The sequence below is a fragment of the Paenibacillus antibioticophila genome (genome assembly GCF_000455265.1).
GTDB lineage: Bacteria > Bacillota > Bacilli > Paenibacillales > Paenibacillaceae > Fontibacillus > Fontibacillus antibioticophila.
Map to the genome: position 1 here is coordinate 1,156,477 of NZ_HG005139.1, position 52,248 is coordinate 1,208,724.

Annotated in this window: 45 protein-coding genes and 3 pseudogenes; 34 read left to right on the forward strand and 14 right to left on the reverse strand. The window is 45.7% G+C overall.

Features of this window, described 5'->3' with window-relative positions; genetic code table 11:
* The 9 genes and pseudogenes from TX85_RS05065 to TX85_RS27290 form a co-directional block, all read left to right on the forward strand.
* Nucleotides 1-1,602, forward strand: a 1,602-nt coding sequence (locus TX85_RS05065) for a protein kinase domain-containing protein (RefSeq protein WP_044479815.1), incomplete at its 5' end; no start/stop codon positions are given.
* Nucleotides 1,603-2,643: 1,041 nt separating this feature from the next.
* Nucleotides 2,644-4,413: a P-loop NTPase fold protein gene (locus TX85_RS05070; RefSeq protein WP_044478020.1), complete on the forward strand. Its 1,770-nt coding sequence runs from the start codon at nucleotides 2,644-2,646 to the stop codon at nucleotides 4,411-4,413.
* Complete coding sequence (locus TX85_RS05075) at nucleotides 4,413-5,654, forward strand: hypothetical protein (RefSeq protein WP_044478021.1); 1,242 nt, start codon at nucleotides 4,413-4,415, stop codon at nucleotides 5,652-5,654. The genes TX85_RS05070 and TX85_RS05075 overlap by 1 nt, the downstream gene beginning before the upstream one ends.
* A 296-nt stretch (nucleotides 5,655-5,950) precedes the next feature.
* Nucleotides 5,951-6,102 (forward strand): annotated as a pseudogene (locus tag TX85_RS28050) (DUF255 domain-containing protein); the annotation flags it as partial.
* Between the two features lie 87 nt (nucleotides 6,103-6,189).
* A complete protein-coding gene (locus tag TX85_RS05080; protein WP_044478022.1) occupies nucleotides 6,190-6,975 on the forward strand; it encodes a hypothetical protein in 786 nt (261 codons plus the stop codon).
* A gap of 580 nt (nucleotides 6,976-7,555) precedes the next feature.
* The gene (locus tag TX85_RS05090) at nucleotides 7,556-8,008 is read left to right on the forward strand and encodes an OsmC family protein (protein WP_044479816.1); all 453 of its coding nucleotides are present in this window, start codon (nucleotides 7,556-7,558) and stop codon (nucleotides 8,006-8,008) included.
* A gap of 222 nt (nucleotides 8,009-8,230) precedes the next feature.
* Nucleotides 8,231-8,734 (forward strand): RNA polymerase sigma factor, encoded by a 504-nt coding sequence (locus tag TX85_RS05095; protein WP_044478025.1) that lies wholly within the window; start codon nucleotides 8,231-8,233, stop codon nucleotides 8,732-8,734.
* On the forward strand, nucleotides 8,727-9,755 hold the full coding sequence (locus TX85_RS05100) for a hypothetical protein (RefSeq protein WP_044478026.1): 1,029 nt from the start codon (nucleotides 8,727-8,729) through the stop codon (nucleotides 9,753-9,755). The genes TX85_RS05095 and TX85_RS05100 overlap by 8 nt, the downstream gene beginning before the upstream one ends.
* Before the next feature lie 149 nt (nucleotides 9,756-9,904).
* A pseudogene (locus tag TX85_RS27290) lies at nucleotides 9,905-10,169 on the forward strand (alpha/beta fold hydrolase); the annotation flags it as partial.
* Here the strand turns inward: TX85_RS27290 and TX85_RS28145 are convergent.
* The 4 genes and pseudogenes from TX85_RS28145 to TX85_RS05125 form a co-directional block, all read right to left on the reverse strand.
* A pseudogene (locus TX85_RS28145) lies at nucleotides 10,168-10,908 on the reverse strand (IS5/IS1182 family transposase); the annotation flags it as partial. The pseudogenes TX85_RS27290 and TX85_RS28145 overlap by 2 nt on opposite strands.
* A gap of 205 nt (nucleotides 10,909-11,113) precedes the next feature.
* Nucleotides 11,114-11,824, reverse strand: a complete 711-nt coding sequence (locus TX85_RS05115) for a hypothetical protein (RefSeq protein WP_044478029.1) — start codon at nucleotides 11,822-11,824, stop codon at nucleotides 11,114-11,116.
* Nucleotides 11,825-12,063: 239 nt separating this feature from the next.
* Nucleotides 12,064-12,279, reverse strand: coding sequence for a hypothetical protein (locus TX85_RS05120; protein WP_044478030.1), 216 nt, complete (start codon nucleotides 12,277-12,279; stop codon nucleotides 12,064-12,066).
* Nucleotides 12,280-12,298: 19 nt separating this feature from the next.
* The gene (locus TX85_RS05125; protein WP_081671643.1) at nucleotides 12,299-13,429 is read right to left on the reverse strand and encodes a glycoside hydrolase family 88/105 protein; all 1,131 of its coding nucleotides are present in this window, start codon (nucleotides 13,427-13,429) and stop codon (nucleotides 12,299-12,301) included.
* A 147-nt stretch (nucleotides 13,430-13,576) separates the two neighbouring features.
* Between TX85_RS05125 and TX85_RS05130 the strand changes: the two genes are divergently transcribed.
* A complete protein-coding gene (locus tag TX85_RS05130; RefSeq protein WP_316244871.1) occupies nucleotides 13,577-14,419 on the forward strand; it encodes an AraC family transcriptional regulator in 843 nt (280 codons plus the stop codon).
* On the opposite strand, the gene TX85_RS05135 is transcribed toward TX85_RS05130, so the two are convergent.
* Nucleotides 14,401-15,273 carry an AraC family transcriptional regulator gene (locus TX85_RS05135; RefSeq protein WP_044478031.1) on the reverse strand — a complete coding sequence of 291 codons (873 nt, stop codon included), beginning with the start codon at nucleotides 15,271-15,273 and terminating at the stop codon, nucleotides 14,401-14,403. The genes TX85_RS05130 and TX85_RS05135 overlap by 19 nt on opposite strands.
* Nucleotides 15,274-15,421: 148 nt before the next feature.
* Here TX85_RS05135 and TX85_RS05140 point away from each other — a divergent pair, with 148 nt between their 5' ends.
* From TX85_RS05140 to rhaM, 7 genes are all read left to right on the forward strand, one after another.
* Entirely contained in the window at nucleotides 15,422-16,708 is a 1,287-nt protein-coding gene (locus TX85_RS05140; RefSeq protein WP_044478032.1) for a Gfo/Idh/MocA family protein, read from the forward strand.
* Nucleotides 16,709-16,900: 192 nt separating this feature from the next.
* Entirely contained in the window at nucleotides 16,901-19,171 is a 2,271-nt protein-coding gene (locus TX85_RS05145; protein WP_044478033.1) for an AraC family transcriptional regulator, read from the forward strand.
* A gap of 504 nt (nucleotides 19,172-19,675) precedes the next feature.
* Nucleotides 19,676-20,581, forward strand: a complete 906-nt coding sequence (locus tag TX85_RS05150; RefSeq protein WP_233500613.1) for an ABC transporter permease — start codon at nucleotides 19,676-19,678, stop codon at nucleotides 20,579-20,581.
* 254 nt (nucleotides 20,582-20,835) lie between these two features.
* A complete protein-coding gene (locus tag TX85_RS05155) occupies nucleotides 20,836-21,735 on the forward strand; it encodes a carbohydrate ABC transporter permease (protein ID WP_044478034.1) in 900 nt (299 codons plus the stop codon).
* 36 nt (nucleotides 21,736-21,771) lie between these two features.
* The gene (locus TX85_RS05160; protein WP_044478035.1) at nucleotides 21,772-23,424 is read left to right on the forward strand and encodes a type 2 periplasmic-binding domain-containing protein; all 1,653 of its coding nucleotides are present in this window, start codon (nucleotides 21,772-21,774) and stop codon (nucleotides 23,422-23,424) included.
* Nucleotides 23,425-23,442: 18 nt separating this feature from the next.
* Nucleotides 23,443-24,468, forward strand: a complete 1,026-nt coding sequence (locus tag TX85_RS05165) for a glycoside hydrolase family 88/105 protein (RefSeq protein WP_044478036.1) — start codon at nucleotides 23,443-23,445, stop codon at nucleotides 24,466-24,468.
* A 369-nt stretch (nucleotides 24,469-24,837) separates the two neighbouring features.
* Nucleotides 24,838-25,167 carry an L-rhamnose mutarotase gene (gene rhaM, locus TX85_RS05170; protein ID WP_044478037.1) on the forward strand — a complete coding sequence of 110 codons (330 nt, stop codon included), beginning with the start codon at nucleotides 24,838-24,840 and terminating at the stop codon, nucleotides 25,165-25,167.
* 313 nt (nucleotides 25,168-25,480) lie between these two features.
* Here the strand turns inward: rhaM and TX85_RS05175 are convergent, their stop codons facing one another.
* Together TX85_RS05175 and TX85_RS05180 are read right to left on the reverse strand one after the other, a co-directional pair.
* The gene (locus TX85_RS05175; protein WP_233500614.1) at nucleotides 25,481-26,377 is read right to left on the reverse strand and encodes a spermidine synthase family protein; all 897 of its coding nucleotides are present in this window, start codon (nucleotides 26,375-26,377) and stop codon (nucleotides 25,481-25,483) included.
* A 146-nt stretch (nucleotides 26,378-26,523) separates the two neighbouring features.
* A complete protein-coding gene (locus tag TX85_RS05180; RefSeq protein ID WP_044478039.1) occupies nucleotides 26,524-27,597 on the reverse strand; it encodes a YhgE/Pip domain-containing protein in 1,074 nt (357 codons plus the stop codon).
* Between the two features lie 358 nt (nucleotides 27,598-27,955).
* Here TX85_RS05180 and TX85_RS26700 point away from each other — a divergent pair, with 358 nt between their 5' ends.
* Nucleotides 27,956-28,216 (forward strand): helix-turn-helix domain-containing protein, encoded by a 261-nt coding sequence (locus TX85_RS26700; RefSeq protein WP_233500615.1) that lies wholly within the window; start codon nucleotides 27,956-27,958, stop codon nucleotides 28,214-28,216.
* Nucleotides 28,217-28,227: 11 nt separating this feature from the next.
* Here the strand turns inward: TX85_RS26700 and TX85_RS05190 are convergent, their stop codons facing one another.
* Genes TX85_RS05190 through TX85_RS05205 form a run of 4 tightly spaced genes read right to left on the reverse strand, consistent with a single transcriptional unit; the run spans nucleotide 28,228 to nucleotide 32,483 of the window.
* Entirely contained in the window at nucleotides 28,228-29,277 is a 1,050-nt protein-coding gene (locus tag TX85_RS05190) for a Gfo/Idh/MocA family protein (RefSeq protein WP_044478041.1), read from the reverse strand.
* A 16-nt stretch (nucleotides 29,278-29,293) separates the two neighbouring features.
* Nucleotides 29,294-30,409 (reverse strand): Gfo/Idh/MocA family protein, encoded by a 1,116-nt coding sequence (locus TX85_RS05195; RefSeq protein ID WP_044478042.1) that lies wholly within the window; start codon nucleotides 30,407-30,409, stop codon nucleotides 29,294-29,296.
* Nucleotides 30,410-30,424: 15 nt separating this feature from the next.
* Nucleotides 30,425-31,273, reverse strand: a complete 849-nt coding sequence (locus TX85_RS05200) for a sugar phosphate isomerase/epimerase family protein (protein ID WP_044478043.1) — start codon at nucleotides 31,271-31,273, stop codon at nucleotides 30,425-30,427.
* 46 nt (nucleotides 31,274-31,319) lie between these two features.
* A complete protein-coding gene (locus TX85_RS05205) occupies nucleotides 31,320-32,483 on the reverse strand; it encodes a Gfo/Idh/MocA family protein (RefSeq protein WP_044478044.1) in 1,164 nt (387 codons plus the stop codon).
* A gap of 185 nt (nucleotides 32,484-32,668) precedes the next feature.
* Here TX85_RS05205 and TX85_RS05210 point away from each other — a divergent pair, with 185 nt between their 5' ends.
* Nucleotides 32,669-33,499, forward strand: a complete 831-nt coding sequence (locus TX85_RS05210) for an AraC family transcriptional regulator (RefSeq protein ID WP_316244872.1) — start codon at nucleotides 32,669-32,671, stop codon at nucleotides 33,497-33,499.
* Nucleotides 33,500-33,528: 29 nt separating this feature from the next.
* On the opposite strand, the gene TX85_RS05215 is transcribed toward TX85_RS05210, so the two are convergent.
* Nucleotides 33,529-35,823, reverse strand: coding sequence for a helix-turn-helix domain-containing protein (locus TX85_RS05215; RefSeq protein WP_044478045.1), 2,295 nt, complete (start codon nucleotides 35,821-35,823; stop codon nucleotides 33,529-33,531).
* 333 nt (nucleotides 35,824-36,156) lie between these two features.
* On the opposite strand from TX85_RS05215, the gene TX85_RS05220 reads away from it, so the two are divergent.
* From TX85_RS05220 to TX85_RS05230, 3 genes are all read left to right on the forward strand, one after another.
* Nucleotides 36,157-37,869 (forward strand): type 2 periplasmic-binding domain-containing protein, encoded by a 1,713-nt coding sequence (locus TX85_RS05220; RefSeq protein WP_044478046.1) that lies wholly within the window; start codon nucleotides 36,157-36,159, stop codon nucleotides 37,867-37,869.
* A gap of 72 nt (nucleotides 37,870-37,941) precedes the next feature.
* Nucleotides 37,942-38,883 (forward strand): ABC transporter permease, encoded by a 942-nt coding sequence (locus TX85_RS05225; RefSeq protein ID WP_044479821.1) that lies wholly within the window; start codon nucleotides 37,942-37,944, stop codon nucleotides 38,881-38,883.
* Nucleotides 38,884-38,895: 12 nt separating this feature from the next.
* Complete coding sequence (locus TX85_RS05230) at nucleotides 38,896-39,777, forward strand: carbohydrate ABC transporter permease (RefSeq protein WP_044478047.1); 882 nt, start codon at nucleotides 38,896-38,898, stop codon at nucleotides 39,775-39,777.
* A gap of 82 nt (nucleotides 39,778-39,859) precedes the next feature.
* On the opposite strand, the gene TX85_RS05235 is transcribed toward TX85_RS05230, so the two are convergent.
* Together TX85_RS05235 and TX85_RS05240 are read right to left on the reverse strand one after the other, a co-directional pair.
* Entirely contained in the window at nucleotides 39,860-40,762 is a 903-nt protein-coding gene (locus TX85_RS05235) for a TIGR03943 family putative permease subunit (protein ID WP_044478048.1), read from the reverse strand.
* Between the two features lie 18 nt (nucleotides 40,763-40,780).
* Nucleotides 40,781-41,776, reverse strand: a complete 996-nt coding sequence (locus tag TX85_RS05240) for a permease (protein ID WP_044478049.1) — start codon at nucleotides 41,774-41,776, stop codon at nucleotides 40,781-40,783.
* A 334-nt stretch (nucleotides 41,777-42,110) separates the two neighbouring features.
* Between TX85_RS05240 and TX85_RS05245 the strand changes: the two genes are divergently transcribed.
* The 12 genes from TX85_RS05245 to rpsN all read left to right on the forward strand — a co-directional run bounded on the left by TX85_RS05245 (nucleotide 42,111) and on the right by rpsN (nucleotide 51,818).
* The gene (locus TX85_RS05245; protein WP_233500728.1) at nucleotides 42,111-43,595 is read left to right on the forward strand and encodes an ABC transporter substrate-binding protein; all 1,485 of its coding nucleotides are present in this window, start codon (nucleotides 42,111-42,113) and stop codon (nucleotides 43,593-43,595) included.
* A 2-nt stretch (nucleotides 43,596-43,597) separates the two neighbouring features.
* Complete coding sequence (locus tag TX85_RS05250; RefSeq protein ID WP_044478051.1) at nucleotides 43,598-44,566, forward strand: ABC transporter permease; 969 nt, start codon at nucleotides 43,598-43,600, stop codon at nucleotides 44,564-44,566.
* Nucleotides 44,567-45,403, forward strand: a complete 837-nt coding sequence (locus tag TX85_RS05255) for an ABC transporter permease (RefSeq protein ID WP_044478053.1) — start codon at nucleotides 44,567-44,569, stop codon at nucleotides 45,401-45,403. It abuts the gene before it with no gap.
* A 12-nt stretch (nucleotides 45,404-45,415) separates the two neighbouring features.
* Complete coding sequence (locus TX85_RS05260; protein ID WP_044478054.1) at nucleotides 45,416-46,246, forward strand: ATP-binding cassette domain-containing protein; 831 nt, start codon at nucleotides 45,416-45,418, stop codon at nucleotides 46,244-46,246.
* Nucleotides 46,237-46,872 (forward strand): ABC transporter ATP-binding protein, encoded by a 636-nt coding sequence (locus TX85_RS05265; RefSeq protein ID WP_044478056.1) that lies wholly within the window; start codon nucleotides 46,237-46,239, stop codon nucleotides 46,870-46,872. The genes TX85_RS05260 and TX85_RS05265 overlap by 10 nt, the downstream gene beginning before the upstream one ends.
* A 45-nt stretch (nucleotides 46,873-46,917) precedes the next feature.
* On the forward strand, nucleotides 46,918-47,067 hold the full coding sequence (rpmG, locus tag TX85_RS05270) for a 50S ribosomal protein L33 (RefSeq protein ID WP_044478057.1): 150 nt from the start codon (nucleotides 46,918-46,920) through the stop codon (nucleotides 47,065-47,067).
* A gap of 13 nt (nucleotides 47,068-47,080) precedes the next feature.
* Nucleotides 47,081-48,286: a GTP-binding protein gene (locus tag TX85_RS05275; protein WP_392391810.1), complete on the forward strand. Its 1,206-nt coding sequence runs from the start codon at nucleotides 47,081-47,083 to the stop codon at nucleotides 48,284-48,286.
* 78 nt (nucleotides 48,287-48,364) lie between these two features.
* Nucleotides 48,365-49,069 (forward strand): metal ABC transporter ATP-binding protein, encoded by a 705-nt coding sequence (locus tag TX85_RS05280; protein WP_044478058.1) that lies wholly within the window; start codon nucleotides 48,365-48,367, stop codon nucleotides 49,067-49,069.
* The gene (locus TX85_RS05285; protein WP_044478059.1) at nucleotides 49,015-49,887 is read left to right on the forward strand and encodes a metal ABC transporter permease; all 873 of its coding nucleotides are present in this window, start codon (nucleotides 49,015-49,017) and stop codon (nucleotides 49,885-49,887) included. The genes TX85_RS05280 and TX85_RS05285 overlap by 55 nt, the downstream gene beginning before the upstream one ends.
* Nucleotides 49,868-51,067, forward strand: a complete 1,200-nt coding sequence (locus TX85_RS05290) for a metal ABC transporter substrate-binding protein (protein WP_044478060.1) — start codon at nucleotides 49,868-49,870, stop codon at nucleotides 51,065-51,067. The genes TX85_RS05285 and TX85_RS05290 overlap by 20 nt, the downstream gene beginning before the upstream one ends.
* A gap of 14 nt (nucleotides 51,068-51,081) precedes the next feature.
* A complete protein-coding gene (locus TX85_RS05295; RefSeq protein ID WP_044478061.1) occupies nucleotides 51,082-51,546 on the forward strand; it encodes a Fur family transcriptional regulator in 465 nt (154 codons plus the stop codon).
* Nucleotides 51,547-51,548: 2 nt separating this feature from the next.
* A complete protein-coding gene (rpsN, locus tag TX85_RS05300) occupies nucleotides 51,549-51,818 on the forward strand; it encodes a 30S ribosomal protein S14 (protein ID WP_044478063.1) in 270 nt (89 codons plus the stop codon).
* Nucleotides 51,819-52,248: the final 430 nt, after the last annotated feature.

Genomic DNA, 52,248 nt, shown 5'->3' on the forward strand with positions numbered 1-52,248 from the left:
AATTCAGTACTTTTAGAAGCTGCCGAGCGATTGAAAATAGGTTTGCTTGCAAAAGCTACAAATGGAGAATATCCTGATGCAGACTTTAGAGAAGACTTAAAAGTTTTATCATCCGATAATCGACTCAATATGATGTTACCATCATATATTCGTTTGAGCCGTTCTAGCTCAGATTTTAGAAGAGCTATGCAAGCTAAATTTGAGGGCTATGCAGAACGCAGGAACTTTATTGATCAAGAATTAGAACCGATCTTTCAATATTTAGAAATTAAATCCAGTGACATAGACAAATTTGAATTGAATATTGATGCATATGAATTAGGCGAACAGCTTGGTAATGGAGGATTCGGAGTAGTATATAAATACCATCACAAATTGTTGGGCATCGATTTTGCAATCAAAATTTTTGAGCCTGTATTTGTTTCTAACGATGAAAATATAGAAGGAGAAAAACGGTTTTTTAGAGAAGCAAAGATGTTGTTTCAATTAAATAGTGATTATATTGTCCGAGTATATGATATAGGCCGCATAGATGGAAAACCATTTATTCGAATGGAACTTGTGGAAGGTTATACATTACAAGATTTCATATCACAAAATGGTACAGTTTCTTTTACACGATCTATAAAACCTATTACTGCATTACTAAACGGCTTAAATTATGCTCACAAAATGGGTGTTATCCATCGGGATTTAAAGCCTAGTAATGTTATGGTCACAAAGGATGGAAAGTTTAAAATTATAGATTTTGGTATCAGTGCCTTCCTAGAAAATGAAAATCATACAAAACTAACAAAAACAGGAGAAAATGTAGCCGGTGGGCAGTATACCGACCCTGTACTTATGATCAATCCTAAATTACGTGATATGCGAAGCGATCTGTATTCTGTCGGTGCAATTTGGTATTATCTCTTGATGGGACGATCTCCTGCAGGGGGCGATGCTCGAAGGATTTTATTAACATCTGGAAATGCCACAGAACTTCAAAGTGAAATAATCTTTAAGTGTTTGACTAGTGATCCTAGTGATCGTTATCAATCTTGTGAGGAGATATTAGCCATTCTGCATCCACCAGAAAGGATAAACAATTCACAAATTACTGTTATGACGCCTAACAGAATTACCGAAATAACAAGAGAAGCAATTTTTGATTACTTATCAGAACGTTATTATGATGAATGTAATGCATATATTTTTTCACAGTCAGGTGGATTTAAAGAACCTGAACGTGTTTTTTATTATTATGGTAGAAGAAATTGTGTTACATTTCTCAATCGATTGTATGACTTAAAGAGTATGCCAACTGGAGATTCTCGTTTAAAAACATTTGAAGAAGAAATTTTACGTCATACTGTGGTAAATGAGGACTATGAGTATAATTGGGTTTTTCACGATGAAAGATTCGGATTAGAAGCCGGTAACGATGAGGTGTTGCTTAAGTTTCTATGTGAAATGTTTCATCCATTAGTGCGCTCAGAGAAAAGTGATTGGCAAAGTGTTAAAGAGAGCGTCAATGAGCTATTAAAAATGGATGGATACGAGATATATGAAATCGAAAAAATATCTGGTCGTTCTGTTTATTCTTATCGATATTGCGTTTAAAGAGGTATCTACGAAAATCATTTAAATCAAGCTTTATGAGCCTGTAGTGTAGAAATTCACTATAGGCTTTGTTTTGCCTTTTACAATGAAGTTAAATAGCAAAATAGTTACTATATTAAGCGGAAGAAATGGTGTATGAGAGTCAAGCATGTTGATAAAATCGACTCAAGAAAAATACCAGTTTGTAGGAGTTAACGCGACGGTAAATAAGAATAGGATTTCAGTTAGAAATAGCCGTGGAAGCAATCAGTTAGACAGGAAGGTAAACGAACAATGCTAGAACAGCATAAAAGTGAAAATGAGCAGACAAGTATTGGGCATCAGCCTGAAGAGCTTAAAGTTCATGAAGCTGTATGACCGGATTATCCATGTTGATCCAAACATTTTGCGGGAGATTGAAATGCATGGCAGTCGGTAATGATACACAATCATTATTGATGTCAAAGAGCAGGAGTTGAAGAGGCAGAAACGGCATTGGATGAGCTGCATGAATCTTATGAAGAGGACATGATAACGGAACAAGTGTTATTAGAGCGAAAGCTGTTCGGTCAAGGCAGATTCAGAAGCTGGAGGAAGAGTTGAAGAATTTTCGGAAGGTTGTAGTAGATGAAAGGTATTATCCTAGTGTGGAGCAGATATATGATCGAATAAGTGAGTTTAGGGAGTTGTGGAATGAAGCAGTGACTTGTTAGGAAAAGAATAGTGCATTGAAGAAGCTAGTGGAGGGGATTGTTTATATGGGAAAGGAAATTGGGTGGAGTTGATGATTTGCTATCGATAATCTTCAAAATAAGGGCCATTAGTATAATAATAATTAGAGAAAAGTCAAATTGAATATACAGTTTCTAATAGGAGGTTAATTCCTCTTTTTGTCGAATGTAGTCTTTAGTCCTAAAACTATTGATTTAGTATTCGACATATAAAATAAGCCTAAGTAATATTTATAGTTTGTCTATACTGATTGATAATTACAATTACTCAATTACAGATTGTTCTTAATTGCATATACACTACTATATAAATAGGAGGAAAAAATCAAATATGATAGGAAATTATAAAAAATCTTTGATCGAGCCTCTGATAGGAGAGGAACTCCATATTTTCCATTCGAATGAAGATATAGACCAATTGTCTAAGAATATCGTTAAAATTATTCAAGATAAGTTACACGGTTGTTATTTGCTAGGTGGCTTTAGAGGAACGGGTAAAACCTCCTTTCTAAACTTGTGTTGTGCCAAATTCAATGAGAAGGATATTATAAAAATAAAGCTAGATTGTAACAAGCTTATTGAGATTGGTAATTTTCTGTTCTTTTTCATTAAAGAACTTGTAAAGATCGTTGATTCAATCTCAATACCTGAGCAATTGAAAGTGGAAATTTTAAAATTACAAGAACAAATATCTTATAAAAATATTGATAGAAAAAGTCAAATTAGTATCAATAAAATATTACACAACAATCTATCCGAGAAATCTCAAAATGACAAGGCTACAGTTAGCTTCACTTTATTAGACAAATTATTTAACTTATCAACTGGGCTAGAATCATTATATAAAAATAAAGAAGAGGAAAATGCTTCTATTGAAAATTCGCAATTAGTTGAGTTGGAGGTAAGAAATGACGAGTTTATCTTGGTTGATAAACTGTCTGATTTGTTACGGCGGTTAGCAGTTGAAAATTATCAACTGATTCTTGTAATTGATGAGATTGATAAACAAGGGGATATTTTTCTTCAAGAATTATTTTCAAAGTATAAAAATCTATTTATAAATTCTCATTTGATTAGTTTTTTTGTTGTGGACCAAAACCAATATCAAAATATTGTATTTAGCAGCGATTTGGATGATGGTTTGAAGACTTATTTTACTAGGCTATTTTACTTACCAACTTTTAGTTTAGAAGATATACAAAATTACTTATACCGTGAATTTCAAGTCAAGAACATGTCTGAGTGCTACAAGGCTGCTTATTTAACTAATGGAGTAATTAGAAAAATTAACACATTTAATTATCTTGAGGACGACTATAATAACTACACTATGCATAAGGCTGATTTATACTTCAAACTACTTAAAATTCCAGAATTTAGCAGATACAAATCAATTTACATTACTGATAAGTGTAAATTCATAGTTAAGGATTTTATTGAATTACTTTTTTACCGTAAAAAATTATATATGCAACAAGTTGTTGAAGTTTTTCGTGAAAAGTTCAACAATCATAATATTCCTATTTCTCCAGAGATTTTATCATTATCGTTCTTAGATATAATCAAAAATAATGATAATTTTAAAGTAGAAGATAGCTCAACTATAGAAGAAAGCACTATTGAGCTAAAGACTAAATTACACAATCCACATTTTATTGAGTGTAATGAGAAAATAAATCCTGGTAAGGAACTGATAGATTACCATAGAATCAATACTAGCATATTAAAAATCAAATCGAATCCGATCAAAATAGTAGAGCGAGATTATCAGGGATTTGAACATTTTATTAGAATGATCGAAACAAATTATAGAAGTGTCGAAAATATTATTTTGGTAAAGAAAATTTCAGATTTCAATGGTATCGAAGTGGAAAATTACTCGGCTATATTAATTTTGGAAAAACCCATCGGTCATATAATTTATTTTGTTGAAGAATGTAGCTTTTCATATGAAGGTCCCCCTGCTGAAGCAGAATTATTAAATTTCATGAAGGAAAATAATATTAAGGTTATTTTAATTGAAACAGATGATGAACCGATTAACAAGAATTTGCAATTCATACTTGAACAAGCTGATAAAAAAATATATGGGGAGTTTTAATGAAAACAATATTGTTGATTTTATATGTAATAATCTGTTATGTAATTATGAAATTATTATTTTTCTTTTTATTAAAAATAGCATTATTCTTCTTGTGGAGACTAACTTCCATCATCGAAGAAATAATCATCCTACCTTTGCAAGGAAAGCCAAAAAGAAGATCTCAGAGAACAAAACGTGAGATAATACGTGTACCTAAATTAAATACATATCTTAGTTACAATTTATTCAAGCATTATGTTAAAACAAGTGTGCGTCAAATATTTAGAGTGAAGGTAATTGATATATTCTTTATTTTGGTTGCTTTTCATTTTTGTAATGAATTAATCCTGTTAAATGCTGTTAATATGACAATATCAGATATTATTTCTTTTTCAAAAACTACTTTTGATTATTACAATCATTCGGATGAAAAATTCCAAAAATTGGTTGTCTATATCGTGTTCGCTCCTGCAATTTATGTTACTTATCTTTATCTCACATTTAGAGTATTTAGAATGGAGCGTTATTTAGTTCCTTACTTATCTCTTTTTGAAGAAATTCAAAAAAAGATTGTTAATAACATTAATATTATTCAAAGAGATAAACAGGGAGTGGTTGAACATCGAATTAAAGAAATAGCGGGAGGATTTTCCTATCGTTTTGCTGGAGGAACTCCCCAAATCTGTCAAGATAATTATTTTGGTGGTTTTAGCGAGGAAAGGGACGTATCAGTAGTTTGTCTGGAGAAATTTAAAGAAGAAGATCTGAAATTTGCTGAATTAAAGGCAGAATATAAAAAGGGTATAATTAAACACCCTGTGTTGGAAATGATGATTAGAAAGTCAAATCTAACTGTCTCGAATATACTTTACAGTTATAACCTAGGTATATTGGGTCATGAAAAACGAATTTTTTTAGATGTAAGTTCAAATTACGAATTACAGAAATGTCGTAATTATTTTTTTGATAATCATAATCAAATTTATAAACATAAATTCACGAATGCCAGAGTAATTAGATCAGAAGCATTGAAAGATCTGTCATACTATGAGAATAAATTAGCTCGTACAATAAATATATTTAAAGAAGATTTGGAAGAGTACCTTTATTGCTTAGGTGAAAATAATAGGTACTTGGAATTGAATATGAATAAAGTAGCGCACGTCATAAATATTCAACATTTTGGAAGTCATATAAAAATTCTACTTATGAGCATCATTTTTAGTTATTTCAAAATAATTAGAAAACTGATTGTTTAGGATGCTGTTGAAAATTTTCACTACATTGTTTTGTACAGTAAATTCAAATAAAGCATCTAAATCTTATTAAAAATAAAGGTATCGAATATAAGATTTCTTTTAAAAAGTTATTTTATTGTTTTACTAAATTCAATAATTGTTTTGCCACAATTTCTTTCTAAAACTAAGCATTCTGGTATCTCGCAATTATTGAATTAATCTATAACGACTGTTTAGAAATCGGTTTTCAATATAATTGAAGGGTAAGGTAAAATAATGAAAAACTCCAAAAGTCTTTAGCTAGGTTACCCCATGATAACTCACAAAGACCCAATAGATTTAACCAAGGAAAACGCCGTACTTGCTGCAACATGCACATAACCCAATGAACTGGTTCCCTTGGTCTGACGAGGCTTTTGAAGTCGCCAAGCGCGACAAAAAGCCGTCTTCTTTATCTATGGGGTACAGCAAGTTATTGTCCCATACCTACCTCTCATTGATGGGATGTTCATAAGAATATTTTTTTCAAATCGGAAGAATAGAGGTGAAGTGTTGAATGCTGCAGCAAATATTTGATTACTTTAAGACCCAGCCTGGTTGGTCATTAGTAATAACGGTTGTATTTACTGCTCTAGTATGGTTATACAAAGAATTTAAGGTAATGATGGAAGCTGATCAAAAGAGTAAATTAGTAATACTTCAAAAGAAAATGGATTTATATTCATCTGTAGAAGCGGCAGCAGCTCAAGTAATTAATAGACAAGATGATCCTTTAGCAATTCATCATTTATATACCAGATTAGGTGAATCGGGCGCCTACTTTACTGAAGATATCCGCAAGGTGATTCGGGATTATTATGAACGAGCAGATATTTCGATATTACGAACGTTAATGGCCTTTATTAAGGCTGAAACATCAAAACTTGAAAAAGAACGGAATAAACTACTTGTGACAGAAACATCTTCGGATGTGTTTGATGCAGTTGCTAGGTTGTTTAGACCATTGAAACCGATTCTTGTATTGTTCATGACTATTTTAATTGCCATCGGATTTCTGTTTAACTTCTTTCAAGCAGATAAATATATTGACAGAGTAATCTGGTTAATTGCTTTTATCTCGACATCTTTTAGCCTATGTTTGTTGATGGTAATTATTTCGCTATGGATAGAACAAAGTTTAAGAATTAAAGGAGGATATAGTTGGTTTTTAACTATTGTCATCATTATTTGTCCGGTTTTGAGCATACTAGAAATAAAACTCGCAGTTCTATCTTTAGTCGTACAACTCATCTCTTTCATTCAGTTTATAAAGAATAAGAAGAACGATCTAATAGTGACATAAGCAAGTTAAATTAGTAATTCAATTAAGGTTATTTTATAGCTGCTTGTACATATTTTTTAAGTAATTTACATTAACTAATTAGTTTTGTTTTCACTGAGACTAGGCATGTATTGGATGAAAGGATTTGGTGAGTTAATTGGATACCCTAAAATGTCGAAATATCGCGATAATTCAGTATGTAGCAATCTATGTTTGCTGATATCTTTTGTGTTACGTATATTACATAAGAAATCTATAAATCATGGGTCAAGCCTGCCATTGCCTTATTGAAGGAAAAAGATGTTCTTCAGGGAAGAAATGATAACTAGTTCAATCTGAATGTAGAATAAAAGAAGATAAGAAGCCGTTACGAAATGCGGAAAGCGATTGTCTTGAATAAAATCAGGTAGTTGTTTAAAAGCTAGTGTTGTAGCCTCTTGTGATTGGATTAAATAGAAGGGGGAGTATAAGCTAAGTACGAGCTCTCTCTTTTTTTGCATTGTTGCAAAATTTCCCTTGCGAGAGCGCTATCTTTTGATGGAAGAATAACTATAGACAGTATCTGGTTTCTAAATTGGAGAAGACGAAGGGAATGAGCATTATGAAACATCCTTTTCATCTGAAAGCAGTATGGAATGGTGGACGTAACAGTGAAGGACATATAGATGCAGGCGGATTAAAAACGGTTATATCGATTCCGCGGGAGATGGGCGGTCCGGGAACAGGCACAAACCCTGACGAAATGCTGCTGGGAGCAGCATCGACCTGTTATCTGATCACTCTGGCAGCGATGATGGAGCGTGCGGGTATTACACCCCAGGAACTGACACTAGAGTCTGAGGCGACAGTCGATGTAACGGATAATATTTTTACGTACGAACGGATCATTCATAAACCACGGATCGTACTCAAGGATGAGACAACCGAAGCTGAATTTACAAAAGCAGAGCGGCTCGCACATTTGGCCGAACAGTCCTGCATGATCTCCAGAGCCGTAGCAGGTAATGTATCCATAGAAACACAGCCTAGTATTGTAAAGGCAGGGGCTAACTGAGGATGATGATTGGTGAAGTGGAGAGGTAATTGGAACTATAACTTCAGAACAAGCCGGAGCGTGAATTGGTCATGCGCTCCGGCTTTATTTTGTTGCTCTGGAGGTCTCTCCTGCCGTCTCTACATATTAGTACGCTGCTTCCTTGCGTACTGTAAAATAATTTACGGACGGTAATGAGATTGTTTCGAGTCCCTGATCGTGTTATATGCAGGAGGAGAAAAAATGGAGAATAATTCTTTATTGCGTACGGATAAAGAATTGGCTGAACTATATCAACGACATGTAGATCGTGTATACAGGCTGTGCTATATCTATTTGAAGAATCCTGTTGATGCAGAAGATGCTGTTCAATCTGTATTTCTAAAGCTGATCAAATATCAAAAGATGTTCAATGACCTCGAGCATGAAAAAGCGTGGTTGACGGTAACTGCCAGAAATCACTGTAAAGATGTTCTTAAAAGCTGGTGGAAAACCCGTCGTGTTGGTCTAGACGCTTTACCTGAGGCGTCTTCCTGGAATGGCGATGAGCCGTCAAGAGACGTGCTTGCAAGACTGCTTTCACTCCCTGAAAAATACAAAACCGTTTTATATCTGTACTATTTTGAGGAGTACACCGTAAAAGAGATCTCTGAGATGTTGGGCTACAAAGAAAGTACGATTCAAACACAACTATTCAGAGGTCGTAAGCGCCTCAAAATTGACTTAGGAGGGAATTTCCTTGAGTAGCAGAAATATCAATCGACTTTTCGAAGCCCTTACGCCAAATACCGAAAAAAAAGAAAAAATGCTTCAAAATATTTTAGTGCACAGCAGGGATGGAGTTAAAGGGAAAACAGGACATGCTTTTTCAAAACGTTTAAGACCCGCCTTATTGGTTGCTATCTTGATAGTTTGTTTATCCACAACTGCTCTTGCAGGGGCATATATGGGATTAGATGATGTGTTTATGAGATTTCTTAATCCGGTAAATCAAGAGCAAGCACAATATTTGTCAAATGGCGCTTATGTAGTTGATAAACAGGTGAACAACAAGAATGGGACGCTTCATATTAAACAAGTGCTCGGCGATAGTAATCTGACCTATATCTTAATGGACTTTATTGCACCTGAAGGTACCGTATTAGATGCGGCACGGTACCGATTTTTAAATTACGACATTCCAACAAATCAGGATTATATGGGCGTAGAATTTAAAGTGCTTGACGATGGCGATCACAGTGACAATAGAATTAGCCTGGTTATGAGCATCCTAACGAAAACTTCCATAGCCGGTCAAAACGTGCACTTCCAGCTCAAGGATCTACAAGCGGCAGATCCGTATCCAGGCATTTTTACAACGGTTATACCGGACGCTTGGGAAACAGATTTCAAGCTGGATTTCAAGGAGTACTCTACCCCTTATAACGTCAATAAAAGCCTTGACATGTTTGGTTACGGGGCTGTACTAGAAACGATCTCCATTTCACCGATTTCAATTTCATTAAAGCTAGAGAGCAGTTCAATGGATGATATTTACGAAGCTGCCGGATCCTTAAAGGAAATTGGGGTTAATCAACACTTGGATAACTTTCCGGTCACGATAAAATACCAGGATGGTACGACGGAAACGACAAACCTGTTTAACGGATTGCATTTGATGGAAAATGGCACGCAATTATTTACGGTTAAAACATTTGAAAATGTAATCAATACCAAGGAAATCGTATCAATCGTCTTTTTTGATAAGGAAATACCGATTAATAACTGATGTTCCTGCATTGATCCATTTTATTTTTTTCTGTTTAGTTCATATTCAGTTCATATTGTCGTCATGGAAAGGACATCTTGATTGGCTAGACTTGCATTAGCGGTCTGCTACGCCAGCAAACAGATAACGACAGGAGCGAATGAGTTTGACTAGCGATCCTGCTGTTTATTGCTATCGTGTACGGTCGACAAAATCAGAAGTCATTCAGAACAGAAAAGAATGGAGCAATACGGTCAGCACGTCTCTGTAGACGGGAAACAAATGAATGTTTACATTCACGGTCAAGGAGAAGAAACCGTTGTGATTCTGCCTGGCTTTGGCACAGCGGCGCACGCACTTGACTTTAAGCCACTCATAGAAGAGCTGTCCCCGAATTATAAAGTCGTAGTGATTGAGCCATTTGGTTACGGATTGTGACAACAGCCGCCGTTATGATTCGTTCCTCTATCATTTCAATATGCGTTTTGTAGCCAAAAAATGAGGAATCCACACTTTTGTGACCGACCATTGCATCCTGATCTTCTGATATCCAGAGATTTTCAAGGTCGTTTGTGACCGTTTCTTTGAGCAGGTTGAGAGGTTCTTTTATTTTGGGTAGCGCACAGACTCCACTCTCAGCTTCGATAATCTTGATAAGTTGTTGGCAGTAGGCAACTTCATCCTCCAGCACATCATTCGTATTTTTTGTTGGGGACTTGGCCTTGAGAGATTCATCAACCTTGTATATGGCCTTTCTTAGTTTTCGGGAACGTCCTGCAAGATTTCTCGCGGAGACATCCGATTATAGTGAGCTTTGTATGTGTCGCATCGACGATGGATGGCTTTGCATTGGATGATTCCCTTTTCGATTGCGATTTCTACCGTCTTGTTAACCAACATGTCGAGTAGGTTTCAAGTCTTTTAGTCGAAACTCTCGACGATGTCGGCATCAGACAATTCAAATATGGTTTTTAAGCAACAGGTGCTTGAACATCTGAATCGGGTTGATTGCGTTTCTACCATTATCCAAACAGTAGTTCTGTATTAGCTCTTCATATACAAAGGAAAAATCAACGAGCTCATTGATTATTCGCAACACGTTATCTTTCGGCACAACCAAGTTATATAGTTCGATATATGCACTTAAGACCAGAGTTTGCTGGAACTGTTCCACGTAGGATAATCAGCTCTTTGTGCGAAAAATGGCCGAATATCAGGAATGGCCGTTCAGACATATGCACAAATGTCTGAACGATCAAAAAACAAGGACCACAAGGGAATATTCCTTTGTGGTCCTTGTTTGTACTAAATTATCTACGAGAACATTAGAATCCTTTTCTCTACTTTTCCACTTCATCTTAAATATACAAATTTTCTTATTACAACTCCGTAAGCTCTGCCCAAACAGTAGTACTATACGAATTGCTGTGAAGCTTCCAAGAGAAGTCTGCACCTGCCCAGAACTCCGCATAAGCAAGGAAACCAGGTGTTATCTCATCGAAATTATAAGTTTCTATATAGTTACTATTTGGTGATCTGAAATTCCATTCAGCAACAAAGATATTATCTTTTGCTGTTATTCCATATCCCATAACTCTCAATCTTGGAATAGCTTTATGGTTTGAAATTGTGGTTCCCCCATTATCAGTTATAGCGGCTATAGCAGTAATAAATCCTTTAAATGCGAAACCGCCAAGTCCGCCTGCTCTTTGCGTTGCTGTAAAATCTGCATAAGAGCAAAGTTGTATATCTGTATAATTTAAGTTACAAGTTCCATACCCCTTAAAATGTCCCGAACCCAGAGCAAAGGTTGAAACTTCAGGGGGAGATGAAGGGAGGATATTTCTTCCTTGTTGATGAAGATCATTAATTAGTTGTTCAAGATCATCTTTCGATGCATTTAGTTCTTTGATAGTAACTGTTACTTCATCGCCATTATCTTTTACAACTGCTTCTTCAGTAGTACTAATTACTTCAAAACCATTAATATACTCTTTCGATTCTTGATCTGCTGAAACTGTACCGCCACCAATCAATGTTAGAAATAAGCTTAGTGACAAGAATGAAGTTAAACCTTTACTTAATTTCATCTTTTTCACAACCTTTCCATTATAATGGTATATATACTAGGTACAATTATCCAATAAAATGATATAATTGTAAATATAATATTTCAAATTTTAGGAGGTTAATGGGATGAATACATCTGGAAGTATCATTGGTCTGGGAACAATAACTGTTTTTTTAGTCATTCTTATATTATTTATATTTTTAGTATTATTTATCATTAAACGAATCAAAAAATAGAGACTCGCTGTATTTGAGCACTTTAACAATTATCTAACGGCACAAGTAAGCGAAACGGGAAACGGAGCCGAATAACGACAAAGAAAGAAGACATCCAACCCAATATCTGGGTAAAGATGTCTTCTTTTTGTTGTGCATCTAACCACCATGTGAAGAAGCGCGAGTTCTTCAGTGGACTCGATAATTCCAGGGGCATCTTCTGGATTGCTATCGATTTAATAAACTCCGCTTCAACCATACAGGAAAGCTTCCTCGTGTTACCCTCGAGCCTGACTCATCTCCACACACATCAGCACGAAAGCGCCGACCCCATGCAGATCGTTCTCACTGGTAGGGCGGGCGATATAGTGGGCATAGTCCCCGATGCCGGTGCCGATGCAGATTTGACCGATCACAAGTCCGCCATGCTCATCAAAGGTCAGGGTATCAATCACACCTTGATATCCCTTCCACGCATACTCCAAATAATCCGGGCTAAGGAATCCAAGTCTTACCGCTTTTGCGATAGCTTGAGCAAATAAGGAGGTGCAAGAGTTCTCTAACCAATTGTCAGCGAGATGTCCCTTGTCGACAACCTGATACCAGCGCCCTGTAGCGGTGTCCTGATATTTTACGACGGCTTCAAGCAGACTTTGCAGGATTTGGATCAAGGTAGCACGATCCTTATGCTCCGCCGGGTTATGCTCCAGCATTTCAAGCAAGGCGACAGGAACCCAGCCAATCGAGCGTCCCCAGAACTCCGGGGCCAGACCCGTCTCGGGATCAGCCCATATCGCAGCTTTGGTCTCGTCCCAGCCATGATAGAGCAGGCCGGTAACGGGATCTTTGGTGTGCTTCTCTAACAAAAGCGCTTGTGCGGCGATCATGTCAAAGAATTCGTCTTTGCCGAATGTTTTCGCATACAGTGTTGCAATTGGTCCGCCCATATACAGGCCATCCAGCCACATTTGATTCGGATAGTGATCTTTATGCCAGAACCCGCCTGAAGAATTGGTCTTCCATGACTCAAAGTGCGACACGAGTTCGTCCAGCGCCTTTTTGTATCGGTCATCCCCGGTTTGCTCAAGCAAATTAAAAAGAAGCACCCCAGGCTGTATATCATCCAGCTCCGTAGAATTGTACTTTCTGATGCTGCCGTCCGCCCGAATATTACTGTCGACCCAGCTCTTGATGTAATGGTAATAGGCAGGGTTTTGAGTGATTTCCCAGCACTTCTCCATCCCTGACAGAAATACGCCCTGATGATAATGAAAACGGTCGGGAGGAAGCTCCTCTGGCTTAAACTTGTTCATTAGCGCTTCACATCCCAGCTCCGCCCACTCGATTGGAGAGCGCTGCATCGTATCTGATGGGCTCAAAGACGACGAACGATTTCCGTAATTGTTCATCTGTACCTAACCTCCTTGGAATTGAACCCATCATAGCACAAGAAAATACACATTTTTTGCGATTATCGCCAGAAACCTCTTATATCTTGCGTTAAATTGAGCGGTAAATTATGATGGGGAAAAGGGTTGGAATAGAAGGCAGGCGGGATGATGGAAGAGATCAATTATGTGAATGCACAAACCACCTTCTCGGTCTCTTACCGGAAGGCGAGCAGCCATCATATGAAGATTAATCATTTACACAGCAGCTATGAATTCTTCTACTTAATGTCCGGCCAGCGAAGGTTCTTTATTAAGGACCGGACCATGGTTGTAGATGAAGGGCATATCATCATAATCGGCCCGAATGTGCTGCACCGGACCACGGATGCGAACACATCACAATATGAAAGATTGGTAATCAATATCCACAGTGAGGAGCTGGCTTGGGCGGATCGAATATCCCCGGACTTCATCAATCGACTGCTTGACCATGAGTATCTGATTCTAAAATTCCCTCCGCAAACGGCGATGCTGATCGAGGAGCTGTCACGGAGCATCATCAAGGAAATTCGGGACTGTAACCCTGGATTTGAGCTGTATACTCAAACCCTTGTATTCCAGATGCTCATCCTTTGCAGCAGACATCTATTGAACAGCAGCGCAGATTCCACGGAAGTCCAAAACCCGGCGGCATATGAGCGAATATTTGAAGTAGTCAGGTATATGAACAGTCACTACATGCAGGACATGTCACTCCCCTTGGTGGCGGAGAAATTTTATATCAGTCCCTATTATTTGAGCCGATTCTTTAAAGAAGCGACAGGCTTTACTTTTATAGAATATTTGAACCATGTGCGCGTGAAGGAAGCGAAGCAACTGCTAGAGAACTCCTCCATGAAAGTAAATCTGATCGCGAGAAAAGTTGGCTTTGGCAGTATCACTCACTTTGGGCGGGTATTCAAGCAGGTGACAGGACAGGCGCCGCTGTATTATCGGAAGAAGGGATGATGGGACTCCCGATAAGCCCTGGGTGTCAGTCCGGTCAGCCTTTTAAACATTTTCCCGAAGTGGGAAAAGTTATCGAAGCCGGCGAGCTCAGACACATGGGTAATGCTGTGATCAGTCTCACGAAGCAATCGCTCCGCTTCCTTTACGCGGGTGAGATTCACGTACTCGGCGAAGCCAAAACCAGTGACCTGCTTGAACATTCTGCTCAGATAACTTTTACTAATGAAAAAATGACGAGATAGCTCATCCAGCTCAAGCGGCTCCCCAAAGTGAAGATTGATATAACGAACAACGTCTGAAATTTTGCGTTGAACCGAGGAGGATTCCTGCTTCGGCAGCGACTCGAGCTTAAGGAAGCTACGTGCCGTATATAGCAATAATTCACTTGCTATATGAGAGATGCGTAAGCGATATCCGGGCTGTTGCTCATTCAATTCTGTGAGCAGGGTATGAAACAGGGCTTCGAGCTGCAACTGCTCCTGAAGGTTAAGTCTCAGCAGCGGAAATTCCTGGAGAAAAGGAGATAAGAGCAAGTCCCTTTCTTCTGCAGGCAAATCATCGAAATAGGACGGTGCGAAGTAGAGTACGATTCGTTCATGGTTTGGCGCATCCGAGTCGGACGTCTTATGAACGGCATTCGACTCGATGAATACAAGATCGCCTGACTGTACCTGGTAGACATCATCTTTGATAAAATAGTTGCGCTGTCCGCTGAATAAATAATAGAGCTCATACTCCCGGTGGTAATGATCTGTCGCCATGGAATAATGGCCCCTTCTGCGATCGAATTCCAGATAGAAGGGGTCATTTTTATGTCCAAATCGAAGGATGTCAGGAAAATGGGAAAGCTTCATGAGAACACTCCTTAACGAAATACTTACTTCCTTTATCATATGACAAAAAAAGCGGGTTATCAAAGAAAATCAGCTTTAAAAGCGGAGAAAACAATTCTTTATTGTGTTAAGTTACCAATGAAGAAATAAACTCAAAAGGAGCTATAACATGAACAAGAAAAAGTATGTGCTTGTTGGAACCGGAGGCCGCGCGGAGTTTTTTTATTCTGCCATTGCCAAGCCATTCAGTGAGACTTCGGAGCTGGTTGCCTTTTGTGATATTAATCAGACACGGATGGACTATGCCAACCAGCTTCTTGAAGAAAAGTACAGCTATCCTAAGGTGCGGACCTACCTTGCAGGGCAGTTCGATGAGATGATTGAGGCCGAAAAGCCGGATGCAGTTATCGTAACCAGCGTGGATCGCACGCATCACAACTATATCATCCGGGCGATGGAGCTTGGCTGTGATGTCATTACGGAAAAGCCGATGACTGTAGATGAAGACAAATGCCAGGACATCCTTGATGCGGTTAAGCGAACGGGGCGCCAGGTAAGAGTCGCCTTTAATTATCGCTATGCGCCGCATCATACCAAAGCCCGCGAGCTCATTATGGATGGGGTGATCGGGGATGTGCATTCGATCCACTTTGAATGGCTGCTCAATACGATGCATGGTGCGGATTACTTCCGCCGCTGGCACCGGGACAAACGGAATAGCGGGGGATTGCTTGTTCACAAATCGACGCATCATTTCGATCTGGTCAACTTCTGGATTGGCTCGCAGCCGGATGAGGTATTTGCCTTTGGGGATTTGCTATTCTATGGCAGGGAGAACGCTGAGCAGCGGGGAGTAACCAGCTTTTACGAGCGGGCCACAGGGAATCCGAACGCCAAGGACGATCCCTTCGCACTGCATTTGGATGAGAATTCGCACTTGAAGGCGATGTACCTGGATGCAGAGCATGAGGACGGCTACCGGCGCGACCAAAGTGTATTCGGCGACGGGATCAGCATTGAAGACACGATGGGCGTCATTGTTCGATACAAGAATAAAGCGATTTTGACATATTCCTTGAATGCGTATATGCCATGGGAAGGCTACCGTATTGCCTTTAACGGCAGCAAAGGGCGAATGGAGATGACGATTGTGGAGCAATCATATGTCAACTCCGGGGGAGACAAAGCGCTGGAAGGTGCGCTGAAGGATAAGCGTATTCTAGTCTATCCGATGTGGAAGCCGCCTTATGAGGTTGAGGTTGAAGAAGGGGAAGGGGGCCATGGTGGAGGAGATCCGATTTTACTTCAAGATATGTTTGGCATTCCAGTCGTGGACCGATTTAACCGAGCTGCCAACCATGTGGATGGAGCAAGATCCATTCTTACCGGGATCGCTGCCAATCGTTCGATTCGAACAGGCCAGGCGGTCAGGGTGGATGATCTGGTCAAGTTTTAATTCGCTAACCCACAATTAATAATAGAAAACAGTCGTTTCACCACCGCCTGATACATATCTTCGGGCGGTTTTTTTTGTGTAAAAAAATGGTTGATAATGCACGCAGGGCGAAATATATTTAAATTAACTTGAAATAGTTCATATAAATTGAAATGAAAGCGAATTCAAACGGGAAAAGAGGGGCTTTGAGCAATGAAACGAATTCCGATGCTGCTTCAGCTGGCACTCATTCTGTTCTGCGTCATGGCGATTCCGTTGTCCATTCTGACCTGGTACAGCGGAGCGCAGATCCTGCGGAATTCCGAGCTTGAGATTGCGGAATCCGCGCTCGCAGGGCTGAATGCGAACCGGAAGCTGAATGAGAATGCGTTGAACAATTTGGCACAGGATGCCGTAAGGCTGTCTTCGACCCATATTTATGACCGGATCCGAAATTTCGAGACCTATGCCGAGCTTGGAGAGAATTATGGCAACATGAGCAGCGCCCTTACGGTGCTGAATGAATTGGTGAACCTGAATCACAGAGTCGATGGCGTGTACTCTACCTATTTTTATCTGGAAGGAGCGAACTACGTCATTTCCACGGACAAAGGAATTACGACGCTGGACAGATATGAGCCGATCGATTGGATCGAGCAGGCGCTGATCGGAAGGATAGGGATCGGAGGGATTTGGGTTCCCCGGGAATTAAGCTCGGGGACGAACGTAATCTCGTATGTGCTGCCGTTGAATCGTTTATCGACCACGACACGGGGCATGATCGTCGTCAATTTGCGGGAAAGCCAGATTGAGAATTATCTGCGGTCGTCGGAGCCCGGTGAGCACGGATTCGTGCTCATGAAACGGGATGGAACGATCATTTCGCATGATGATAAAGGCTTATTGCTCACCAATGGGCGAGAGCTGCCGTTTGTCGGAGAAATATTGGATCAAGGGATCAAGCAGGGATATGCATTTCATGAGCAGGATGATAAGCGGTTGCTGTATGCCTGGTCCTTTTCAGAGCGGTACCGATGGTGGAATGTGAGTATGTCATCGATGGATGAGTTAATGACCCAGACTCGCGCGATGCAGCGCAGCATCCTTCTGTTGACCGTCGTTATTTTCTTCGTCGGGACCTTGCTGTCCGTCTTTCTGGCCACCTGGCTGTCCAAGCCGGTGCGCAGGCTGGTTCACAGTGTTCGCGCACGCGGCAATCTGGGGATATCGGGGCGAAATGAGCTTGCGTTCCTCGATGCGGCATTTCGGCGGATGCAGGAGGAGGAGGAAGGCCTTCATTTGCTGCTGCGCCAGCGTGAACGGGATACGCGCAGCCTAGCCATTCATAACCTCCTGAAAGGCGAGGTTTCGGGACAGGCTGTGAGCATGTTCCCCGAGCCTCATTGCCTGATCGCCATCGTCTCGATTGACCAATACCGGAATTATGTGCGCCAGGCTAATTCGGAGACCCGGAGCTATCACCGGTATCTTTTCAACGCCCAATGTGAGGGCTTATTTCCGGAGGGTATCCACGCTTATAGCGTTTATCAGGGCGAGGGCTATTTTGCGATGGTGATTAATTATGGAGAGGAAGAAGCTGGCCGGAATGGCGATGGCATTCACGCTGCTCTTGCAGCAGTGAGAATCATGGCAGAGGACATTTTCGGTCATACGGTGACGATCGGGGTAAGCAGTCCGGCTGCCTTGAACGGGAATATTCCTGACCGGGCGGCTGAGGCTATGGAGATGATCAAGTACAGGATGATTGAAGGAAGCCGGGGAATTATTTTCTGGAGAGAGGCAACGGAACATAGCAGCAGGAAATATGTCTACCCCTCGCTCAGCGAAAGGAGGATTCTCAATTTTCTGAACGCCGGTGATCCGGACAGCATCTATAAAGAGCTGGGTGTGATCCGGCAGGAAATTCTTTCGGCCGAATATATCTCTTACGATAATATCATGTATATCTATAACCAACTGCTCAGCGTCACCATCAAGCATCTCAGAGAAAACAACATTAATACGGAACGGATATTCACGGGGCGGGGAAATATGTATTCCGCCATTGCTTCCTTGGATACGCTTGACGAGCTTGAGGAATACATGCGCGGCTTCTTCGGCGAGATTATCCAATACCTCACACGGAATCAGGGTGAAGCAGGGCATGGCGAACGAATTGTCCGCTACCTGGAACAGCATTATTGCGAGGAAATCGTATTCGAAAATATGGCCAAGGAAATCGGCATCAGTTATTCCTATATGCGGAGAATCGTATATGAACTCACGGGGAAAAGCCTGATCGATTACATTAATCAGTTGCGAATCGAAAAGGCGAAGCAGCTCTTGCTGGAAACCTCGCTTACCATCGCCCAGATTGCTTCCGAAGTCGGGTACTACAATGTGCAGAGCTTCAACCGGTTTTTTCGCAAATATGAGGGCATGGCGCCGAGCAGCTACAGATCCGCCAAGACGAACACTTCGTAAATGAGATAAATGAGCAGTGGCAGGCTGCCTATATAAGTTGAACTATATAAACTACGTAGAAAGGGCATAAGATTGAAGTGTGCTGAAGAAGCGAAAGCGTTCGCCTTTGTGAGTGGATTTCAACCTTATAATATCTTAGTTCAATTAGAGAAATCCGCGAACAACAGCGATCGTAAGCACACTTCACTCGTTGCCCTCAAAACGTAAAATTCAATAGTTCAACGTATATAGTCGAAGTAGTCAATTTTGCTTATAGCATTCAATATTGATTATGTTCACCCGCAAAATTCCCGTTACATCAAGCAACAATCAAAAATGACAAATAGAATCAAAACTCATGATTTACCGGTGCGAAAACGGAGGGTAAGATGAGACACAGCCTCCCCCATGGTTCTCCACAATGATTCGGACGGGGTGAGGAAGCCCCAAGCGTTAGGAGGTGAGATTCTGAAACTTGAAAGCGCTTCAAAAGTCAAAAGTCCCCTAAATACCAGAGAGACACTAGTGAAGAGGCTCGCTTTTTATCTTCGCCGGGACCTTCAACTCTACCTGATGCTTCTAATCCCGATCGCTTTTGTGCTTGTATTCAAATACGGACCGATGTCCGGCCTTGTGCTGGCGTTCAAGAATTACAAAATCGCCCATGGCGTCTGGGGGAGCGAGTGGGTCGGATTCGAGGTGTTCAGGGAGCTGTTCGCCAAGCATGATTTTGGCCGCGCTGTCCGCAATACCTTGCTGCTGAACTGCCTTGATCTTGTCTTCAGCTTCACGATGCCGATCGTACTGGCCCTATTGCTTAATGAGGTAAGAAACATCCGATTCAAGCGGATCAACCAGACCTTGCTTTATTTGCCGCATTTTCTGTCCTGGATTATTATCGGCGCAATTGCTTATCAGCTGCTGAGCGAGGGCAACGGCGTGGTCAACAATGTGATCGCGATGATGGGAGGAAACCGGATTCCGTTTCTGCAGGAGGATGTCAACTGGCTGATCAGTTATCTGGCGATTGGCGTCTGGCAGAGTATGGGCTGGGGAACGATTATTTATCTTGCGGCGATCAGCGGGATTAATCCGGAGCTGTACGAGGCGGCAACCGTGGACGGCGCAGGCCGCTGGCGGAAGGTATGGAACGTGTCTCTGCCGTCGATCCGCACGACCATCGTGACTTTGTTAATCATGAACCTGGGACGGGTCATGGAGGGTTCGTTCGAACGGATCTATGCGCTGCAAAATAAAGCCACAACAGAATTTACAACGACGATTCCGGTACTGGTGTACCGCTGGGGGATCGAGGGCGGGAACTTCAGCCGGGCCACGGCGCTCGGATTGTTCCAGTCCCTGATTGGAATCATGCTGGTGCTGTTGGCGGATCGTATCGCCAAAAAGCTAGGAGAAGACGGACTCTTATGAGAGGGAGTATTATAACTAAACCTAATCGAACTGATTTTGATTACAGCCCTTAAATTGAAAGTTCAAAAAGTTGGGTTTACAGGACCAAGAAGGTTGGATGAAGCTAGGGACTGAGTAGCGGAGCGTAGACAGATCTACGTGAGCAACGGAAGGCCCGGCTGAATTCAAGATTCGATGTCGAATGTACTCCTGGAACAGCTTCGTCCTGGGAAGATGACTTTTTGAACAACCTATCAAAGAAAGGAGGCGGGTTCTTGAAGTCTTCGGGCAATTTACTCACCGTGCATCGCAATAGACGCTTTGACACCTGGGATGTGCTGATTCATCTCACGCTGATCATCGCCTCGCTGGTATGCTTGCTGCCGTTCCTCCATGTCGTTGCCAAATCGCTTAGCTCAGACGCCTTTGTCATCGCGAACAAGGTGATTCTCCTGCCACGCGGCTTCACATTTGAAGCCTACAGCAAGATTTTTGCCGATGCCAGTATCCTTCGTTCCCTCTATGTCTCGGTGATTGTGACGGTTGCATTTACGATTCTCGGCATGATCATCACCGTCTGCGCGGCCTATCCATTATCACGCAAGCAGCTTAAGGGCCGCACCGCATTGACGATGATCTTCATGATCACCTTGTACTTTAGCGGCGGCATTATTCCCGAATACATGCTGATGAATCAACTCGGCATGCTCGACACCTTGTGGGCGCTTATTCTGCCGCAGGCGTTCAGCGCGTTCAATTTCCTGATCATGAAGACCTCGATTTCAAGCAGTATTCCGGTAAGCCTTGAGGAGTCGGCGAGAATTGACGGGGCAGGCCATTTCCGCATCTTGTGGAGCATCGTCCTGCCGCTCTCCAAGCCGATTATTGCAACGTTATCGCTCTTTTATGCCGTTGGCCGCTGGAACGCGTATCAGGATGCTTTATTCTACATCAAGCAAGCGGTGGATCTTCGGCCGCTGCAGCTCAAATTGTATTATCTGGTCATTCAGGCCAGCGAGAGCTTCCAGCTGGAGGCGACACAGGTTCAGCTTAGCAATCCCGAGGTTTTAAAGGCATCGTGCGTCGTGTTTGCGACGCTTCCGATCCTTTGCATATATCCGTTTATCCAAAAGTATTTCGTCCAAGGCGTCTTACTGGGTGCAGTTAAGGAATAACTGAAGCAAGATCATTTGAAAAACGGGGGGAAAACGATGAACAAAAGTAAAATGTTCTCGATCGTCATGGCTTTGTTCGTAGCAATCAGTGTTCTGTCGGCATGTACAGGCAGTAACAATTCCAGCTCCAATTCGGATAACAGCTCTAAAAATTCGAATACGCCGACCGCCAACTCCGCTAACTCATCGGGAGATTATCAGGATTACTCGGGAGGATTTCCCGAGAAGGTCATGCTGGAAATCCCGGTCTACGAGCGTGCGTTCGAAGGCTGGAATGTCACCGACAACTACTATACCCGCTGGGTTCAGCAGGAGTTCGGAGATAAGTACAACATCGATGTTAAATATGTTCCGATTACCCGCACGAGCGAGGTTACGGACTATGAACAATTGCTTGCTTCGCACAAGGCACCGGACATTATTTTTCATTATGACATGCCGCAAGCACTGGCCTATTACGGAGAAGAAGTGATGCAAGAGCTTGATTATGACGAAATTGCTTACTATGCCCCGACTTATTGGAAAAATATGAGTTCAACCATAGAGAAATACGGCAGTGTGGACGGAAACAAAGTCTTCTTCTTTGCCAATCGCCCTTCTGCGGATAACTTCACGACACTCGTTCGGAAGGACTGGGTAGAGCAGGCCGGGATGAAAGTCGAGGACTTGACGTCTTTGGAGAAATTTAACGAGATGCTGGCAAAATGGAAGGAAGCGGGTCTCGGCGTTGGCGGCGGCAACTTGCTGCAAAATAACTATAATTTCAACTATGCCTTCCGGGACTGGCCGATTGATGGAAAAGAACGGGCGCTGTATTCTGACCTTAGTGTGGCCGACCTGACGTCTCCGGCAACCGAGCGCTATCTTCGCAATCTGAACTATCAGTACAACAACGGAATGATCGATAAGGAATTTTATTTGCGCAATGATGAGGCAAAGACAAAAGCGGAGTTCGTAGCCGGCAAGACCGGAACATTCGCCTTCTATCTTACGAGCAATACAGACGTTATATCCGCTACGCTCGTCAACAATCCGGATGCCGAGTTCGCTGTGCTGCCTCCGACGGCGAGCGTTCCGGAAGGCTTCCAGCCTCAGGGACGCGCCTATTGGCCCTTCGGCTTCATTATGGGCATAAATTATGAATCCTCGGCCGAGGAACGGAGGGCAGTATGGATGTATCTCGAATGGATGAGCCAGCCGGATAATCTCTTCTTCCTGCAAAATGGTGTCGAGGGCCAGAATTACACGCTCGACAGTGATGGCATCGCTGTAAAGGCAGCCGATTTTGCGGGTGAATCGAAGCTGTCCAATAACAATAACAAGGATTATTGGGGACTTGTCACGGAGATGGCTGAATACGCCAGCCCGGAATTGACGCGGAAATCGTATATCCGCAACTGGGCGCCTCCAGGATATGAATATCTGGCCGAGGATATGCTGAAGTACTATGATGAGACGGCAGAATACCGCACGCCGGACGCCTTGTTCACTATCGTTCTTGAGAAAGTCAACGAATACAAGGCCGACCTGAACTCGTTGTTTCAGGAGCTGTATGTCAAGTGTGTTCTGTCTCCTGAAGGAGAGTTCGATGCGACCTACGAAGCGGCCAAAAAGACTTATCTTAACGCAGGTTACCAGGAGATTCTCGACGAGAAGCAGAAAGCGATCGACGCGGGGCAGTACAATTAATCCGGGAGGGTGAATAGTTTGAAGCTAACAGCGGTTCCGTCCGACTTGAAACCAATCGCCGGACGCGTGGTGGACTATATCTTCGGCATGGATCTGACCTGGGACTGGCCGGGAGGGGTTGCCTTTTACGGAGTCAGCTCGATCTTCGAAGCTACCGGGGAACAGGCTTATCTCGAACGGATGGCGGGATGGTGTGATGAGTACATTGAGGCAGGGCTTCCAATCTGGAACGTGAACACCTGCGCGATGGGACATATGCTGCTTACCTTGTATGAACACACGCAAGACCAGAAGTATCTTGATCTGATTTTAAGCAAGATCGATTACATCCAGAATAAGGCGCCTCGATTCGGAGAACGGGTGCTTCAGCATACGGTGTCCGCCAAGAATGATTTTCCCGAGCAGTGCTGGGCCGATACGCTGTTTATGGCCGCCTATTTCATGCTGCGCACCGGTGTGATGCTGGGAGAGAAGCCGCTGATTGAAGATGCTCTGCACCAATTTTATTGGCATATCCATTATTTGCAGGACGAGGACTCCGGACTTTGGTATCATGGCTACAACAATATCAGGAAGGATCATATGTCCGGGATCTACTGGGCTCGCGCTAATGCTTGGGCAGCCTATACGATGTCCCGGGCGGCAAGGGTGGTGCCGGAAGGCTACCTCTATCCGCCGATGATGCATATATGGAGTTCCTTGCGGGATCAACTCGCGGCGATTAAAAAACTGCAGAAGGATAACGGCCTCTGGGGAACCGTTCTTGATGCTCCTGAGGCCTACGGTGAAGTGTCTGCGACGGCAGGAATAGCGGCGGCTATGCTCATGCAGGGCAATCCCCTCCATGCGAAATATGTGCAGAAAGCGCTGGATGGCGTACTAGATAACATTGCAGCTAATGGCCGCGTGCTTAATGTCTCCGGCGGAACCGCCGTGATGAAGGATGTCGAGGACTATCTTGCAGTGGACCGCAAATGGGCCCAGGGCTGGGGACAGGGACTCGCATTGGCGCTGCTGGCGGCGGCAATTCAAATTGGCGAATGATTGATGAAGGATACTCGATACTTGTTGCTTATATAAGTTGAACTATACTCTGAGGGCAAGCTTCTTGAAGGCTTACAGCTTTTCACCAAGAGCATCTTGCCCACCAAGCCGTTGGATCTATGAACAAGGGCGAAAGGGACTTCCGTTTGAGTGGGTGCAACAACAATTACGGTTCGCTTGGAAGAGTGGGAAAAAACAAGTAGCCGGAGGTCCGGTATGGAGCTGAAACAGCGAGTGTAAGCCTATACCGGACGCAGGCTCCCAGGGTTCACCATGCTTCTAGTACTTTGTTTGTTCCAGTAAATTGGAAGTCGTTTTTGGCAAGTACAGTTATATAGTGAATTTTTTATGTGAGAGGGAGGCGGAGGGATGATACGAAAAGCTTCACTGATGAAGGTCTACGAGGATTGTCATAATGAATATCATAAGCGTCACAATGAGCTTTGGCCCGAGATGAGAGAGATGCTTCTCGCTCACGGGGTTATTAGTTATTCGATTTTTTTGGATGAACCTACAAGCACTTTGTTTGCCTATTTAGAGCTTGAGGACGAAGCTCTTTGGAACCAGGCTGCCGATACGAGGATTTGCAGAAAGTGGTGGGATAGCATGAAGGATATCATGGAGACGCATGCCGACCACCGTCCTGTAAGCCGTGATTTGAAAGAGGTGTTCTTTCTGGTGAGGGAGCCTGAAGAATAGCAGCTAGTGATAGAGCAGTCTGGTATTCTGTTCTTTACGAGATAAACTTAAAAACTTTGGAAACAGCAAAAAATTGGCATGAGAGGCCACCTTCGCAATCAAAGAAGGTGGTCTTCGCATTCAGCTAATATTGTTAAGAGATTAATGAAATTTCTTGAAAAGTATCGAGACGCAGAAAAAAACTACATTGTTTCTGATGTTTCCTCATGGATCCAGATCAGCCAAGGAAGCTGTCGTCAAGTCCGGTGTAGCGGTGTTGCATTTTCCATGATCATTCTGTAAAAGAGAGAGTGGGGACAGTTGAGTCAATATATCACATTTTAGCGGCTATAATATAGCTTAAGATTGAGTTTTCTATCCAATATTTAAATATAATGTTTGGGTTTAGCCTCTCATATTTTTTCATTTTCAAGTACATTTCAAGGCCATCTGAAACATCATGCCATAAATCTGTAAACACAAAGTTAAAATTAGATGCTGGAAGATAATTTTCAGCATATTCGAACGCATCTGCTTGAACAATTTTTATTTTATGAGCACTTTTGAATTGGGGCAGTATAAATTCAGAAAACAGAGTGATAATATCTGGATTCATTTCAACTACCGTAATACTGTTGACACAACTTTTTTCTGAAATCATAAAAGCATAATACCCAAGGCCTAATCCAAAGGTCAAAACATTTCCAAATGAATCATTGATAGCTTCCTTCATTGTCTCTATCTCGTTTGGTGTTATAGCCATCCATAATCTGTCATTTTCCAGTAGAGCCGGGTAACTGAATTCTACTTCGAAAAAACCAATTTGAGGAATTTGCCTTCCATGGTTTGTTATCAAAACGTCATTACACACAAAACAATTAAAAGGCTTGTATTGCTCATATTTCAATTCGCAATTTCCAATTTTTATCGATGGAATACTAATATTTGAATAAAAAGATTTTTTTATATAATCCTCTGGATTCATTTTATGAATCATGCGGGGAAAGTAGGTATTAAAAAATTCTTTATCATCTGCATTATCAATTAAATCAATTCCATATAGAGAAGAGATTAGCACAGAAACAGCATATTCACTAGAAACTCCTAATTCAATTAGCTTTATAACGTCGTATTCATTTACTAATGCAGGTGTGTTATTTAAAAAATGACCTATAATTGAAAAAGCCTTTTGATTACTTTCTTTAACTTTAGTTTCAATCAATTTTTTCACCTCTAGACGAAAAAATGGGGTAACCATATTTTAGTTAACTCAACCAGCGCGAATCGATTGAATATCTGTCGCGCTGTCTGATTAGCTTTTCATCCGTCTTCTACCGCTATCTTTGAAGACTAATAAGCACATATAATAACTGGTATTTACGATTGGGAAGCAAAAGCCCTTCCTAAAGGCACTCCTTTTTGAGAAGACAATTTCTTCGTAAGGACTTGCTTTAGCAGGGTAATTCCCCATGCCACAATAAAGATTAAGCTAAGCTGGATAGCTTCTGTAGCAATAGATTGGCCGCCATAAATCAAATGCATGAAGCCTTTAATTCCATTGGATGCCGGAAGAAAGCTTCCAATATTACGATAGAAAGGTGCAAGCATATCAGACGAGATAATATTACCTGCTGTCATAAGTTGAAACGGAACAATAGCTACGTTAAACAGAGGCCCAGCGGAGCCGAATAACTCAAATGCCATTTGAGTCGTTGCAATGCACGCTAATATTAGGAGCAATTGAAAACCGAAAGTTGCTCCGAATGAAGCTGCAGAGGATATAAATAAACGAGTAGAAGTAGTTAACATAAAGGCAAGCAAAACTGCTATGCAAGCAAGAAGAGCCTGGCGATTCCAGAACAAACGCCACTTTGGAATTGCTCGCGTCAGGATCTTGGAGCTCAAATTAAACTGAATTGCAGATGTCATCATTGCTATATACGGAATAAAACCGAGTAACATTGGAAGAATATTGGCAGAAAAATCTTTGGTAGAATGGTTGCCAACAATAGTTGCTTGTACCGCATTCGTCTGAGATATGGTTGCGGACAAAGCATCAGTCATTTGATATGCGGAAGCACTCAGCATTGACTTTACAACATCAGAGACATCTTCTTTCATTTCGAACCTTATTTCGCCGCGCCCATCGGCGAAGGTTTCTGGAATGAACACAATCATGCTCCATTTTCCGTTAAACATCTGCTTCCTGGCCTGATTTAGGCTCTCCGCTTGCTCAAGGTCAAAGGGAGCTGAGTTTGTCAATTGCTGCAGAACGGTGTTGCCTTCTTCTCCAGCTTCGTTCACGATTGCTGCATGGATACGGTCAATTCGATCATTTGCCCCGCGATAGCCAGTCATCCAGACAATTGTGAATAGCATAGGAACAAGTAATGCAAAGATAAGTCCCATCTTAGTGGGATGACATTTTATAAACTCTTTGAACGTTGACATGGTATTTTCAAAACCTCTTTCTCTTTATTAAATCATAGGCGTATGCATCTATTAGTTTGGACGAACGCTTAAAGCGGTTTATTCGCTAAACACAAACATCAAAACAATGAGAGACTTCTACTGTGCATAGTGGTATCATTTTGTTGGACGTGAAAACGGGTGTTTGCTTAGTAACTGTTTTTCATTTGATTTTCATTCATATTAACAGCCTCCTTTTTTCATATAGATAATGACCAACTGAAACAACTTTTTTACTATACCACACACGTGTCAAGTGACTGCGGAAATTCAAATGAAAGTCAAGCTATTTTTTTATGAAAAAATCACATAATATAATGCCAACTCATTTCACAATGAAATGCTTACTTTTAATAGTGTCCATGCGGCCGACAGTTTGTTTCAGGAAGCGAAGCAACTGCTCGAAAATTCCTCCATGAGGGTGAATTTGATCGCAAAGAAGGTTGGCTTTGGCAGTATCACTCACTTTGGGCGGATGTTCAAGCAGGTGACAGGACAGCGCCGCTGTATTACGGAAGAGGGGATGAGAGGCAGGGGCATGTCAGAAGAAATAAAGGCTCTGAACTGGCTGGAATCACCGTTTCAGAGCCTGCTTTATTAGCTTCAATTCCATCAGGAATAGATGGGACGGCTGCTCATCCGATCGGCCTGCGCTTGGGAAGAAGCGTACAGATCGGTGATTAACCGCATGGTTTTGATTCCTTCCTCAGCATGAACCGGAAAGCGCGTCCCGCTGCGGACATGATCGTAAAAATCCTCGATCAATAGCTGATGACTGATGCCCCAATAGGATTTGCCCGTAATCAGTCCTTGCTCATCCAAGGTTGCCGGAGGCTCGCACAGCAGCGTCTCGCTGCCGTGCTGGACGAGGTGCAGGCAATCGTTCCGCTGCCGGAGGACCCCCTGCTCGAATACAAGCTCGAGCTCGACCGGAGAATTGGAGACATAGGCGTTCGTAGCATAAAATAATCCCCGTGCTCCATTGGTAAACCGGATATGGGCGTGCGCCGTATCCTCGACTTCGATCGTATCGCCCAGAGCATCGGTGGTTGCGCTGCCTTCAATGGAAGCTACCTCGCCGCCGAACCATTGCAGCAGGTCGAGGGTATGAATCGCCTGGTTAATCAGCACACCGCCGCCTTCGGTCGCCCAGCTCCCCCGCCAAGGGCTGGAGGTATAATACGAAGGCTCGCGACTCCAGGTGACGATTCCTTTAAGGCCAAGCAGACGCCCCAGTGTTCCCTTGTCGATCATTTCCCGGATGGCCCGGGATGAAGCATTATAACGGTTTTGAAAGGTAATCCCCAGCTGAGCCGGGCTCTGGCTTGCCTCCCGAAGCAAAGCCTCTGCTGCGTGGAGATGATGAGCCATCGGCTTTTCCGTAAGAACATGCTTGCCGGAACGGAGCAAATCGATCGCCATCCCGGCATGGAGATGATGGGGTGTGCATAGATGCACAACCTGAATATCCTCCCGATTCAGCAGCGTTTGAAAATCGCTGGCTGCCTCACAATGATATTTCTCAGCGGCCTGTGCGGCTCTGACCGGATCAATGTCTACGATCAGCTTCAGATGCACTCCGTTCAATTTGGCGAGACTTTCGGCATGAACGGTGGATATCGCACCAGCGCCGACAATGGCCGCACCGATCGGATCTCTCATGATGCATCCTTCCTGTCTATAGAGATGTGGTGAGATGAAGAGCCTGGTTCTGTGCCTTCAGACAGAGCTCTGCGGCTTTGAAGGCATGCTCCTGGGTCATCGCATGCTCGGTCCGGTGGATGCAATCCAGGATCAGCTCTCCGAAATATGGAAATCCGATCTGCCCGCGAACGGAGAAATGCTGCTCGCCATCCTTGTTGACCAGATAGACATGATCCCCCTGCCGATCCCGGGCAATGTCGGTATATTTTCGCAGCTCGATGTAGCCATCCGTTCCCATAATGAACGTCCGGCCGTCTCCCCAGGTGCTTAATCCGTCCGGCGTAAACCAGTCTACCCGGAAGTACTGGGTCGCTCCGTTATCCCCGACGAGTGTCGCGTCACCGTAATCCTCCAGCTCGGGGTATTCGGCATGGTTATAGTTGGCGACCTTGCTGTGCACGACCTCGGCATCCTTGCAGCCGGAGTAGAACAGGAATTGCTCGATCTGATGGCTCCCGATGTCGCAAAGAATACCGCCGTACTTTTCCTTTTCAAAGAACCAGGAGGGTCTGGAGGGAGCGTTCAGCCGATGCGGTCCAAATCCGGTAATCTGCAGCACTCGTCCGATCGCGCCTTGCTGAATCAGCTGTCCGGCGTAAACCGCAGATTCCACATGCAGGCGCTCGCTATAGTATACGGCATATTTTCGTCCGGTCTCTTGAACCTTCCGGCGGGCATCCTCCAATTGCTTCAGGCTGGTAAACGGCGCCTTGTCCGTAAAGTAATCCTTCCCGGCATCCATCACCCGAAGCCCCAATGGGCCGCGTTCAGACGGAATCGCAGCGGAGGCAACAAGCCGAACCTCCGGGTCCTGAAGAATTTGTTCCAGACTGTCGGCAGGAGCTGCCTGCGGATACGATTTCAAAAATGCCTGCACTTTGGCCGGGTCCGGATCATAAACCCATTTCAGGGTCGCTCCGGCCTCGATCAATCCGCCAGTCATGCCATAAATATGTCCATGATCCAGCGCAGCGGCTGCAAATATGAACTCGCCCGCCTGCACGACTTGATTCGGCCGGCCCTTTGGCGCGTAGTTCATTCCGTCGCTGGTCTGAAAAGATTCAACTTGTCCGTTAGCTTCTGATGGCATTGATAGTCGTCCTCCTTAAATTCGCTCATGAATGAATTCGGCAAATTGCCGAAGCATAGCTCTGGAATTCCATGTACCGCTGAAGTCCTCGATGCCGAGATAGCCGTCGTAGTGAACGGACTTCAAATCCGCCAGCAGCCGGGCGAAATCGACGATCCCGTTATGCAAGGAGGCCCATTCGCAGCGCCATTCGGCCGTTCCGTCCTTAAGCTTGCCGGTTTCTTTCCAGGCGGCGTTCTTGATGTGAACATGCGCCAGATAAGGACCAAGCAGCTCCAGTCCCAGCTTGAACTGCTCGTAGCCTTCGTACACCATGTTACCAGGGTCAAACAAGACGCCGATCAGGTCGGGATCGCAGTGGTTGACAAGCCGATGGGCCAGGCCGGCGCTGGGGGCGATGGTGAAATGATGCGTCTCCACGACCCCTTTGACGCCGTATTGCTTGGCAAGCCGCTCGGCTTCCTTCAGATAACGGACCGTCTTGTCATAAAGCTCGGGATAAGGCGTCCCGTCGCCATATCCGGCGGCTCCGACGCGAATCATCTTTGCGCCCAGCAGACGAGCAGCATGGAAGGCTTGCTCTGTCTCCTCCAGTCCAAGGTGATTCAAGTAGGGGGTAACACTGACCATTTCCAGGCCTGCCGCTTCGGTAAGGTGCTTGAAGCGCAGCAGCTCCTCGTCCGGGAAAGACGGGTCAATCGAGCATAGATTGTTGCGCCAGTAGGACGGCGCTTCTCCGGCCACATCGGCTGGAATCTCCTTGTACCGCCATTCCACGCCATGGAGTCCTGCTTCCCGAGCCGCTTGAACCAGTTCCTCCGGTGTAAGATCCGGTGTTGCTACGGTAAATACGGACAATTTCATCGCTGGTTGAGCCTCCTTGGAATACCTTGGTATAAAAACTCAGAGCCTAATGCGTGCCCGAAACATCGAGCGTTTTGCCGCCTTCGCTTGCTTTGCGGAAGGTTGAGGCTTCGATCTTCTCTTGCAGCTTGGCGTGGTACAAGTCCTCATCGAGCGGCAGCTCCACCCAATCCTCGGTCCAGGACGACAAATGCATGGCGTTGGACAGCGTCAATCCGTGAATGCCGTCCTTTCCCGGAGCCAGCAACGGCTCGCCGTGAAGAATGGCGTTCGTGAAATTCCGTAAAATTCCTTTATGCTGCGAGCCTTCCCCTTCATGGATGGGAATATCGCATTTCCAGCATTCGGGCTGGCCGAAGCCGCCGGTGAATTCCGCATTGAACTGAGGCTCGGGCACCCGCAGCCGCCAGAACGTCAGCTTGCCGTCCTCGATAACGATTTTTCCGTTATCTCCGGTCAGCTCATAGCGATTCGTTCCGGGCGCTTCGCCGGTAGTGGTCACGAACAGCCCTGTGGCGCCGTTGCTATATTCAACATAAGCGGTGACGTCATCCTCGACCTCGATGTTCCGATATTTTCCGAAGTGACAGAACGCACGAACCCGAGTTGGCATCATCCCGGTCGTCCACTGCCAGAGGTCAAGCTGATGCGGATCCTGATTGAGCAGCACGCCGCCGCCTTCTCCGGCCCAGGTAGCGCGCCAGCCGCCGGAATCGTAATAGCTCTGCGACCGGTACCAGTTCGTAATAATCCAATTCGTCCGGCGAATCTCGCCGAGCTCCCCGGACAATACCAGCTCGCGCAGCTTGGCATAGAGCGGGTTGGTCCGCTGGTTGTACATAATGCCGAACAGCTTGTCTGAGGCTTCAGCCGCGCGGTTCATCTCCCGGACTGCCTTGGTGTAGACGCCAGCCGGCTTTTCAATCAACACATGGTAACCGCTCTCAAAAGCTTGTACCGCAAGGGCGGGATGATCATAGTGAGGCGTTGCAATTAAAACCGTATCCATTGCGCGGGACGCAAAGAAATCATCGGGATTGCTGAATGCAAGCACTTGGTCAGGGAGGTGCTCATGTGCCCATTCCAGCCGTTTGGGGTTTGTATCGCATACCGCAGTCAGCTCTGCTCCCTGAATATCTTGAACCAGGCTTAACGCGTGGGAAGAGCCCATATTACCGATGCCGATGATGCCAAACCGTACTTTGTTCATATTGCTACCTGCCTTTCTTCTTGCGTTCATCCTTACTTATCGCTTTTAGCTTAGCCTGAATATGGAGGAAAGAGAATGACAAGGATTAAGCGTATTTTGCACATAATTAAGGTGAATATGATAAATTTCTCTGTCGTGTTACAATCAAGGGAGAAGAAAATCCATGATGGAGAGGATTGGGAAAGATGATGAATGAAATGGAGCTTCAGGCCGGGAGAATGCCCGAAAGCTTGACTGTGACGGTAACGCACGCGCAACTGAAAACCGGTTTTCCCGGCTGGAACCGGACGGAGCAGTCCCCGAGCTTTAATCGGCTGTATTTCATTCCTCAAGGGGAAGGCTCTGTCATAATCAATGGCGAGACCTATTACCCGCGTCCCAATCAATTGATGATCATGCCAGCGGGGTCCAGTCAAACGACGTTTACGAATCCGGACAATCCGTATTCAAGATATTTTTGCCATTTCGATGCCCAGGTGGGAGGCTGGCCGCTGTTTCATGCGGGGAGCAAGCTCTATATCAGCAGTGTCCGCAACCCGGAGCAGGTCCGTCTGACGTTTGAGGAGATGATCCGCCAATTTCAGAGCGGCGGCCCTTTCGCCGGGCTGCGGATGCAGGCCTGTCTGCTCAACCTGCTTGCCTGCTGTCTGGAGGAGGGGGGATATCACGATTATTTGAAGGATTACATGCAAATGACGGAAAGAAACAAGCTGGGGAAAGTGCTGGCGTATATTCAGGAGCATCTGTGCGAGCCGATCGAGATCGAAGCGCTGGCCCATCTCGTCCATTTGCATCCAAACTATTTCATTCCTTATTTCAAAAAAATCATGGGCGTCACCCCTATGCATTACGTGCAGCAAAAGCGGATGGAGGAAGCCAAGCGGCTCTTGACCTTCACGGACTCCAGCATTGCCGATATTGCCGAGCAACTGGGCATGCAGCTGGCGCATTTCTCCCGCCAATTCAAGAGCCACGCGGGAATATCGCCAACCTCTTATCGGGCTTGTACGCGATGAGCCGTTGCTCCGAAGCATCAAGGGGCTTATCAAGACCCTTTATATTTTCCCGGGGTAACTCCCTCATACTTCTTAAAGCTGCGTATCAGCGCATTGCTGTTCAAATACCCTACTTTGACAGCCGCTTCGGAAATATTGAGTTTTTCGTCTCTTAATAACACTTTTGCTTTCTCCAGTCTCACCTTATTGATGTAATCCGGCAGGGTTTCTCCCGTTTGTTCTTTGAAGAGCTTAGACATATAGCTTGGAGTTATACCAAGATGATCTGCAATCATTGCTACATTTAAGGTAACTTCTCCATAGTGGTTGTTAACAAACTGGATGATATTCCTGCTCATTTCGTAAAAACGATTGCCTGTCTTTGATTGTATGCGCTTACATACCAACGATAGTATATTCGTAATTTCCGTCTGGAGCTCCGCTACGGTTTCGCATTCAAACAGCTTCTCTACCGGCTCGTCAGCAGCTATTTCTTTTACTGTTTTTACGACTGTACTTGCAAGGTCAAACATAAAGTACCTCGTCATTTCCGCGGTGGGGGTGCCGTCCTTAAAGTTTGAGCGAATAATGTCATCAAGTAATTGCTTTCCTTTTTCGAACTCTCCGGATTTGATGCAATTCACTAGTTTTTGCTCTTTTTCAAGAGGATAGAAATAATCTCTGACATTATATTTCAGACTTTGGAAGCTGATGATCTTTCCGTTGCCGGCTATCAGCTTGTATTCATGGGCTTCTATGGCTTCCTGATAGGCTTCCTGCATGCCGCGGATCCCGGTGTGCGCATCACTGATGGAAGCTGTGAGGCTCAGATCGTAATATTTGCCAAAAAAGCCTTGCAGCTCTTCTATAATGCTTGCCAATTCCTGCACAGGATCCACCGCTTCAAGAGCTTGCAGGTTCACTAGGAATACTATTTTTTCATCAATTTCTGTAACAAAGTTCTTATAGCCTTGACCCAAGAGCTCCTCAAACACATTGGTGATCACAAAGCTGGGAAGCTTCGATTTCGCTTCAAAATCGTCCCCCACCTCAAAGGGGATCAGCTTGCCCTGATCTTCAATGGATAGGAGCACCACGATAAAGTCATCGGAAATAAACTGCATGTCAAGGGCGTAAAACGCATTGTGATGCACGGAGATATGACCGAACTTCCCTTTTAAGAGCTTTAGCAGAAAATCCGCTCTCACCACGCTGCTTTGCTGCTTAAGCTTCAGGTTTATTTTTTCCTTTTCTTGAAGCGCATCCTGAATGGCCTCATAAATAAACTGATATTCATTGCTCGATCTGTCATAAGAGCTCTTGATCTTCCCGTTCTGGACAATGCGGATCAGATTACGCACCGGATTATAATTGCGCCAGGCAAGTAACACGGATATGGCTCCTCCAAAAAGCAAACATAGAACAATACTCGCAATCATTAATTTCTCGGTAAACTCACTTTTTTCCATCACAATATCTCGCCGGACAATGGAAACATACTTTAGCTTGGATACATCGGACTCCGAATAGGAAATAATCAACGAATCCTTCCCTCGTCCCTTCACCAGGATGTTGTCGTTGCGGTCAAGCTCGCCCGCCTGCAGGATATCCGTTAAAGGAAAAGAAGCTGTTGACGTGAGAATGTTGTCATCATTGTCCAGGATAAAGATACTCCCGTACTGGGCCAACTGGATATTCTGGATCATTTCCGCAAATCGCTCCGGATTAAACTTGATGACGACCGTGGCAAGCGGCTTCTCCGAATTCGTTATGGGGATTGAACGCATGTAGGCAAGCGCCTCGGAATCCTCCATGGAGCTGGTCTTATCGCTCATGGAGATATATCTGCCGCTGTATGCATGCTGCAGAGTATCTATCCACTGCTCATACCTTAAATCATTAGTGACCAGAATAGGGTACATAAAATTGCTCCTTGAAGCTGCCGTTGAAGAAATCACACCATCCAGGTTTTTAAAGTACACATAAAAATCATCTATGTAGCCATTCGCGATATTCATTCTTTTGAATTCCTTCACGATCTGAGAAACCTCATACTGTCTGCTATTCCAGTTGTTGTCCTGCGAAGCGGCCAGCAACTGAATGCCCGGATTGAAGGCGATATCAAAGCTTAACCGCTCGGCATCCTTTAAAATGTTGTCCATATTCAACTGGACTTGCTTCAGCATAGCCAGATTCGCCCTGTTGGTTTCCTGCTCAATGGTCCTTACAGTGACAAGATAAACGATCCCGGTAAAAGTGATAGGAATTAACAGAATCAATATATAGGATAAAATTTGAGTAAAGATGATGCTATTTCTAGTGTTCAACACGCTCTTTACGTTCATGGATCCCCCTCATTATTATAATTGTTGAGTTCCTCAAGTCAGGGATTATCGATGTTGGAGAGTCTGCGTTTCTCAATAGTATACTACAATACACTGCCGCGGGAAGCAGACATCCTCTGGTGTTGCCCCGTTTTTTGTTTTTTGATGATGATTTTCCGAAATTCAATATTGGCTTTTGGCATTTTGAGTATGTATTCAGCCGGATGGAGATTGCTCTGCAGCTCGCTGAAATACTACACTTGCCCTAGCAATTGTAATTGAAGATGAGACGGGGAAGCTTGCAGTCGGATTATAATTGCGTGTAACAACAAAATGAACATAAGGGGAGAAGAGATGTTGAAACGTAATCAGTTGAAGAGTAAGAAGCTTTTTACCAAGCTTGCCACGGGGTTCCTTCTGCTAGCGCTTTTGTCATCTGCGCTGACAGGATGCGGAGGAGAGGAGAAAGGGGCGGAGCCGGCGAATTCGACGAATTCGAACTCGACGGCGGCGGATACCGCTGTAACATTGCCTTTTAAGGAAACGGTTACATTTCGCGTCTGGGATCCTCTGATGAGCACGGCTCTTCCTATCATGAAGAATTATGCCGAGTCGGAGCTGAATAAAGAGCTGGAGAGAAGACTGAATGTGAGGATTGAGTATATTCATCCTACAGAAGGCTCGGCGAAGGAGCAGTTTAATCTGATGCTTACCTCCGGCGACATCCCGGATTTTATTGTGGGCACCTTTGGAGATTATCCCGGGGGAAGGGAAAAGGCCTTCGAGGATGGAATCCTGGTCGACTTAAAGAATGAAATCCCCAAATATGCGCCGGATCTGGCGAAAATTTATGAAGCCTATCCCGATCTGTTAATGGATGTAGAGACAGAGGAAGGAAGACAGTTCGGTGTTCCGTTCCTCAAAGGTGACGAAAGTATCTACACTTTCTTTGGAGGCTTTCTGCGCAAGGATTGGTTGACGGAGCTGGGGCTGGAAGTGCCGGAAACCATTGACGAATTGTATACGGTATTGAAGGCCTTTAAAGAACAGAAGGGGGCAACGGCGCCCTTTACCGGAACTGTCGGAAATATTAAAGGAATGTACTTTACCGGAGCCTGGGGAATTAACCAGGATTACTTCATTGAGGATGGTAAAGTCATATACGGCTCTATTGATCCAAGGTTTAAAGAGTACACCAAAACCATGGTGAAATGGTATAAGGAGGGACTCTTGGACCCCGAGCTGGCTACGAATAATACCAAAACCATCGATGCTAAAATCACCGGCAATCAAGCGGGCGCGACCGTGGGGAATACCGGCTCCGGTCTTGGCAAATACCTGCCGCTGATGAAGAACAAGGACCCGGAATTTGACTTGGTTGCTATGCCGTATCCCGTTTTAAATAAGGGAGATTTCAATCCTTTTATGGCGAAGGATGGACCTACTGTTAACAATGGAGCCTGGAATATTACCAGTGCATGCGAGAATCTTCCGGAGGCGCTGGCATTCCTGAACTATGGATATACGAAGGAAGGCTCTATGCTCTATAACTTCGGTATTGAGGGCGTAAGCTATACGATGGAGGACGGGTATCCGAAATATACGGACCTGGTTACTAACAATCCCAACGGACAGCCGATTGCAACGATGGGGCAGTACTATACCCGTGCCTTCAAGGACGGCCCTTTCGTACAGGACAAGAGATATTTCGAGCAGTATATGGCGCTGCCTCAGCAGCAAGAGTCATTGAAGACCTGGACCAAATATGCCAAGGAGGTTACTCAAGCCAATAAGAACTATAGAGGCACCCTGACTCCGGATGAGGTTTCACAGACGACTACCAAGCAGAATGAAATTAACACCTATAAGGATGAAATGTTCCTGAAGTGGCTTATGGGAAAAGAGGACGTGGATGCGACTTGGGATAAATATGTGGAGCAAATCCAAAGGCTGGGTATTGACGACATCATCCAGATTAGGCAGGCTGCCTATGACCGTTTCATTAAAAAATTCCCGCAGGCCTTAAATCCGCAATCGTTTAATATCAGCGACATCTTTGAGAAATAGCATGAATGAAATGGGGGAAGAAATTCCCCCATCTCTCAATACAGGGAGGTTCCGATAGTGCCAGAATTAAAGATGCAGCCGCAGCATTTGATATACAAAAAGCCAAGTCTCATTCAAGCCATAAAAAAAGATTATAAAAAAAATAAGTGGCTGATATTGATGGCCTTGCCCGTAGTAGCCTGGTATATCCTGTTTCACTACGTCCCGATGTACGGGGTCATTATCGCGTTCAAACAATTTAGCCCAATAAAAGGAATCTGGGACAGTGCCTGGGTAGGACTAAGACACTTTCAAGACTTTTTTAACAGTATTTCCGCATGGAGGGTCATCCGAAATACCTTGTTGATCAATTTCTATCAGCTCCTCTTTGCCTTTCCGGCCCCCATTATTTTGGCGTTATTGCTTAATGAAATTAAAAGCAAATATTTTAAAAAGACAATTCAAACGGTTACCTATTTACCGCATTTTGTCTCAACCGTGGTGATCTGCGGGATGATTATCGATTTCTTTGCAAAAAGCGGTCTGATTAATGATATTGTTGCTTATTTTGGAGGCTCCCGGACGATCTTCCTTGTTGAAGCGGGATGGTTCAGGACCATTTATGTAGGCACCGGTATTTGGCAGGGCGTAGGCTGGGGCTCGATTATCTATCTTGCTTCCCTTACCGCAATTGACACGGAGCTCTATGAGGCGGTAACCATCGACGGAGCCGGTAGATGGAAACAGTTCGTCCATATCACGCTCCCGGGAATCGCTCCCACAATCGTGATTCTGTTAATTATGAATATTGGACATATGATGAGTGAAGGTTATGAAAAAGTCATCCTGCTCTATAATCCCAGCACCTATGAAACAGCGGATATCATTTCATCCTTTGTGTATCGGCGTGGATTGGTGGAGGCAAATTACAGCTTCAGTGCGGCGGTGGGACTTTTTAACTCTATCGTGAATCTGACTTTAATCGTCACAGCGAACTATATTAGCCGGAAGGTCAACGAAACCAGTCTTTGGTAGGGAGTGGAAGGTATGGTTGTCAGAAAGACAGTGGGGGATTATATTTTCGATTCGTTAAATGTTATTATATTGGCGGCATTGGCCGTGATAACGGCTTATCCGTTTATTTATGTGGTGTTTGCATCTTTGAGCAGTGCTGATGAGCTCACAGCCCATAGCGGCTTGCTTCTGAAGCCGTTAAACTTCAGCCTGGAGGCTTATAAAGCTGTATTGGAGAATCCCATTATTTATTCCGGGTATATGAATACGCTCTTTATTGTCGTGGTGGGAACGACCTACAATATCATTATGACCTCTATGGGCGCTTTTGTTCTTTCCAGGAAGGATTTCTTCTGGAGGAAGCTGATCACCTTTATGATCGTGTTCACCATGTTTTTCGGCGGCGGGCTGATTCCCAATTTCCTGTTGGTCAAGAATCTCGGTTTAATGGACTCTTTATGGGCCTTGATCATTCCTGGAGCCATCGGAACCTGGAATCTGATCATTATGAGAACGGCGTTTCAGGGAATACCGAGCGGGTTGGTAGAATCTGCTCATATCGATGGCGCTAATGATTTTGTCATCCTATTCCGAATTATTTTGCCGCTGGCGCTGCCAACCATTGCCGTGATGGTGCTTTATTATGGGGTAGGCCACTGGAATTCATGGTTCGGGGCCATGATTTACTTGAGAGATAGAGAACTATGGCCGTTGCAACTGGTGCTTAGAGAGATTCTGATCTCCAACAGTACAGATGAAATGATGTCCGGAACAGTAGCTCAGGACAGGGCGGCTATCGGCGAAACCATAAAGTATGCAACAATTATGGTTGCTACACTCCCGATCCTGCTGGTCTATCCGTTCCTGCAGAAGTATTTTGTTAAGGGAGTCATGGTCGGAGCGCTCAAAGGTTAAACAAGGAGAGGCTCTCCGGCTTTAAGCAATGAACAAGGCTGCCCAAAAGGGCGGCCTTGTTGTTTGAGTGCTGCGCTAGATTTTAATTCTTCGCGTCAAAAGCCGCAACCGAATCGGGATGTGTGAAAATATAAGGGGAGGCCGGCTGCTCTACGGATCTGATCTGATCGACCGTAATTTGCAGCCGCTCTTCGCCGTTCACATTCCCCACTCCGATAGTTCCCTCCAGTTCAATCCATGCATCCTCCTCCAGTGCGGACACCTCATCTCCGCGTGCCAGGACGCCGAACGGAACCGCATCCGCCGTGCAGCACATGACCAGAAAGCGGGTCAATGCGAAGCTGTCCGGCGGCATATCCTCCTCCCGAAAGACAAAGCCTTGCAGAACGATCTTTTTATCCGCAAAATGCTCTTTATACATATCGATGGCACCTATCGTCTCCGAGAAAATCAGCGGATCAACCTGGATAACAGGGAGCGGATACAGCCTTTTAGCTAATTCAGAAAATTCTACGCTATATATATCTCGGGGAATAAACATCTCGTCCAATGTGCTTAAGGCCGGGACCAGAGAGGCGGTCGGTTTCGCCTTATGCTCGAGCTCCGGATCGGGGAAGGAATAGACCATGCCCTTCTTCGCCGCCATATCGCTCCCAAGCGCCTGATCAGGGAGCAGCAGGCCGAACAGCAGGGGGATGGCGAACATGCCGTATACGCCGGTGCTTTTCAGCAGACCGCCCGGGAGCGGGTGCTCGCAATCGCAGATTTGGGCGGAGTCCCCCATCATTGCATGCCACAGCATGCCGAAGGCGATGAAGAGCAGCGGAATCGGGCAGAGCAGCAGCAGCCTCTGCATATGGGGCGCCAAGTAATAATGCAGCGCATCGGAATTGTTCAAGCCCATGATATAGAACGCAAGGCAGCATAACAGAATGGCGCGAATGAAGTAATGGCCGCGGTGCTTCAAGCTGAAGCTGTCCATCATGTGATCACTCCTTTCCTTTTAAAGAATCATATTTACGGCGACTGAGCCGGTAAACACCAGCACGATGATCAACAGGCTCAGACCGATCACAAATTTAGGCTTGAACGTGGCAAAGAGCATGAGCAGGCTTTTGAAATCAAGCATGGGCCCCAGCACCAGAAAGGAAAGAAGCGGTCCGGCGGTCAGCACATGGGAAAAGGCGGAAGCCACGAAGGCATCCGAGGTGGAGCAAAGCGACAGGATGAAGGCAAAGCCCATCATCAGCGCATAGGAGGATATCGGTCCATTACCCAGTGCAAGGAGCTCATCCCTCGGGATCGTCGTTTGAATGACGGCTGTCAGAAACGTGCCTAGCACGACGTATTTGCTCATTTCGAATAACTCGTCTCCGGCGTGGGTGAAAAAGCTGTTCCAGGTTTTGGGATGCTGATGGGCTTCCGCCCCCGCCCCCGGTGTCCCGAATTCCTGCAGGGAACGCTTGAGCGGATTGCGTCGGCATAGATTGTATATGATCAGGCCGATCAGTGCGGCGACGACTAAGGCAAGTCCCATTCGGCCGTAAACAATCTCGGAATGCGAGCGGAACGCCATCATCGTGGCAGCGAAGACGACCGGATTGAGAATCGGGCCGCTGAGAATGAAGGTTACCGCAATATGAGCGGGCAGCCCCTTCAGCATAAGCCTGCGGACGACGGGAATCATCCCGCATTCACAAATGGGGAGCACAATGCCCAGCAAGGCGGCGAATATGACGCCGATCACGGGGTTTTTCGGACACCAGCGGGCAATCCACTCGTCCTTAAGGAACAACTGGAGCAAGGAGGACAGGAACACGCCCATCAGAATAAACGGGAAGGCCTCCAGAAAGATGCCGATAAAGATGGTTTTCAGCTGCTGCCATTGCGGGTGAGCGAAGAGGGCGGCACCGTGCTGCGGCCAGACTGCGACGACCGGGATTAGAAAGACGATGAGCAGGAAGAAGGGCAGCGTTTTGTAGAACGTCGAAGCTCTCATCAATGGCCTCCTGTAATAGAGTTGTAGTTGTACTATTTTATGCATTGACTATGAATAAATAACTATCATTTGGGATGTTGACAAGATTCTAGGCGGTCGATATAATCTATTCAGAATTAATCGTATTTATTACGATTAAAATATGAGATTGGGACGGAGGATTCCTATGAAGTCTAATAAAAAGAAAATTGCTAGAAAGAGGACGATCTTTTATTTAACGTGGGTACTATCTATATTCATATTCCTGGCAGGTTGTGGATCAAGTTCTCCTTCACAACTTCATTCGGCCGATTCTCAGGGGACGGAAACGGTCAAAGAGGATTTGATATTGGCCGTGGGCAAGACCGATATCGGTATGTTTGATCCCAAAAAAGGCTGGGGAACGCATGCTCAGATTCGTTTGACGCACAGCTCGTTGTTGACGATCGATTCCGAACTGAACTTCATCGGCGATCTTGCCGAGTCCTATACCGTTAGCGAGGATGCTTTAACATGGACTTTTCCGTTGCGGGACGATGTTAAGTTTTCAAATGGGGAGCTTGTTACTGCGGAGGACGTGAAATTTACATATGAGATGCTTAAGGAAGACGGGATTAAGTTCGACTTGTCATTTGTCGAGTCGATAGAAGTCACAGATAATACCGTCGTAATCAGGCTTTTGGAACCTCGTTCTACCTTCGTAAGCCAGCTTACGGAGATCGGCATCGTACCTGAAGCTCATTATGATGACAGCTACTCGCAAAATCCGATCGGTTCCGGTCCATACCAGGTTGTCCAGTACGACGACGGGCAGCAAATTATTATGGAGTACAATCCCTATTGGTACGGAAAAGAACCCCAGTTCAAAAAGCTGACTCTGCTTCTTCTTGAGGAAGATGCCGCGCTTGCGGCTGCTAAGGCCGGGCAAGCGGATATTGTATACGTTCCGCCGACGTTTGCGGAGCAAAAGGTAAACGGCATGCAGCTCCTCGCCTTCGAAAGCATTGATTCCCGCGGAATCATGCTGCCGACGGTGCCTAGCGGCGGGAAAGGCAGAACCAATGATAAAGAAGTGGATGCCGGCAATGATGTCACCTCCGATCTTGCGATCCGCCAGGCGCTTAATATCGGGCTGGACCGCCAGATGCTTCTGGATGTGGCATTGGACGGATACGGTCAAAAGGCCTATTGCTTATGTGATGGTTTGCCTTGGTTTAATGAAGAAACCGTCATTGAAGACGGCGACATCGAAGCGGCGAAAAAAATACTGTCCGATGGCGGATGGGTTGATACGGACCGGGATGGAATCGTGGAAAAGAACGGACTCAAGGCGGAGTTTGATATGTACTTCAGCTCCAGCGACCAGCTTCGCAGTGATCTGTCTCTTGCCGTTGCGGACCAAGCGACCGAATTCGGTATAAAAATCAATTTGATCGGGGCTACCTGGGATGAGATCTACCTTAAAGGCAAAACTGGGGCGGTCGCTTGGGGAGGAGGACGTCACCATCCTCATCAGCTGTACACGATGAATTCCTCCGAGGTGATCGACACGGGCTATAACAATATGTCCAATTATAAAAATCCTAAGGTGGATGAGTATTTGAAAAAGGCACTCAATGCGGTTACGCAGGAAGAGGCCAATAAATACTGGAAGCTTGCCCAGTGGGATGGAGAGACCGGCTTTAGCGGCCTTGGCGATGCGCCGATTGTTTGGCTCTTGCGCGTCGATCACTTATACCTGGCGAATGAGAAGCTGAATCTCGGCAAACAGCCGATCCATTCCCATGGGCACGAGTGGGCACTGTTCGGCAATATCACCGAGTGGACTTGGGGTAATTGACCGTGACAAAAAGTATCGTGATTCGCCTGGTTCGCGTCGTAACCTTATTGATCGGATTATCCATCCTGACTTTTTCTTTGATTCAGCTCTCGCCGATGGACCCAGTCAATGCCTATGTCGGAGGAGACAGTTCGGCATCACCGGAGCAAATTGAGAAGTTCAAGGAATATTGGGGAACAGATAAAGGTCTTGTAGAGCAGTATTTATCCTGGGCCGGGGCGCTGCTTAAAGGCGACTTTGGAACCTCCTTGTTGTACCGCACCCCGGTCGTTGACATTATTCAAAGCCGGTTTTTAACATCGCTGGCCTTAATGGGTACAGCCTGGATTTTATCGGGAGTTATCGGATACGGGCTCGGCATGCTCGCTGCCATGAACAGGGGAAGGCTCATCGATAAAATAATCAAATGGTACAGTTACACCTTGGTATCCACGCCCGTTTTCTGGATGGGCTTAATTCTTCTGATTGTTTTTGCCGTTTGGTTAAAATGGCTTCCCGTAGGCTTGGCTGTTCCGGCCGGTGTTTTGGAGAGCGAAGTGCATTTTATTGACCGGGTCCGTCATTTTGTGTTGCCGGCACTAGCCTTAAGCATCTTGGGCGTAGCCAATGTGGCGATGCATACGCGCGAGAAGATGATAGACATTCTGAATACGGAATATATCATTTTTGCCGAGGCAAGAGGGGAAAGTAAATGGCAAATTTTCAAACATCACGGCTTTCGTAATTCGATTCTTCCCGCTATATCCTTACAGTTTGCCTATTTTGGCGAGCTGTTCGGGGGCTCCATGCTGGCTGAGCAGGTATTCGCCTATCCAGGACTCGGCAGCACCTTGACCACAGCCGGGTTAAAGGGGGACCTCCCTTTAATGGTGGGCATTATTTTGGTCAGCTCCTTATTCGTATTTGCCGGAAATCTTATAGCCGATATATTAAACAACGTGATTGATCCCCGGACAAAGGAGGCGAGCTAAATGCCGAGCTTACAGGAAGGTTTCAATGCTAGAAAAAGAATGCTGTTGCTCATGGCGGGTTCTTTCGGCTTTTTATTGGTTGTTCTGATCCTCAGCTTTGGCCTTAGCAATGATCATCTCCGCCTGGGCGCCGGGGGGAAAAACCTTGCCCCCAGCCTTGAGCATTGGTTCGGGACGGACTGGCTGGGTCGGGATATGTTTACGAGAACGATCAAGGGTTTGCGTCTGTCTCTAGCGGTAGGCGCATTTACTTCATTGATCAGTGTTCTGATAGCCACTGTCCTGGGCATATGCGCAGCAACCTTCGGTAAAGCGGTGGATACGGTCATTTCCTGGCTCATCGATTTGTTTATTGGCATGCCTCACCTTGTGTTTATGGTGTTGATCTGCTTTATCGTAGGGGGAGGTGTCCAGGGGATTGTGCTTGGCATTTCGCTCACGCATTGGACTGCGCTTGCGAGAGTTGTTCGCTCCGAGGTGCTTCAGATTAAAACGGCCGAGTACATTCAAGTGTCCAAGGGCTTGGGGAGATCTGCATGGTTTATCGCAAGAAAACATATTATGCCGGCAGTTTTCCCGCAAATCATGATCGGCTTTCTTCTGATGTTTCCACATGTAATTTTGCATGAAGCCGCGCTGACTTTCCTGGGGTTCGGGCTTTCTCCGCAAACGCCGGCCATCGGCATTATTTTGTCGGAAGCGATGAACCATATTTCAACAGGAAAATGGTGGTTGGTCGTGTTTCCGGGCTTGCTTTTAGTCGTCGTTATTAAAAGCTTTGACAGCATTGGAGAACAGTTTCGCATTTTGATGGAGCCTTCCAGCTCCAATGAATAGGGAGGGCTTTCATTGAACAATTCCGATAAAAGAAAGTTGCTGCAGGTAGAAAATCTGTCGATCAGCTTCTCTCAGTATACGAGAGGAACGAAAAAACGAATCATCCGTCCCATAGCCGATTTGCATGTTGATATTGGAGAGGGAGAAGTCGTGGCCGTCGTTGGAGCCAGCGGATCGGGCAAGAGTCTGTTAGCCCACGCTGTACTGGGGATTTTGCCTGGAAATGCAGTTTGTGGCGGACGTATCGTCTATAGAGGAGAAGAGCTGACGGACAAAAGAAAGGAGCAGTTGCGGGGGAGGGAGATTTCGTTCATTCCGCAATCCGTCAACTATCTGGATCCTTTGATGCGTGTGGGGCGGCAGGTACAGATTGGCTTGGATCGCAGCACGGCAAAGGCCGCGCAAGAGAGCCTGTTTGCCCGTTATGGCTTGAAGAGCGGCGATGGCCGATTATTCCCGCATGAACTATCGGGAGGCATGCTGCGCAGGGTACTGTTTGCGACAAGTGTTCGGGAAGGCGTCAAGCTAGTTATTGCAGACGAACCGACGCCGGGAATCCATCCTCAGGCGCTGTCCGAAATCTTACGTCAGTTGAAGCAATTTGCGATCGACGGTGCGGGGGTCATGCTGATTACCCATGATATTATTTCTGCGCTCGAGATTGCAGACCGGGTAGTGGTTATCAAGGATGGGGCAACTGTAGAAATTGCCGAAGCTGCGGCGTTTGAAGGCAAGGGAGAACGCTTAAAGACCGAATATGCCCAATGCTTGTGGCGGGCATTACCGCAAAACGATTTCGATCTGGAATTCAACGGAAGGGAGGCGGATGGTCAATGTCTTTAAGAGGAGAAAAACTAGGTCATTATTATAAAAAGGATCGCTGGATTTTTAAGAATATCGACATTTCCGTCGCGCCGGGAGAAGTGCTGGGGTTATCCGGTTACAGCGGGTGCGGTAAAACGACATTGTCCAGAATGCTGGCCGGTTATATCTCTCCGCATGCCGGCCTTGTAACGGTAGATCACCGTCCCATGGAACAAAGGGGCTTTCGATCAGTTCAATTAATCTATCAGCACCCGGAAAAGGCGATCAATCCCAAATGGCGCATGCGCGACGTGCTGAACGAATCCTATTCGCCCCCGAAAGATATTCTGGATGCTTTCGAAATCCGGGAGGAATGGATGAACCGTTGGCCGGTTGAACTTTCCGGCGGGGAGAAGCAGCGCTTCTGCATTGTAAGAGCCTTGAACCCGGCAACCAAGTATATAATTGCAGACGAAATGACGACGATGCTGGATGCCGTTACGCAGGCAAAAATCTGGCACACTTTTCTTAACATTTGTAAAAGCAGAAATATCGGTGTTATTGTGGTTAGTCATGAGTCTAGCTTATTGAGTCGTCTGTGTGACAATATTTACAAAATCGGGGACAGATCTGAGTTGGTTGACAGCCGAATAACGAACGTGTAAAATAATCAAATCGTAAAAATTACGAATTAAAAGGAGATGTTTATTGTGAGAGTAGTTGTTACCTTGGCTTGCACGGAGACGGGAGACCGGAATTATACGACGACCAAGAACAAGAAGACCCATCCGGAGCGGATGGAATTGATGAAATACTGTCCGCGCCTCAGAAAATATACGCTGCATCGCGAGACCCGATAAAGAAGGAGCTAATATGATGGAATCAACGAAGAAAATTCCTGTTACGGTACTGAGCGGATATCTGGGCTCCGGAAAGACGACGCTGCTTAATCATATCCTGCACAACCGGGATGGCTTAAGAGTAGCGGTCATCGTCAATGACATGAGCGAAGTCAATGTGGACGCCAATCTGGTGAAGTCCGGCAATACCTTGTCCAGAACTGAAGAAAAACTGGTAGAGATGTCCAATGGCTGTATCTGCTGCACATTGCGGGACGATCTGCTGCGCGAGGTTCAGAAGCTGGCTGCCGAAGGGAGATTTGATTATATTCTGATCGAATCTTCGGGAATCAGCGAGCCGGTTCCGGTCGCGCAGACGTTCACTTATGCCAATCCTGAGCTGGACATCGACTTAACCTCGCTGACCCGGCTGGATACGATGGTTACCGTGGTGGACGCCAACCGGTTCTGGCATGATTTTGCTTCGGGCGAAAGTCTGCTGGACCGCGATCAGGCGGCCGGGGAGAACGATTACAGGGACATTGTAGACCTGCTCATCGATCAGATTGAAACCTGCGATGTCTTGCTGCTGAATAAATGCGATCTGGTGGAAGAAGAGGAATTGTTAAAGCTCGAGGCGGTGCTGAGAAAGCTTCAGCCAGCGGCCAAGCTGATCCGGACGGTGAACGGCGTCGTGGATCCAAGAGAGATCTTGAATACAGGCCTGTTTGATTTTGAAAAGACGAGCCTGTCCTCAGGCTGGATCGCGGAGCTAAACAAAGAGGAGCATACGCCGGAGACCGAAGAGTACGGCATTGGCTCGTTCGTGTATCGCAGCAAGGTCCCATTTCACCCGCAGCGCCTCAGCTTCTTCTTCAGCAATTGGCCGGAGGAAGTCGTTCGCGCCAAAGGGCTCGTATGGATCGCCGCCCGCGGCGATATGGCGGCCACGCTAAGCCAGGCCGGACCTTCAATCCAGTTCGGTCCTGCGGGGTATTGGCTTGCAGCGATGCCCGAGGAGGAGCAGCGCCAAGTGCTCGAGAGCGAGCCGGAGGTGAGGGCGCGTTGGGACGAGAAGTGGGGAGACCGGATGACGGAGCTGGTTTTTATCGGCGTAGAGATGAACCGGCCGGATATCGAAAAGCGATTGGGACGCTGTCTGCTGACGGAAGAAGAAATGAAGCAGGACTGGAGCAGGTTCAACAATCCCCTGCCTTGGCCCGAGGAAGCTTTTCAATAAAACGGTTTACAAATCGTAATTATTACGCTAATATAGGTTGTTGTGTAGTAATAATTACGATTAAAGGAAGAGGTTTCAATGATTTTATCCTCTATGCGTGATGTGGTCTTTGGGTATGGACAGGAGGCTGTCATCGAGAATTTATCATTAGATATCCATGCCGGGCAACTGATCGGTATCACGGGAGAGAACGGCGCGGCCAAATCGACGCTCCTGAAGCTGATGCTCGGACTGCTTAAGCCCTGGAGCGGCACGGTGAATTTCCGCCGGATCCAGGAGGATGGCACCCGGTTGAATGTAGCCTATGTGCCGCAGCAGGCAGCTTCATTTAATACCGGATTTCCGAGCAAGGTTAGTGAACTGGTCAGCTCGGGCTACTATTCCAGGCTCGGGCTGTTCCGGAGGTTCAAGGCGGAGCATCGGCAGAAGGTGGAGCAAGTGCTGCAACGGACGGAGATGTGGGCTTACCGGAACCGGAAAATCGGGGATCTGTCCGGCGGGCAAAAGCAGCGAGTCTGTATTGCGCGCGCGCTTGTCCAGGAGCCGGATGTCCTGGTGTTGGATGAACCGACCACAGGGATGGATGCTGCCAGCAGGATGAAGCTGTATGGGATGCTTCGGGAGGATGTAAGCCGGCATGGACGCACCGTGATCATGGTGACGCATGGCCTGGAGGAAGCTACCCCTTATCTGGATGCGCTGATTCATCTGGAACGGAAGGAGGGGGGATGGCAATGCTCAGTTACGAATTCATGCAACGGGCCTTCTGGGCAGGAGGCCTGATTGCGATTATCGCTCCGTTGCTTGGCGTATACCTGATGCTGCGGCGGCAGGCGCTAATGGCAGATACGCTGTCCCATGTGTCGCTGGCTGGCGTTGCTCTCGGCTCGGTGCTTCATCTCAATCCTGCGCTTAGCGGCTTTGCCGTTGCTGTAGCAGGAGGGCTTATCATCGAGCAGTTGCGGCGTTCTTACCGTACATACAGTGAGATGCCGGTGGCGATCATCATGACCTCGGGGCTGGCGCTGGCTGTAGTGCTGATGAGCCTTAAGCAGAATTTGAGTAAAAGCTTCGGCTCCTACCTGTTCGGCTCCATCGTTGCGGTCAGCAATACACAATTAGCTTTGATTGCGCTCGTTGCTCTGCTGGGGGTTGCTTATTTTATCATTTTACGGCGTCCGTTATACAGCATGATCTTTGATGAAGAGACGGCCGAAATTTCCGGTGTCCGGGTAAAAGCCTTGTCCTTTTCCTTTGCGGTATTAACGGGTATGACCGTAGCGGCAGCAATGCCTGTTGTCGGCGTGCTGCTGGTCTCGGCGCTGATCGTGCTCCCTGCTTCGCTGGCCCTGCGGATTGCTGCCGGCTTCACCTCGGCCATTTTCATTGCCATTGGAACCGGAATGCTTGGCGTGTTCTCCGGCTTGAGCGTTTCGTATTATGCGGATACGCCGCCCGGAGGGACGATCGCCTTGATTTTGCTATCATTCTTGCTGGTTACGATTTTGATCCAACGGTTGCTGCGGCTGATTGGCCGCCGGAGACCGCAAAAAACAATTCAGTCGAAGGAGTCAAATATCCATGAAATTTTGGAAGCATAGTGTAACGGTTTTATTTTTATCGATCATGCTGGTTGTCGCGGGCTGCGGCTCAAATGCCAAAAATGCGGGTTCGAATCAGAATGCAGCTCCCGATTCGGCGCCTGTGAATACTGCAGCAGGAGAGAAGCTGAAGATCAAGACGAGCTTCTATCCGATGTATGAATTCACCCGGCAAGTAGCCGGTGATCTGGCTGAGGTGGAGAATCTCGTGCCCGCCGGCGTAGAGCCCCATGATTGGGAGCCGTCGCCGCAGGACATGGCCGCTATTACGGATGCCGACGTATTCGTCTACAACGGCGCCGGAATGGAGAGCTGGGCGGAGCAAGTGCTGGATAGTGCTGCCGGACAGCATGTACTTATCATCGAGGCGAGCAACGGTCTAGAGATCATGGAGGGCACACCTCATAGTCATGATCATGAAGGGCATGACCACGCTCATGAAGAGGAAGGTCATGATCATGATGAAGCCGATCATGCGCACGAGGGCGAAGAGGCACATAGCCACGAAGATGGGGAGCATGACCACGAAGGAGAAGATCACGCTCATGGTGAAAATGATCATGCTCACGAAGAGGAGGCTCATGACCATGATGAAGCCGACCATGCCCATGAGGGCGAAGAAGCGCACAGCCACGATCATGACCATGACCATGGAGGCTTAGATCCGCATGTCTGGTTGTCTCCAGCGATGGCGATCCAGCAGGTTCGCAATATCGAGAAGGGGCTGTCGGAAGCCGCTCCAGAGCACAAGGATGCATTTAAAGCTAATGCAGATGCTTATGTTGCCCAGCTTGAAGCATTGGACAAGGAATTTCAAGAGGGCTTGAAGGATTCCCTTCGCAAGGACTTCATAACGCAGCATGCGGCCTTTGGCTATCTGGCCAAGCAATATGGTCTGACCCAGGTTCCGATTGCCGGTCTGTCCCCGGACCAGGAGCCTTCCGCGGCCCAAATGGCGGAGATCATTGAATTCGCGAAGGAGCATAACGTGAAGACGATCTTCTTCGAAACCCTGGTATCGTCCAAGGTAGCGGATACGATTGCTGCCGAGCTTGGCGCTAAATCCGCAGTTCTTAATCCGATTGAAGGATTGACCGAAGAGGATATCGCAGGCGGATTGGATTATCTCGGTCTGATGCGTCAAAACCTTGAAGCGCTGAAGGCAGCGCTGAACGAATAGAAGAGGCAACCGGTATGTATCTGGAAAAGAGAGGGCGGGAAGAGATGGAGAACCTGGCGGAGAGCATCATTAACGGGATGGAGGCGGAAGGGCTTCGGATTACCGTACAGCGCAAATTAATCGCCGAGCTGTTCTCCAGCTCCAGAGGCTTTGTACTGCCGCGGCAGGTGCACACCCATATTTCCAGGCACATCCCGGGAGTCAGTTATGACACCGTATACCGCAATCTTCGTCTGCTCGTGCAGATCAATCTGATCGAGCAATTCGACTTTCCCGATGGTGTCCGGTTCAAGCTTAGATGCGGGCCGGACCATCATCACCACCATTTTATTTGCCAGTCCTGCCACATGACATACCCGCTGGATTTCTGTCCGGTAGATCACGGAATTGATCCGCCTGATGGATTTGTGATCCGGTCTCATAAATTTGAAATCTATGGACTGTGCGGAGAGTGCAGCCGCGAGCCAAAGGAGGACTAAGCATGGCCAAGAAATCGAAGGTCGTCAAGGAATTAAAAAGACAAGCGCTGGTGGAAAAATACACCGAGAAGCGCAGAACGCTGAAAGAAACCGGTGATTATAAGGCCCTGCAAAAGCTGCCTCGCGATTCTTCGCCGACCCGTCTTCACAACCGCTGCTCCGTATCGGGGCGGCCCAAGGGATATCTCAGCAAATTCAAAGTATCCCGGATCGTATTTCGCGAGCTTGCCCACAAAGGGCAAATTCCCGGCGTAAAAAAAGCAAGCTGGTAAGGGATAACGGGGCATGTATTTCTATAGTGGAATAAGTTAGCTGGAATGGTGAGTGAGGCGCAGAGAGTTTTATACGAAAAATCGTATAACTGTAGGATCGTGCGGGCCCAATTTGCCTGTTTTGTACGAAAAAACGGATAAATTAGCTCGGATATTACTCAAGTAGGCAACTTTTATACGAAAAATCGTACAAATGCTAGGGTTGGGACTTGAATTCCTATTTTTTGTATGAAAAAACGGATAAAAGTACTCGTTCATCGCTCAGTATGATGATGCTGGCGTTGAGATCAGCTTATACTGCTATGCAATAGAAAAAAACAGCGCAAACCACTCTGATGGTTGCGCTGTTTTCATTTCAGCCGATAGAACGCCAAGCATCCAGCAGCTCGTGTTCGTCCAGGTCATAACCGATGACGACCAGATATTGCGG

Excerpts from the sequence above, each read along its gene's own strand:
- TX85_RS05235 (WP_044478048.1), bottom strand. The coding sequence starts at position 40,762 with ATGATGGACAGCTTCAGCTTGAAGCACCGCGGCCATTACTTCATTCGC.
- TX85_RS05140 (WP_044478032.1), top strand. The coding sequence starts at position 15,422 with ATGAACAAGAAAAAGTATGTGCTTGTTGGAACCGGAGGCCGCGCGGAG.
- TX85_RS05190 (WP_044478041.1), bottom strand. The coding sequence starts at position 29,277 with ATGAGAGATCCGATCGGTGCGGCCATTGTCGGCGCTGGTGCGATATCC.
- TX85_RS05215 (WP_044478045.1), bottom strand. The coding sequence starts at position 35,823 with ATGAACGTAAAGAGCGTGTTGAACACTAGAAATAGCATCATCTTTACT.
- TX85_RS05265 (WP_044478056.1), top strand. The coding sequence starts at position 46,237 with ATGTCTTTAAGAGGAGAAAAACTAGGTCATTATTATAAAAAGGATCGC.
- TX85_RS05095 (WP_044478025.1), top strand. The coding sequence starts at position 8,231 with ATGGAGAATAATTCTTTATTGCGTACGGATAAAGAATTGGCTGAACTA.
- TX85_RS05210 (WP_316244872.1), top strand. The coding sequence starts at position 32,669 with ATGATGAATGAAATGGAGCTTCAGGCCGGGAGAATGCCCGAAAGCTTG.
- TX85_RS05075 (WP_044478021.1), top strand. The coding sequence starts at position 4,413 with ATGAAAACAATATTGTTGATTTTATATGTAATAATCTGTTATGTAATT.
- TX85_RS05195 (WP_044478042.1), bottom strand. The coding sequence starts at position 30,409 with ATGCCATCAGAAGCTAACGGACAAGTTGAATCTTTTCAGACCAGCGAC.
- TX85_RS05090 (WP_044479816.1), top strand. The coding sequence starts at position 7,556 with ATGAAACATCCTTTTCATCTGAAAGCAGTATGGAATGGTGGACGTAAC.
- TX85_RS05295 (WP_044478061.1), top strand. The coding sequence starts at position 51,082 with ATGTATCTGGAAAAGAGAGGGCGGGAAGAGATGGAGAACCTGGCGGAG.
- TX85_RS05240 (WP_044478049.1), bottom strand. The coding sequence starts at position 41,776 with ATGAGAGCTTCGACGTTCTACAAAACGCTGCCCTTCTTCCTGCTCATC.
- TX85_RS05200 (WP_044478043.1), bottom strand. The coding sequence starts at position 31,273 with ATGAAATTGTCCGTATTTACCGTAGCAACACCGGATCTTACACCGGAG.
- TX85_RS05115 (WP_044478029.1), bottom strand. The coding sequence starts at position 11,824 with ATGAAATTAAGTAAAGGTTTAACTTCATTCTTGTCACTAAGCTTATTT.
- TX85_RS05255 (WP_044478053.1), top strand. The coding sequence starts at position 44,567 with ATGCCGAGCTTACAGGAAGGTTTCAATGCTAGAAAAAGAATGCTGTTG.
- TX85_RS05130 (WP_316244871.1), top strand. The coding sequence starts at position 13,577 with ATGATGGAAGAGATCAATTATGTGAATGCACAAACCACCTTCTCGGTC.
- TX85_RS26700 (WP_233500615.1), top strand. The coding sequence starts at position 27,956 with ATGCTTACTTTTAATAGTGTCCATGCGGCCGACAGTTTGTTTCAGGAA.
- TX85_RS05120 (WP_044478030.1), bottom strand. The coding sequence starts at position 12,279 with ATGGTTGAAGCGGAGTTTATTAAATCGATAGCAATCCAGAAGATGCCC.
- TX85_RS05125 (WP_081671643.1), bottom strand. The coding sequence starts at position 13,429 with ATGAACAATTACGGAAATCGTTCGTCGTCTTTGAGCCCATCAGATACG.
- TX85_RS05080 (WP_044478022.1), top strand. The coding sequence starts at position 6,190 with ATGCTGCAGCAAATATTTGATTACTTTAAGACCCAGCCTGGTTGGTCA.
- TX85_RS05275 (WP_392391810.1), top strand. The coding sequence starts at position 47,081 with ATGATGGAATCAACGAAGAAAATTCCTGTTACGGTACTGAGCGGATAT.
- TX85_RS05135 (WP_044478031.1), bottom strand. The coding sequence starts at position 15,273 with ATGAAGCTTTCCCATTTTCCTGACATCCTTCGATTTGGACATAAAAAT.
- rpsN (WP_044478063.1), top strand. The coding sequence starts at position 51,549 with ATGGCCAAGAAATCGAAGGTCGTCAAGGAATTAAAAAGACAAGCGCTG.
- rhaM (WP_044478037.1), top strand. The coding sequence starts at position 24,838 with ATGATACGAAAAGCTTCACTGATGAAGGTCTACGAGGATTGTCATAAT.
- TX85_RS05070 (WP_044478020.1), top strand. The coding sequence starts at position 2,644 with ATGATAGGAAATTATAAAAAATCTTTGATCGAGCCTCTGATAGGAGAG.
- TX85_RS05160 (WP_044478035.1), top strand. The coding sequence starts at position 21,772 with ATGAACAAAAGTAAAATGTTCTCGATCGTCATGGCTTTGTTCGTAGCA.
- TX85_RS05205 (WP_044478044.1), bottom strand. The coding sequence starts at position 32,483 with ATGAACAAAGTACGGTTTGGCATCATCGGCATCGGTAATATGGGCTCT.
- TX85_RS05280 (WP_044478058.1), top strand. The coding sequence starts at position 48,365 with ATGATTTTATCCTCTATGCGTGATGTGGTCTTTGGGTATGGACAGGAG.
- TX85_RS05220 (WP_044478046.1), top strand. The coding sequence starts at position 36,157 with ATGTTGAAACGTAATCAGTTGAAGAGTAAGAAGCTTTTTACCAAGCTT.
- TX85_RS05290 (WP_044478060.1), top strand. The coding sequence starts at position 49,868 with ATGAAATTTTGGAAGCATAGTGTAACGGTTTTATTTTTATCGATCATG.
- TX85_RS05285 (WP_044478059.1), top strand. The coding sequence starts at position 49,015 with ATGGCAATGCTCAGTTACGAATTCATGCAACGGGCCTTCTGGGCAGGA.
- TX85_RS05230 (WP_044478047.1), top strand. The coding sequence starts at position 38,896 with ATGGTTGTCAGAAAGACAGTGGGGGATTATATTTTCGATTCGTTAAAT.
- TX85_RS05145 (WP_044478033.1), top strand. The coding sequence starts at position 16,901 with ATGAAACGAATTCCGATGCTGCTTCAGCTGGCACTCATTCTGTTCTGC.
- TX85_RS05225 (WP_044479821.1), top strand. The coding sequence starts at position 37,942 with ATGCAGCCGCAGCATTTGATATACAAAAAGCCAAGTCTCATTCAAGCC.
- TX85_RS05180 (WP_044478039.1), bottom strand. The coding sequence starts at position 27,597 with ATGTCAACGTTCAAAGAGTTTATAAAATGTCATCCCACTAAGATGGGA.